This window comes from Methanosarcina sp. 1.H.A.2.2, from assembly GCF_000979975.1.
Classification (GTDB): Archaea; Halobacteriota; Methanosarcinia; order Methanosarcinales; family Methanosarcinaceae; genus Methanosarcina.
This window is the reverse complement of the sequence record NZ_JJQL01000078.1, coordinates 1-51,178: the sequence shown is the minus strand read 5'-3', so window position 1 is coordinate 51,178 and position 51,178 is coordinate 1. Positions and strand designations below refer to the sequence as shown.

General features: G+C 43.0%; 37 protein-coding genes and 1 pseudogene. 14 read left to right on the top strand and 24 right to left on the bottom strand.

Annotation, left to right across the window (positions count from 1 at the left end):
• Window positions 1-321 (bottom strand): annotated as a pseudogene (locus EO93_RS16955) (hypothetical protein); the annotation flags it as partial.
• Between the two features lie 247 nt (window positions 322-568).
• Here EO93_RS16955 and EO93_RS11865 point away from each other — a divergent pair.
• Window positions 569-1,615, top strand: coding sequence for a serine/threonine-protein kinase RIO2 (locus tag EO93_RS11865; RefSeq protein ID WP_048162698.1), 1,047 nt, complete (start codon window positions 569-571; stop codon window positions 1,613-1,615).
• A gap of 460 nt (window positions 1,616-2,075) precedes the next feature.
• On the opposite strand, the gene EO93_RS16580 is transcribed toward EO93_RS11865, so the two are convergent.
• The gene (locus tag EO93_RS16580; protein WP_052735453.1) at window positions 2,076-5,063 is read right to left on the bottom strand and encodes a PAS domain S-box protein; all 2,988 of its coding nucleotides are present in this window, start codon (window positions 5,061-5,063) and stop codon (window positions 2,076-2,078) included.
• Between the two features lie 339 nt (window positions 5,064-5,402).
• On the opposite strand from EO93_RS16580, the gene EO93_RS11855 reads away from it, so the two are divergent.
• Entirely contained in the window at window positions 5,403-7,394 is a 1,992-nt protein-coding gene (locus EO93_RS11855) for a DUF460 domain-containing protein (protein WP_048162697.1), read from the top strand.
• Between the two features lie 47 nt (window positions 7,395-7,441).
• Here EO93_RS11855 and EO93_RS11850 read toward each other — a convergent pair whose 3' ends face one another.
• Together EO93_RS11850 and EO93_RS11845 are read right to left on the bottom strand one after the other, a co-directional pair.
• Window positions 7,442-7,987 (bottom strand): ferredoxin domain-containing protein, encoded by a 546-nt coding sequence (locus EO93_RS11850; protein ID WP_048162706.1) that lies wholly within the window; start codon window positions 7,985-7,987, stop codon window positions 7,442-7,444.
• A 239-nt stretch (window positions 7,988-8,226) separates the two neighbouring features.
• On the bottom strand, window positions 8,227-9,495 hold the full coding sequence (locus EO93_RS11845) for an MBL fold metallo-hydrolase (protein ID WP_235284236.1): 1,269 nt from the start codon (window positions 9,493-9,495) through the stop codon (window positions 8,227-8,229).
• Between the two features lie 1,043 nt (window positions 9,496-10,538).
• Here EO93_RS11845 and EO93_RS11840 point away from each other — a divergent pair.
• Entirely contained in the window at window positions 10,539-10,991 is a 453-nt protein-coding gene (locus EO93_RS11840) for a universal stress protein (RefSeq protein ID WP_048162696.1), read from the top strand.
• Window positions 10,992-11,666: 675 nt separating this feature from the next.
• Here the strand turns inward: EO93_RS11840 and EO93_RS17565 are convergent.
• The 4 genes from EO93_RS17565 to EO93_RS11825 form a co-directional block, all read right to left on the bottom strand.
• Complete coding sequence (locus tag EO93_RS17565; RefSeq protein ID WP_156161045.1) at window positions 11,667-11,831, bottom strand: hypothetical protein; 165 nt, start codon at window positions 11,829-11,831, stop codon at window positions 11,667-11,669.
• A gap of 845 nt (window positions 11,832-12,676) precedes the next feature.
• Window positions 12,677-14,932 (bottom strand): DNA topoisomerase I, encoded by a 2,256-nt coding sequence (locus EO93_RS11835; protein WP_048136116.1) that lies wholly within the window; start codon window positions 14,930-14,932, stop codon window positions 12,677-12,679.
• A gap of 300 nt (window positions 14,933-15,232) precedes the next feature.
• On the bottom strand, window positions 15,233-15,715 hold the full coding sequence (locus EO93_RS11830) for a TIGR00725 family protein (protein ID WP_048162695.1): 483 nt from the start codon (window positions 15,713-15,715) through the stop codon (window positions 15,233-15,235).
• A 156-nt stretch (window positions 15,716-15,871) separates the two neighbouring features.
• Window positions 15,872-16,393, bottom strand: coding sequence for a DUF367 family protein (locus tag EO93_RS11825; RefSeq protein WP_048136120.1), 522 nt, complete (start codon window positions 16,391-16,393; stop codon window positions 15,872-15,874).
• A 778-nt stretch (window positions 16,394-17,171) separates the two neighbouring features.
• On the opposite strand from EO93_RS11825, the gene EO93_RS11815 reads away from it, so the two are divergent.
• The 4 genes from EO93_RS11815 (at window position 17,172) to EO93_RS11800 (ending at window position 20,987) form a co-directional block, all read left to right on the top strand.
• Window positions 17,172-17,741 (top strand): HdeD family acid-resistance protein, encoded by a 570-nt coding sequence (locus EO93_RS11815; protein ID WP_200898113.1) that lies wholly within the window; start codon window positions 17,172-17,174, stop codon window positions 17,739-17,741.
• A gap of 52 nt (window positions 17,742-17,793) precedes the next feature.
• Window positions 17,794-18,174, top strand: coding sequence for a hypothetical protein (locus tag EO93_RS11810; RefSeq protein WP_048162693.1), 381 nt, complete (start codon window positions 17,794-17,796; stop codon window positions 18,172-18,174).
• Between the two features lie 271 nt (window positions 18,175-18,445).
• Window positions 18,446-20,044 carry an MFS transporter gene (locus EO93_RS11805; RefSeq protein WP_052735452.1) on the top strand — a complete coding sequence of 533 codons (1,599 nt, stop codon included), beginning with the start codon at window positions 18,446-18,448 and terminating at the stop codon, window positions 20,042-20,044.
• A 70-nt stretch (window positions 20,045-20,114) separates the two neighbouring features.
• The gene (locus tag EO93_RS11800; RefSeq protein ID WP_048162702.1) at window positions 20,115-20,987 is read left to right on the top strand and encodes a winged helix-turn-helix domain-containing protein; all 873 of its coding nucleotides are present in this window, start codon (window positions 20,115-20,117) and stop codon (window positions 20,985-20,987) included.
• A gap of 498 nt (window positions 20,988-21,485) precedes the next feature.
• Here EO93_RS11800 and EO93_RS11795 read toward each other — a convergent pair whose 3' ends face one another.
• The 5 genes from EO93_RS11795 to EO93_RS11775 all read right to left on the bottom strand — a co-directional run bounded on the left by EO93_RS11795 (window position 21,486) and on the right by EO93_RS11775 (window position 27,082).
• Window positions 21,486-22,076: a FumA C-terminus/TtdB family hydratase beta subunit gene (locus EO93_RS11795; protein WP_048162692.1), complete on the bottom strand. Its 591-nt coding sequence runs from the start codon at window positions 22,074-22,076 to the stop codon at window positions 21,486-21,488.
• A complete protein-coding gene (locus EO93_RS11790) occupies window positions 22,076-22,918 on the bottom strand; it encodes a fumarate hydratase (RefSeq protein WP_048162691.1) in 843 nt (280 codons plus the stop codon). The genes EO93_RS11795 and EO93_RS11790 overlap by 1 nt, the downstream gene beginning before the upstream one ends.
• A 398-nt stretch (window positions 22,919-23,316) precedes the next feature.
• Complete coding sequence (locus EO93_RS11785) at window positions 23,317-25,371, bottom strand: BACON domain-containing protein (RefSeq protein ID WP_048162690.1); 2,055 nt, start codon at window positions 25,369-25,371, stop codon at window positions 23,317-23,319.
• A 34-nt stretch (window positions 25,372-25,405) separates the two neighbouring features.
• A complete protein-coding gene (locus EO93_RS11780; RefSeq protein ID WP_048162689.1) occupies window positions 25,406-26,005 on the bottom strand; it encodes a hypothetical protein in 600 nt (199 codons plus the stop codon).
• A 411-nt stretch (window positions 26,006-26,416) separates the two neighbouring features.
• Window positions 26,417-27,082: a flavodoxin family protein gene (locus tag EO93_RS11775; RefSeq protein WP_048162688.1), complete on the bottom strand. Its 666-nt coding sequence runs from the start codon at window positions 27,080-27,082 to the stop codon at window positions 26,417-26,419.
• A gap of 561 nt (window positions 27,083-27,643) precedes the next feature.
• Between EO93_RS11775 and EO93_RS11770 the strand changes: the two genes are divergently transcribed.
• The 4 genes from EO93_RS11770 (at window position 27,644) to hsdR (ending at window position 33,446) form a co-directional block, all read left to right on the top strand.
• Window positions 27,644-28,036, top strand: a complete 393-nt coding sequence (locus EO93_RS11770; RefSeq protein ID WP_156161310.1) for a zinc-ribbon domain-containing protein — start codon at window positions 27,644-27,646, stop codon at window positions 28,034-28,036.
• Between the two features lie 462 nt (window positions 28,037-28,498).
• On the top strand, window positions 28,499-29,953 hold the full coding sequence (locus EO93_RS11765; RefSeq protein WP_048162687.1) for an N-6 DNA methylase: 1,455 nt from the start codon (window positions 28,499-28,501) through the stop codon (window positions 29,951-29,953).
• The gene (locus EO93_RS11760) at window positions 29,950-31,149 is read left to right on the top strand and encodes a restriction endonuclease subunit S (RefSeq protein ID WP_052735451.1); all 1,200 of its coding nucleotides are present in this window, start codon (window positions 29,950-29,952) and stop codon (window positions 31,147-31,149) included. Before EO93_RS11765 ends, EO93_RS11760 begins: the two co-directional genes overlap by 4 nt.
• Before the next feature lie 2 nt (window positions 31,150-31,151).
• Window positions 31,152-33,446, top strand: a complete 2,295-nt coding sequence (gene hsdR / locus EO93_RS11755) for an EcoAI/FtnUII family type I restriction enzme subunit R (RefSeq protein WP_048162686.1) — start codon at window positions 31,152-31,154, stop codon at window positions 33,444-33,446.
• Between the two features lie 109 nt (window positions 33,447-33,555).
• Here hsdR and EO93_RS11750 read toward each other — a convergent pair whose 3' ends face one another.
• Together EO93_RS11750 and EO93_RS11745 are read right to left on the bottom strand one after the other, a co-directional pair.
• Window positions 33,556-35,046 (bottom strand): NAD(P)/FAD-dependent oxidoreductase, encoded by a 1,491-nt coding sequence (locus EO93_RS11750; RefSeq protein WP_048162685.1) that lies wholly within the window; start codon window positions 35,044-35,046, stop codon window positions 33,556-33,558.
• Window positions 35,043-35,621, bottom strand: a complete 579-nt coding sequence (locus EO93_RS11745; RefSeq protein WP_048162684.1) for a TetR/AcrR family transcriptional regulator — start codon at window positions 35,619-35,621, stop codon at window positions 35,043-35,045. The genes EO93_RS11750 and EO93_RS11745 overlap by 4 nt, the downstream gene beginning before the upstream one ends.
• Window positions 35,622-35,705: 84 nt before the next feature.
• Here EO93_RS11745 and EO93_RS11740 point away from each other — a divergent pair, with 84 nt between their 5' ends.
• On the top strand, window positions 35,706-35,891 hold the full coding sequence (locus tag EO93_RS11740) for a hypothetical protein (protein ID WP_048162683.1): 186 nt from the start codon (window positions 35,706-35,708) through the stop codon (window positions 35,889-35,891).
• Between the two features lie 52 nt (window positions 35,892-35,943).
• Here the strand turns inward: EO93_RS11740 and EO93_RS11735 are convergent, their stop codons facing one another.
• A complete protein-coding gene (locus EO93_RS11735) occupies window positions 35,944-36,180 on the bottom strand; it encodes a DUF3006 domain-containing protein (RefSeq protein WP_048162682.1) in 237 nt (78 codons plus the stop codon).
• A 2-nt stretch (window positions 36,181-36,182) separates the two neighbouring features.
• Window positions 36,183-37,655 carry a lamin tail domain-containing protein gene (locus EO93_RS11730; protein WP_235284235.1) on the bottom strand — a complete coding sequence of 491 codons (1,473 nt, stop codon included), beginning with the start codon at window positions 37,653-37,655 and terminating at the stop codon, window positions 36,183-36,185.
• A 286-nt stretch (window positions 37,656-37,941) separates the two neighbouring features.
• Here EO93_RS11730 and EO93_RS11725 point away from each other — a divergent pair, with 286 nt between their 5' ends.
• Together EO93_RS11725 and EO93_RS11720 are read left to right on the top strand one after the other, a co-directional pair.
• Window positions 37,942-38,973 (top strand): class I SAM-dependent methyltransferase family protein, encoded by a 1,032-nt coding sequence (locus EO93_RS11725; protein WP_048162680.1) that lies wholly within the window; start codon window positions 37,942-37,944, stop codon window positions 38,971-38,973.
• A 548-nt stretch (window positions 38,974-39,521) separates the two neighbouring features.
• Window positions 39,522-40,511 carry a hypothetical protein gene (locus EO93_RS11720; RefSeq protein ID WP_048162679.1) on the top strand — a complete coding sequence of 330 codons (990 nt, stop codon included), beginning with the start codon at window positions 39,522-39,524 and terminating at the stop codon, window positions 40,509-40,511.
• A 198-nt stretch (window positions 40,512-40,709) separates the two neighbouring features.
• Here EO93_RS11720 and EO93_RS11715 read toward each other — a convergent pair whose 3' ends face one another.
• From EO93_RS11715 to EO93_RS11685, 7 genes are all read right to left on the bottom strand, one after another.
• The gene (locus EO93_RS11715) at window positions 40,710-42,212 is read right to left on the bottom strand and encodes a class I SAM-dependent DNA methyltransferase (protein WP_048162678.1); all 1,503 of its coding nucleotides are present in this window, start codon (window positions 42,210-42,212) and stop codon (window positions 40,710-40,712) included.
• A complete protein-coding gene (locus tag EO93_RS11710; protein WP_048162677.1) occupies window positions 42,205-43,638 on the bottom strand; it encodes an RNA-binding domain-containing protein in 1,434 nt (477 codons plus the stop codon). The genes EO93_RS11715 and EO93_RS11710 overlap by 8 nt, the downstream gene beginning before the upstream one ends.
• Window positions 43,635-45,185: a restriction endonuclease subunit S gene (locus tag EO93_RS11705; RefSeq protein ID WP_052735450.1), complete on the bottom strand. Its 1,551-nt coding sequence runs from the start codon at window positions 45,183-45,185 to the stop codon at window positions 43,635-43,637. Before EO93_RS11705 ends, EO93_RS11710 begins: the two co-directional genes overlap by 4 nt.
• A 358-nt stretch (window positions 45,186-45,543) precedes the next feature.
• A complete protein-coding gene (locus EO93_RS17560) occupies window positions 45,544-45,729 on the bottom strand; it encodes a hypothetical protein (protein ID WP_156161309.1) in 186 nt (61 codons plus the stop codon).
• A gap of 1,506 nt (window positions 45,730-47,235) precedes the next feature.
• A complete protein-coding gene (locus tag EO93_RS11695) occupies window positions 47,236-47,607 on the bottom strand; it encodes a PRC-barrel domain-containing protein (RefSeq protein WP_048162675.1) in 372 nt (123 codons plus the stop codon).
• Window positions 47,608-47,713: 106 nt separating this feature from the next.
• Window positions 47,714-47,941, bottom strand: a complete 228-nt coding sequence (locus EO93_RS11690; protein WP_048162674.1) for a hypothetical protein — start codon at window positions 47,939-47,941, stop codon at window positions 47,714-47,716.
• A 10-nt stretch (window positions 47,942-47,951) separates the two neighbouring features.
• Complete coding sequence (locus EO93_RS11685) at window positions 47,952-50,705, bottom strand: DEAD/DEAH box helicase family protein (RefSeq protein WP_048162673.1); 2,754 nt, start codon at window positions 50,703-50,705, stop codon at window positions 47,952-47,954.
• Window positions 50,706-51,178 lie beyond the last annotated feature (473 nt).

Below are 51,178 nucleotides of genomic sequence, written 5' to 3'. Positions count from 1 at the left end.
AGTGTTTGCTCTTGTTCCCTTTGAACCAAAATTTACAGAAGGAGACGGAGAATCAGATGTTGAACCGTCACCAAATACCCATTGAATTTTAGGATTACCTGTAACTGTAATAATTGGTGAAAATGATGAACCAGTAGTAACAAACGTAATATTTGCTTCAGGTGTCGGAGGTATTACCTTTGCATTTGGACTGGAGCTTGAATTGTTCTTATCAGAGTCTGACGAGTCTGAACTCGTACATCCCAGAGTAGAAGTAACTAAAATAATAATGGCTAATAATTCTGCAAATTTAATCTCAGAAATTCTATTGGGAAATCGCATAACAGATCTCCTGATATTATTTACTTTGAGATTGTTTTTCTGTAAATTTACATTATTTTTGAATAAAGTAGGCTTATGAAATACTTAACTTTTACTAAATATTTATATTTTCTGCCCTAAAAAAGTTTTCTTTTTAACCTGGTTTTTGAACGCTCCCTTATGGCGAATAAGGTTGTAAAGGTCAGAGAATTCGTAATAATTCGGGCGATCATTTAAATATCGAGGGTGATATGTATAACAGGATAGGATGATCGACGAAGTGCTAAAGGTTTTCAAAAAGATCGATGCAAAGGATTTCAGGATACTTACAGGCATCGAGACAGGGATGAAACATTTTGAGTGGGTGCCGATAGAAGAATTGAATAAGTACACTAAAATGCCTCTCGATAAGCTGGAATACAGGTTAAGAAAACTTGTCCGGGATAAGCTTGTTGTCAGAACCACCCAGCCTTATGAAGGTTACCAGATTTATTTTGAGGGCTATGATGCCCTTGCTCTCAATTCCTTTGTGAAAAGGAGAAGTATCAGCGCCATAGGGGACGAAGTAGGGGTAGGCAAGGAGTCTGTCATTTTGGAAGCGATCCGGCAGCCTGAGCTTGCAATAGGGAAGCCTTCTCCGGTCATAATCAAATTCCACAGGGAAGGCAGGACCAGCTTCAAGCAAATAAAAAGAGTACGTGACCACATTGGGGAAAGAGAGCACTTTTCATGGATTTATGCTGCTCGTCTTGCTGCCCAGAGGGAGTATGAGATCATGACAAAGGTATACCCTCAGGTGTCTATCCCAAAACCCCTGGATCAGAACAGGCATGCAATTGTTATGGAGATTGCAAAAGGCAGCCTGCTCTCAAAAACAAAGCTTCTTAACGCTGAGTGGTATCTCGATGAGATTCTCAGGCAGGTAAAGATAACCTACTCGCTTGGAATCATCCACGCCGATTTAAGTGAATATAACATCTTTGTATCCGAAGACGGCGTCCAGCTCATCGACTGGCCTCAGTATATCACTCCTGCCCATCCCCATGCTGACGAAATTCTCGAAAGGGATGTTTCAAATGTACTGGTTCATTTTAATCGGAAGTATGGGATTAAAAGGGAGCTTGAAGAAGTAATTCGTGAAATTAAAAGTGGAGCAAGCTTAATCGAAGCAAGCAGAGACGAAGCCAGCAGAGACGAAGCAATTATAGAAGGAACAGGTAAAAGGGGTGAAGGTCTAAATGAGAGGATCAGCGAAGAAAATAAAGATAAAGAAAATGACAATAAAGAAGAAGCGTTCGGAGAAGAGAGGAATTAAAAGAAACAGATGAAAGATAAGTAAAAGATGAAAGATAAGTAAACTCAGATCGGATAAAGAAAATAAAAGTTCTTTATCGTAAAAATTTTTTATTGCGATAAATATTAGTATTTTATAACTTGACTTCCCCCTCTGAGCGAGCTAAAACAATGTCACATGTACCCAGGTCGCCCGAAGACCGTCTTCATCCTCTTTTTTTCACGGCATATCCCAATCTACCAGTCCCTAAATGATAAAGATGTCTGCCTACCTCCCCGGGTGAAATGATTTCTTCCATAACGGCGGTAAAAAGTAGGTGGGGGATGAGGCTAACACAGATACAGAGAGATTCGGGCCTTAATACAAAAACATGTGCCAGAGAGATAATTTTATGCTTAACCGATGACGCATGTTCACTTATATTGATTTCACTTATTATGTGAAGGAAATGGAGCGATTATCCTTTTTTCAGTAAATCACATTATTTTTCTTTTACAGGCAATATAATTGTGAAAGTGCTCCCTTTTGTTACCTCACTTTTAACTTTTATTTCTCCACTATGCATCTCAACTAAATTCTTGACTATTGTCAGGCCTAATCCTGACCCGCCGTACATTCTGGAAAGTGAAGAATCAACCTGTTTGAAGGGCTCAAAAATTATTTGTTGTTTATCTTCCGGAATTCCAATACCATCATCTCCAACGGAAATTCTGATTGTGTTTCCTGATTTGTTTGCCACAACCTCTATGTGTCCATTCTCGGGAGTAAATTTCAGGGCATTGTTTACAAGATTATAGAGAATTTGCTTGAACTTTATTTTATCTGCATATATATTCAGGTCCGCAGGTTCGGCTGAGAATTCCACGGATATGTTTTTGGAAGTCGCGAATGGAGTTGCGATATTTTTTACATCTTCAAAAATGTCTGCAACATGTACAATTTCAAATGATAATGAAATGTCTCGGGATTCGATTCTGGAAATATCGAGAATATCATTGATCAAATTAAGAAGGTGGTTTCCACTTCTAGAAATATTTTTCAGGTACCTCAATTGCCTTTCATTAAGGGGACCAAAGATCTGGGCAAGCAACATATCAGAATAGCCTATTACTGAATTGAGAGGCGTTCTCAACTCATGGCTCACTGTTGCGAGGAACTCATTTTTGGTCCGGTTAGCCTCTTCCGCATGGATTTTCGCATCAATAAGGGCTTTTTCTGCCTCTGCCTTTTCAGTAACGTCTCTGAAACTCCATACGCGCCCTTTAATAATTCCATTGTTCATGAGCGGAGTCGATAAGCTTTCAAATACCCTCCCATCTTTAAAATAAATATAATACGTATTTGTTTCTTTTGAGTGGTAAAGGGCCTGGATTTTTGATAAATATTCTTTAGAACATTTTACCTGGTCTGAATAGAAAGAAAGTAATTCGTCGTAATTTTTCATGTTAGCCAGGGCTTCGGGTATTCTCCACATTTTAACAAACTTTGAATTTGAAAAAAGAATTTTGTGGTTATTGTCGACAACAAAAATACCATCAACAGTTGATTCAAAAGTTGATTTTAAAATAGTGTCTATATGTTGAATCTCTATTGAAGCTCGCTTTTGCTGAATTGCCAGTGCATAAATTGCAGCAACCTTTCTGATAGCTTCAAATTCGGAATCGGAATACCCCTGGTTTGAATTTGCAAGGGATATCTGTCCCATGAGTTCATTTCCGACAACAGCAGGAAAACTTAAGAAATTGTTCAGTTTTATGTGCCCTTCAGGGGCTCCTCCTGAACCCGGGTGCATCTCCGGAGAATTTATATAAAAGCCTTTTTTTGTGTTTAAAGCGTGGCCGAATAATTTGGTATAAAGGCCATCCGGCCCTCTTGGAAAAGAGATTTTTTTATCGTTTTCATTAATGCTGCAACTTTCCATCATCCTGGTCAGAGTATGACATACGTTGTCGCCGGTTTCGGGGTCAATAGAAGAAACATATCCGTGGTCACTTCCGGTCAGCTCCTTAGAGGCTGAAAGGACAATGTTTGCAATTGTTTCAATGGAATTATTCGGGTCTATAAGGGCGTCTGCCAGTTCTGCAAGTGACCTGTTGACATCAAGCTCCCATTTCAGTTTTTTCACATTAGTTTTGTATTCCGTAATGTCCATGGAAAAAACAGCAATGTGGGATATCTGATTAGAATAATCATAAACAGGGTAAAAGTTGTGCTGAAAATAGTTTCCTTCATTCATGTCTTCAAACTTCAACGCTTTTCCTTCAGCTAAAACGGTATCAAACTTTTGTTTTCTGCTGCTCATAATTTTTTCAGGAAGAAGGTCATATATGTTACATCCTATGCATTTTTGTGATGTGGTGTTTAGCTTCTTAGCAGTGGATTCATTTATCTGAACAATTGTGCCGTCCGGTTCCATGAGAAACGCATATTCTGTAATAGCATCTATCATTGAGCGCAAAAGCTTTTCATTTTCGAGAGCTTTTCTTTCGGCTTTCTTCTGTGCTGTGATATCCTTGAAAGCACAATGTGTCTGCTTGAAACTGCCATCCTCGTTATATGCTATTTTTCCGTCAATAACGATATTTATTCTTTTACCGTCTTTCCTTACAGCTTCATATTCAACCCCATGTATCTCTCCATGGGAATTGAATTTGTCCAAATTATTTTTGAATTTTTCAGCATCCTCAGGTGTAAGGAAGTCTTTGAAACATTTTCCAATTACTTCTTCGTAGGAATAACCGAGGGTTTCAAGCCAGGTATTATTAACATCAATGAAATATCCATTTTCGTCCAGGGAGTGATAGCTCAGTGGAGCTTGCTGGAAAAGGATCTCGAATCTGTTTTCAGCTTCATGAAGTGCTCTTTCTGTCCAGATAGCCTGGATTTTTTTGGAAACATGGGCAGTAATCGTTTCTATGGCAGACACATAATGAACTTTTTGCCCTTCTGGCACCAGAATGGAAATTCCACCAAAAATATTCTTTTCGTTAGAAAAGCCAATAACCTGAATGGAGCCGATGTTGAGATTCTTTTCAATTTGTTTACAGGAATAGTATGGCACTTTTTTTGCCAGCAAAGCATAAAGGCCATCTTTGAAATGTTCAAGTTTGCCGCTTTTAAAGAGCTGGGGGTTTAATTCCATATCTTTCGGCCTGAAAGATACGTCCTCAAGGCCCCTGTCAGGAATACCGGCAACCTTTTCTGTTATGCCCTCAAGCCCTGGCGCTGCTCTTATCCTTACAGCGTTTATGCTGCTATCATAGAGTGATACAATAACATAGCAGTCCTTATTCAATTTGTGAACGGCTTCCCCAACTAACTTACATATCCTGTCGGTGTCTTCGACCTGATAGGTTTCGATTAAAATGTCGTTAATGAGCTGAAGTTCATTTAAACGTTCATTATAATCAAATGTATTTGAACCACTTTCAGGTGATTCGTTATTAAAGGTTTCATCGTGGCCGTTCATCCTATATTTATCTCTTCAGTTTTTATATATAAATATTCTTATTCAGTTAAAGGGCGCTTTAAAATACTTTTTATCACGATATGGCCATTTTTTTAGCTCAATTTCATAAATATGTTAAATATTTTGTTTTTATTCAAAATATATCCTCAATTAAAGGTTTAATTATCACAAAAATCTAATTAATGATATATTTTATACCTGAATAATTCAAGTGTTGATTAAAATTTTAAGAATTAAAGTTAGCTGAGGCTAGAGCGCGGGACCTTATAGACTATGTCAATTTTATAAAATAAAGGTAGAAATCAGTTAAATATATATTCATCCAGAGATAAAATATAGGTGTTCATGCAAAACAGGATCATCTATGGAATTGATATCGCCCGGGGTTCCCCAAGGGCAAAGGAACTTCCTCGCTATGCTCTGGCTATCCTGAAGGACGGAGAAGTTTCCCATCAGAGTATGCTCCGCCGCCAGAAAATCTTTAATCTGATCCAGAGGGACAGGCCGGAGATAATAGCCGTTGACAATATTTTCGAGCTTGCAGCTGACAGAAACGAGCTCCTTTCACTTATGGAACGCCTGCCTGATGGGGTAAAACTCGTTCAGGTCACAGGCGGGCTTCACCCGGAACCTCTGGTCAGGATTGCGCGGAAGCAAGGGCTTTTCTTTGACCCCAAAAACCCTAATGACGAAGCTGAAACCTGTGCCCGGCTTGCAGACCTGGGGGTTGGGCATGAGGTTTCTCTTTTTGAAGATATTACGAGAATTAAGGTCAGCAGAGCCCGTTCCCTCGGACGGGGAGGCTGGAGCCAGAACCGGTACGCAAGAAAAGTGCACGGAGCCGTGCTTCAGAGGAGTCGGGAAATTGAAAATACCCTCAAGGACCTTTCACGGGAAAAAGGTATCATGTTCGATGCCGTAAATATAAAGGGGTTCGGAGGCTATGTGAGGTCCGAATTTACAGTCTATGCAAAGCGTGGAGAGATTCCAATACATCCTATGGCAAGCAGCGATGCGCAGGTAAGTGTGAGAAGTGTCGAACGCGATAAAATCCGGTATGTTCCCCTGAAGCCGAAGAACCCCGGGCGTAAATTCACTATCGTGGGGCTCGATCCTGGTACAACCGTGGGCATAGCTATTCTTTCTCTTGATGGAGACCTCCTCTATTTGAAAAGCTTCCGGGGAATAGCTCCTGATGAAGTTGTCAAGCTTATTGCCGAATACGGAAAACCTGCAGTAATTGCAAGCGATGTCACTCCAATGCCCGGCTCGGTTGAAAAAATCAGGAGGAGCTTTAACGCAGTCCCTGCAAGCCCTGGAATTGAAGTCTCTGCCGAAGAAAAAATTGCGCTTGGAAAAACCTTCGGCTACTCCAATGACCACGAAAGGGATGCATTAACTGCAGCTCTTCTCACTTACAGGAGCTACAAGAACGTCTTTATGCGAATTGAAAAGAAAGCTCCGGAAAATGCAGACCTTGAGCTGATAAAACTTCATGTAATCCGCGGAGACTCAATAGAAGCTGCGATCGAAAAAGTCCGGGCTGCATCGATTGCTCCTGAAAAGCCAGGGGCAAGGGCTGCTCCTGAAAAACCCGAGGAAAGGGTAGTTGACGAATCTCTCCTGAAAGTGAGAGAGACTGTCCAGAGGCAGGGAGAACAGATTCAGAACCTGCAGGATTATGTAGAAGAATTAAAACAGTCACTTATTGCAAAAGACAGGAAAATCTCAAAGCTTGAGTCAAGGTTGAAAGGCTTCAAAAAGGAAGCTTACGGCGAAGTCCGGAAATCAAAAGAGGTCCAGATCCGGGACAGCACCATAGAGAACCTGAAAAAAGAGCTCAGCAATAAAAATAAAACCGTAAAAGAACTCAGGCGCAGGAGCAACAAACTGCGTAAAATCCAGAAAATGGAAATTCGCGGCGAAGGCACTCCTGTAAAGGTTATTGCAGCTTTTACAAAGGAATCAATTGCCGAAACAAAAGAAAAGTACGGGCTCAAGCCAGAAGATGTGGTTTTCCTGGAAAATCCAAGCGGAGGCGGTGCTGCAACAGCCCAGATCCTTGTGGAAGCAAAAGTTCGGGCAGTACTTATCCCGGAAGATATTTCGCATGCAGCAGAAGAGACTTTTTTCAAGGGGGACGTGCCGGTTTTAAGGGGCATCCCGCTTGAAAGGGCTGAAGACTTTGCAATGGCTGAGCCAGAAGGCCTTAAAGCTGCAATTGATGCCTGGGAAAAAGAAGCCGGGGCAAAGCGCCACAAAGCCAAGGAAGACGAATTGCAGAGCCTCTTTGAAGAGTACAGAAGTGAGAGGCGGAGGGGCCTTGTTTAAGGCTCTTCTGATCTTAGTTCCAATTTTTCAGTAAACAGCACCACGATTTATTTTCTGTCAAAGAAGACATTTTTCCCGGTCACACTCAGCGGAATCCCAAAAACAACATCTGCATCCAGCAAGCCTGAGACCCTTGCTGCTGCGCCAACTGAGTACATGACCCGGTTGTCAATGCAGAAGTCTTTGGCTTTTGCAGCAGCTGCGCCTACAGCAATCCCGAGGTCTGCATACTTGAGCATACAGTTTGGGCCGTTGAACTCGGTTTCCACCTTCTTTGCGTTGAGCATCTCTTTGCAGGTAGCAAAACCACAGGCTCCGCAGTTTAAGCCTGCTGCCCCACTGGCTTTGACTCCTATGAGGACAGTAACCCCTGCGTTTCTGAGGTTTCCGGCATCTCTTTTGAGGAAAGCAAAGCCTTCGCCTTTTTCTTCCGCCAGCTTTTCCATTGTCGAGGCAAGGATTTCAATCTCCTCTTTTTCAACAAGGGCAGTTATTATGTCGTCCACTCCTTTGGCTTTCGGGGCAGTCCGTGCAGCCAGGAGGATGCTCTTTGCAAGTGTCTCAAGGACTTCGGATTCAGGATTGAGGATCATATTCAGGTAATTGGAACTTGCAAAGCTTAAGCATTTCGCAGGCTTCGTAAGAAGCCTCATCCATGTCTTACCCTTCTCCATACCTTATTCTCATCCATGTCTTATCCTTCTCCATACCTTATTCTCATCTATGTCTTATCCTTCTCCATATCTTATTCTCATCCATGTCTTTATCCTTCTCCATACCTTATCCTCATTCATGTTTTATCCTTTCCTCTCTTTCTTTTCTTTTTTCTCACTCAAAAACTGAAGGATTCCCCGTTTGCGGGTGCATAAGCTTCTACGCCGATTTCATCCGAAATCCACTGTGCAAAAGCTTCCGTTTTTTCTCCGTGCATTACAAAGACCCTTTCAGTGCCCTTTTTGCAGAAGTTTTTTACGAGCTGTTTAAGTTCCTGATCTCCGCAGTGGGCAGAAAAGTCGTACTGCTCGATTTTGGGCTTGAGGGCAAGGACATCCCCTCCTGTCTCGATGACTCCGTGTTTCAAGGCCAGCCGACCGTTTGTACCTTCGACCTGGTAGCCTGTGAGCAGGATTTTTGATCTCGGGTCTTTGTAAAGCCGGCTCAGATAATACAGTGCAGGCCCCCCGTTCAGCATCCCGGCTGTAGTGACAATGACTGAAGGCTCTTTAAGGACGTACTCCCTATGCCTGTCTTTTACGGAACTCGCACGTCCGAAAGCCCTGTCAAGAAGGTCAGGATTTCTCAGATACTCAGGATATTTTTTGAGGATTTTGTACACCTCTCTGCCCATGCCGTCCACGTAAGCCCTGATTCCGTGGGCGTCAAGCAGCATCAGGATCTCCTGAGTCCTGCCTATTGCAAAGGCAGGGATAAGGGCAGTGCCTCCCCTCTCCAGGGTTTCACGGACAGATTCTATAAACCTTTCTTCGGTCTCTTTCCGCGGGATATGCTCTTCCCCAAAGTACGTACTTTCAAGCACAAGGGTATCAGCCTCAGGAAACTTTTCTGCCCCCGGGACAAGCCTTGTCTCCTGCAGGCTGAAATCTCCTGTATAAAAGAGACTTTCTCCGGATTCGGACTCAAGGTGGATTCCCGAAGCTCCGGGGATATGGCCTGCGTTGTAGAAGCAGGCACTGTACCCGTGAGTTTTGAATGTTTCTCCGTAATCTTTTCGCCAGGTAAGCTGGTTAAGCCTTTGAAGGTCATTTGGGTCAAAAGGAGCTACACCCGAAAGGGTGGTTTCTGCAAGCTTGAGGGTATCTCTCCCGAGAAGGCTGGTAAACTCTGCTGTTGGCGGAGTCATGAAAACTTCAGGGCTCAGGTACATCAGGTTAGGGACAGCCCCGCAGTGGTCCAGATGTCCGTGTGAAACAAGCACTGCTTTCGGTTCGATGTCATTCTGGGGATATTCGGGTACATCTCCAGCCTTTATACCGTAATCAAGCAGAATCTCCCCGTTAACAAGCAAACCCGAACGTCCTACTTCTCTGCATCCGCCTTTAAAGCTAAGCTCCAGAACAAACACTCCTTGAATTTTTTTCATGCCTTAATTTCTCTAATAAGCTTTTCAAAAAGCCATTTGAAATAACTCTGGCTTTACAGACCTTATAAGTTATGATACGACAGCTTAAAACTTAAAGGTACAGTAACTTAAAGGGACTTGAAATATATTCAAAATCAGCAATGAAACGTGGTGTGGTTCTGATCAATTGATTGATATTGTCCCGCATACCCGAAGATCGTATATTTCGGTTTTCTACATCCGTGCCGCGCAGGGTTTTAGCCGGCCCGCCATTAGCTAAGAAAAAACAATAGCTGAAAATGTAACACAACTAAAAGAAACTGAATACTATGGAGAAACGGCCAGCTGGCATGAGAAATGATTCTTTGACCCCACAGACCGTTTTTCAATTTACAGGTAAATATAAGCGCTCCCGCCAGCTTGTCTGGCAGCTCTTCCCAAAAAGAAGAAAGAATTAAAAGGAAAAAAAATTAAAAGGAAAAAAAAATTAAAAGGAAGAAATAAGAAGGAAAATACAGTAAAAAGCAGACTTGAGAAAGAGTATTTTTCAGGTCGAACTTAATTCTGTTTTGTTTTCATTTTGCCGATTTTTTCTGCCGCGTCCAATTTTGTCTATTTCCTGTAGTTTTTAGTTGTTGGTCTTTTTACGTCTTTGTTTGCAAGACCGCTCTCCTGCGTCGAGCTTTCTTCAAAATCTGACTTTAAGGCCGTCTAAGTCGCTTTTAAAATCTCTTTTATGGATTAATCTGGCTCTGCTCCGAAAATCAATCCTGAAAGTTGTGAGTAAATCATAAACCCTCAGCAGGAAACCCGTTAAATCTTTAGATTTAGCGGGTAGTTGACAGTTACTCACTTTTCTACGGTCTCACACACTTATATTTAAAATGAGGTGAGTATATTATTATAGGGCATTTAGAGCTTACACACTTGAATATATTATTTGTTTAGAAATCAGTGAAAGTTATTAGGCCATTATAGGTGTTTTGAGTTCTTTATGCTTGTATTTTACTGCAATTTTTCATGGAAGTTGAATGCGAGTTAAAATCTGTAATGGAGAACAATACATGACAAGCGATTTATACCGAAATATAGTGATTGCAACAGACGGGTCCGCGAATACCCGGAGGGCTATTTCTTACGGTATTGAGATTGCAAAACTTAGCGGAGCCACTGTCCATGCCCTTCACGTAGTAAATACATCCTCTACAATTTCTGAAAATTGGACTGCTGGCAAAGAAACAATTTACAAAATAATGAGGTGTGATGGGGAGAAAGTGGTATCTAAAATTAAGCAGATTGGAGAGGACTCAGGGGTGGAGGTAAGAGAGGTCCTTTTAGATGGATGCCCAAGTGATGAAATTATCAATTTTGCAGAAAATAATAACGTGGACCTGATAGTAATGGGTACACTCGGAAAAACAGGACTCGAAAAATTTCTGATGGGAAGTGTTGCAGAAAAAGTAGTAAGAGGTTCAAAGGTTCCTGTCATGGTCGTCCGGACTGGAAAACAAAGCTGAAACTTTCTGTCAATTACAATTGTCAATTACAATATACACTATTTTTTAGTTTTCCAACTACCAACCACTTTAAGAACAGCATTCGATATACCTGCAAAAACAGCAATAACAATTGACACCTTAAACCAAAATGTCGCTCCACCCTTAGACATAATGCAACATATGGATACACAACTATAAAAAATCAGGTATTATATTATTAGATAGATATTATAGAAGCAGGAGAAAAAAGAAAAGAGAACATGGAGGGGATAAATTTTCTCTTTTCTTATCAAAAGAGTATTTTTTCAATCATTTAAAAAACTTTTGGGAGTTTTTGTTACATTGTCCTGGTGCTCCAGAAACTCAAAACATAGATAAAAAACTTTAAAAGTGTCGTTTAGTTGGTCGGATACTCGGAAAAATACTTAGAGTTCCTTCAAATACTCCGAAAATAGGAACGATTTTAGCTACTTAGATACTTTTTTAGAGCATTTGCATGGAAATTCACAAAGAATACTTGAGAAAATTAAATCCCGTGGGGACAGGAAAGTGTAAAAGAATCAGTTTGTAGCAATAGAAAAACAAATTCAGAAATACCCAGAAAGCTATTTTTTAATTTTCGGATATTCGAGAATGCAAAAAATGGTTTATAGATAAGATGAAAAAGGAAGGCCTGAGTTAAATATCCTCTTTTTATTTTCCTTTTCCTTTCTTATCTTGTTTCTTATCTTGTTTCTTATCTGGTTCTTTTATTTTGTCTTTTGATTCCTTAACTTCCTCAACTGGTTTTTTAATTTTGTCGTTCGTTTCCTTATCCATCTTTTCGCGTTTTGCTGCCTTTTGTTTCTTGGTTGCCAAGTTATAAACCTCTGGTTATCTTTTTTACAAATTAATAATTATAAAACAGTTAGGTACTATAAATAGTTTCATCTTTTGTTCAATCCGTTCTCCGAGTTTTCTGTATTCTCTTCAAATTGTATGGGAAAAAGTAAGTTTCACATATTTGCTGAAAGTTTAGAGAATCGAAAAAGGGCAAATTTCATACAGAATCCGGCAAAATAAGGCAGTGTGACATACAGGAGCATACATTTCAGGATAAGGAAGTATCACAGGAACAAAAGGCAAGAATCGAAGACCTGAAAACTCAGATCCAGGCACTTTATGATCAGCTGCACACCAAGGATGAGCAGATAGAAAAGCTAAATGAGAATATTCATAAGCAGGCGGTTCATATTCAGAGCTTGATACAGGATAACAACAGGTTAAATATTAAACTGCTTCCGGAGAATGCGGAAAGTAATAAGACATGTGGGAGTATTGGTAAGAAAAATATTTAACGATATTCAACATTTAAAAAAATATGATGAGTTCTGTTATAAGCTCGTCTGCTGTAGGTTCCTCTAACCAAATCATACCGGGGTCACTTATTGTATTAACTCTCGTCTTCATTTTGACATTCTGCGTATTCTATTTGTTTTACAGTAAAAGAAGAAAATGAAATTGTATAGGTTAACAATAAAATTTTTATTTGAGCTCGTCCCAAAACCAATTTCATTCTTAAATCAGTAAAGTTTCAGAACTGTTTTTCATGATCAGAAACTCGATTGATTATTCCAAATTCAGGATTCTGAGAAATTATTTTGAGTTTTAGGGTGAGTTCTAAAAAATAAATAAAAATAAAAAAGCCTATTTGAGGACCGTTTTCACAAGTCCTCAACTGTGCTGCCGCATGAAATCTGCCAGTTCTTAATCTTCTTTACGGTGACCTTTATAAGCTTCGCAAGCTCAATTGCATCGGCTTCTATCAGGGCTTCTATGCTGTTTATTCCTGCTTCTTCGAGTTTTCCTGCGGTTGCTTTTCCCACGCCTTCGATATCCTTGATGGATTTCGGTCTTTCCTTTTTCGGCTGCTGGGCCTGCTCTTCCTTCTGGGTTTTCTGCCACTCGATGAAATTACACTGCGGGCAGCCAAGGTCCCAGGCTCGTTTTCCCTGATTGATTATGCGGATATGGTGCAGCCCGTGAGTCTCGCAGGACTTATCGGTGACAATGATCTGCCCGCTCTTTGGCAGGGGCAGGGAGAAAGTGCAATTAGGGTAATTGCTGCAGCCTATGAAACGGCTTCCCCTCTTCGAACGACGGATCATCAGGTCGTTTCCGCATGCTGAGCAGGTGCCTATTATTTTATCTTCCCTGAGGCCTGCCTGCAGGGACTCTATGATATTATCCCTGTTTTTGTCGAGTTCCGAAAAGACCTGCTTCAGAATCTCCCGGGACTCTTCAAGGACAGCCTCCTCCTTGATTTTGCCCTCTGCAATCAGGTCCATATTTTCTTCAAGCAGCTTTGTCATGTCCGGTTTTGTAATCGTAGGGGAATACTTCTCAAGGGTATCCATTACGGCAAAAGAAGTATTTGTGGGCTGTACCGGGTTTCCGTGGATATAAGCCCTGGAATAAAGCTTACTTATGATCTCGTGTCTGGTAGCCTTTGTGCCGAGCCCCAGCTCTTCCATTATATTGATTAGCCTGCCCTGCCCGTAACGTCCAGGAGGCTGGGTTTCCTTGTCCAGCATCTCTTTCTTTATTACTTTCAGGGAATCTCCTTCCCTGAGTTCCGGAAACAGCCTGTCTTCAGGGGCATTGTAGGGATAATACCAGCGCCAGCCGTGTTCCAGCAGCCTTGCTCCGTTTGCCCTGAACTCTTCCTCCTCGATATCGAGTCTCAGGCGCAGAGTCTCCCAGGTGCTCGGTCCGGCAAAGGTTGCAAAAAAGCGCCTGACCACAAGCTCGTAGACCTTCCATTCCTCTTCTTTCAGGTCAGTTTTCTTTGCAAGGGATGCCGGATAGATAGGAGGGTGGTCTGTTGTTTCTTTTTTCCCGCGCGTGGGGACAAGTTCGGCTTTCTCAAGCAGGGCGTTTGCATACTCCTTAAAAGGCCCTTCCTTAAAAATCTCAATTTGAGCCCTCAAATCCAGAGTATCGGGATAAACCGTATTGTCTGTCCTTGGGTATGAAATGTATCCGTTAGTATAAAGGGATTCAGCTATGCGCATAGCATTTGAGGGGCTGAGCCCTATAGAGTTTGCCGCGTTGATAAAGCCTGTAGTATTAAATGGGGTAGGGGGCTGGTCGACCTTTGTCCCTTTTTCTATTTCCTTTACTTCCGCTTTTTTCCCCAGTTTTTTGAACACCTTTGCAGCTTCCTCTTTGTCCAGGAAGCGGCGAGTTGAGTGCTGGGCGGAAAAGGTTTCTTTTGATGCGGTTTCAAGTTCAGCGTGGATCTCCCAGTAAGGAGTCGGGACAAATAGATTCCTTTCCTTTTCCCTGTCAACAATAAGTGAGAGGGTCGGCGACTGCACCCTTCCTACCGAGAGGAACATTTTCCCAAGCCTGCCAGCTGACAGGGAAATATAACGGGTAAGGGCTGCGCCCCAGACCAGGTCAATGACCTGCCTTGAATGCCCGGCATCTGCAAGATTAAAATCAACATTTGTGGGATTTGCAAAAGCGGCTTCGATTGCTTTCGGGGTTATTGCACTGTAGCGGACCCTGTCAAAAGGGATATCCGGATTTACCTTTTTTATGATATTGAGGGCTTCGACTCCTATCAGTTCTCCTTCCCGGTCGTAGTCAGTTCCAATCGTGACCCTTTCTGCTTCTTTTCCCAGGCTCTTTAAAGCAGTCACTATCTTCCGGTTAATTGGAGTTGTTGTAATCTCGGCGTCGACCAGGGCTCTGGCATCAACTTTCTGCCAGTTGTTATACTCTTTTGGAAAATCTATCCCGACAATATGGCCGGAAAGCCCTACCACTGCAGTCTCCTGCCTGGTTTCGCCGGATCCGATCTCGTACCGGTATACATCTACTCCGCTGACTCTTTCCTTCTTAGGACTTTTTGGAGCCAGAATCGCAGCTATCCTCCTTGCTGCTATATTTTTTTCCGTTACGATAAGGTGCATTTAAAACTCCGGTATAACTTTTCTTGTAAGTACAGCTTTCATTACATTTTGTGGAGGAATGCTGGCGTACCCCTAAATTTATGCCAGTCTGAGTCGAAGCCTGCCTCCTAATTCTTGAAGTTTCCTTTTGCAATATATATTTTTGGATCAAATCTCTAAATATTCTGATATCCGTAATTATAATCAGGTTCAGGTATTCCTGATTTACCTGTTTTTCCTTTTTACCTGACTATTTTTACTCCGAATTTTTACTTAAGGTTTTCACACTTCTTCTCTATATCTCTTCTCTATACCTCTTCTCTATTTTTCTTTATTCCCTTCTTCAATGAGTCTGAAAGCAAGTTCTACAGCCTCCAGCGGGCTTTTTGCGCTCTCTGTGCCTTCGATTTTCCATCCGGACTCAAGCAATACCACAGGCTTTCCCATCTTCAGGCCAAGAGCTATTTCCGAAAGAGTCCCATATTCCCCGGAAATCGCAATAAGAGCATCCGAGGACTGGGATATAAGGGCGTTTCTGGCATGCCCCATTCCGCTGAGAATGGCTATATCTATCCAGGGATTTGCTTCCTCCCGAAGTGCTCCGGGCAAAATTCCCAGGGTTATTCCTCCTTCCAGTTTTGCTCCACACGCTGCTGCTTCCATTACTCCTCCAAGGCCTCCGCAAAGAAGAACAGCTCCCCTTTTTGCAATCTCTTTTCCCACAGCTTCTGCAAGGGCTCTGGTCTCACTGCTGCAGGTCCCGGCTCCTATAACTCCGATCTGCTTTCTTACTGACGTTTTCACTATAGATAACTCCTTTTAGCCCTTTTAGTCCTTTTAGCCCTTTTAATTGAAATCCGGTCAGATTGCGCTCCTTTATTTGAGTGGCTTCGGGATAATTGCTTTTCTCTCCGGGATAATTACCTTTCTCTTTTGCCTTTCTCTTAAATGTAGCCGCCTTCAGATGTAATGGCTCTGCATTTCCACAATTTCAGTGCTGTTTTTTGCGGTTGAATACTCTTCAAGCGGTTCCCTGTTCAGTTCAAGGAAGCTGTGCCCCCAGTTAAACTTGGACATGACTTTTTCGGCCTGCTCTTTATATCCAAAAATGTACAGGGATGCTGCAAATGCCTCTGCAGAATTGAGTTTGAAGGGCCTTCCGAAGTTCACAGGATTGCCTGCAAGCAAATAGGGAAGAGCTCTGTGTTCAAGGTTCAGCTTTTCCAGTTCAGGAAAAACCCTTTCGACTTCTTCCCAGGAGCAGTCAAGTACAATAATCCCCTTTCCGGGGTTATCGGCAGGAGATAGGGCCTTTTCTGCCATAGGGTCGAGCAGAATCGCTGAACGAGGCAGCCTTGAAATCCTATCGTACATATGGGCAAGGTCAAAGCGAGCCATTTTTCTTCCTGTGCACTTTTTCGGGTCACACTGCCCGGCATGGTATATATAAAGGGGAATATCCCGGTTTTTTGTCGGATTCATCACTGATCCTCTGGAATATGGGATTCTATTTAAACAGTTTCCTTGTTACTTGTTTCTTTGTTTACCTGTTTTTCTCTTTTATATGTTTCTTTGTTTACCTATTTTTCTCTTTTATATGTTTTCTTGTTTACCTGTTTTTCTCATTTTCTTTGTGTGTGGGTACCGAGCCTTTATTCCCGGATAAAAGAGCCTTTATTTTGAGATTTAATAATAAGTTTGTTTATATCTGATGATTTGTATATAATTATACATATCACTGCTTCGTCTTCTGTCGAATGGGGAAAGGGGATTAATCTTAATCTTGATATTGAAATTAGCATTGAAATTAACATTGAAATTAGCATTGAAATTAACATTGAAATTAACATTGAAATTAACATTGAATTTGAGATCCCAAAAGAATCCTGTCTTCATATGCTGCAGTGATAAATGAATAGTTTATTTCAGCCTGCGTCATATCCGGGCTTTCAATGATGGAATTAGATGCACTCAATCAGTACCTTTTACAACGAGATTATTTGGGATTAATTTAAGGGTAAGCTGTACAGATGTGAATTTCATTAATGAACTGCCCCGGAAAGAAGAAATTGATCTTCTTTGTGGAGGGGGAAGGCTATCTTTTCTTTGACTCTGGCTATTCCTGAGTGTGCCGGAAATTATCCTGAAACAGGAATTTCCTGCTCAGGATGAGTGATGTCTCTTTAGCTGTGCTCACACCTGTATTCTGATAGCGGGAATTATCGGTTGAAGCACTGAATAAATTGGGGAGATAAATTATATGGAACAACCAATTGATGTTATAGAACAGCCAATTGATGCTGGTAAAGGGATGGGGTATGAAATACTGCAGGCACCCTGGTGGGTGGTTCTTCTGGAAGGGATTTTCGCTATTATTATTGGCTTATTTCTGTTATACAGACCTGCAGTAACCACTATCTTTCTCTTACAGGTCCTGGGCCTTTTCTGGCTGGCAGGCGGAATTCTTTCCGTTTTAGGGGCGTTTATATTTTCGGGAAATAGGTTGTGGAAACTGCTTTCAGGTATCCTGAGCATTATTGCAGGAATCGCTATACTGATTTACCCTATTCTCAGTCCATTCATAGTTCTCACATTCTTCGTTATTTTCATAGGGGCATGGGCTATTATCAATGGGGCTGTGAAACTTGTCTGGGGACTTAAGGGAGGAGGATGGGGAATGGGAATCCTTGGTATCCTGACCATAATTCTCGGCATACTCCTTCTAACCAACTCTCTGGCAGGAGCCCTGTTTCTCCCGTGGATATTCGGATTTTTCCTTATTGTCGGGGGAATGGGGGCAGTCATCGGAGGACTAAAAATGCGGACCTGAAGAAGGAGTTTTCGAGACAAAAACAAGGAGACAAAGATAAGGAGACAGGAATATGGAAAGACCTATCGGTGTTACTATTCTGACCTTTGTGGCTGTGATTCTGGCGTTTTTAAACGGTATTGTAATGCTCCGGTTTCTTGGATTTTTACCCTTTTTAGGGCCTCTGGATATCCGTATTTTTAACCTATGGTATGCACTATTGTACGGCCTGCTCGCTTATATATGGGTGTGGCTGGCTCAGATGCTCTGGCAGGTAGATCCGCAGGCCTGGATGTTTCTGGCTGTGATTACCGTCTTTAACCTGTGCGTGGATTTCGTGCTGCTGGTTACCGGAGGGTCATGGTATGACGTTAACGTTTCAGTTATTCTGAACTCCCTTATTCTCATCTATATTATGCTGCCGGGGGTGAGGGGAGCATTCGGGCACGATTAAACATATTCAACTGACAATAAACGATAATGATCCAAAAAATGGAAAGGAGCTTCGGATTTCTTTTTCTTCCTTTTTGCTATGCCCATCGCGTTATGAAGAATATCTTAGCCGGTGAGGAACGATAGTAGATCTATCAATTGATAGTAGATCTTAGTAGATCTATCAGTTGATAGTAGATCTACCAGTTTTTTGGGTAGAACTGCCATGAAGAAGTATCTTTTCCAGGGTATAATCAGGCTGCCCTTATTATTCCAGTTCCGAAGTGGTTACTGTGGAAAAGAAGATTGTACTTGTTGCACTCACGCTTGCAATGTTCGTGCTCGTTATTGATACGACTATTATGAACGTCTCGATTTCGACACTTATCAGTGACTTCAATACGGACGTAACCACAGTCCAGGCTGCCATTACCCTGTATGCACTTGTGATGGCATCCCTGATGATCACCGGAGGGAAGATAGGGGATATCGTCGGGAGAAAACGGGCATTCAGGCTTGGACTGGTGATATACGGGGTGGGTTCGTTCCTGACGTCAATCAGCCCGACAATAGCTGTACTGTTTGTGGGGTGGTCGATCCTTGAAGGGCTTGGGGCAACCCTTGTCATGCCCGCTATCCAGACGCTTGTGACCTCGAACTACAGTGGGAAGGACCGTGCCATGGCTTATGGGATACTGGGGGGAGTCGTTGCAAGCGGAATTGCCCTTGGACCTATCATAGGAGGCTGGCTGACAACTGCATACACCTGGAGACTTGCCTTTGCCGGAGAGGTTGTGATCGTGCTCATTGTCCTGGCTTTAAGCCGCTACATCCTGGATGCACCCCTTGAGGCCGACGAAAAGCCAAAGCTGGATATAGTTGGGTCTATCCTCTCCGCACTGGGGATGGGTTTTATCGTTTTTGGCATATTGCTGGCAGGGACTTATGGCTGGTGGAATGCACGCCAGACTTTCTCCATAGCGGGGATTGATATTTCCCCGTTCGGTCTTTCCCCCACTCCGTTGTTCATTGCAACAGGAGGCGTTATCCTGCTGGGCTTTGCCGCCTGGGAACGCCATATCATTACCAGCGGAGGAATGCCGCTCGTAAGGCTCGACGTGCTCAGGGACCGCAGGGTCACATCGGGAATCCTCATCCAGCTGGTCCAGACCCTCCTTTTTGGAGGTTTCCTGTTCAGCATGGCCCTCTTCCTTCAGATCGTCCTGGGCTTAAACGCGATTCAGACCGGCTTTGTCTACCTGCCTCTTTCCATACCGCTTTTGATTGCTTCTCTAACGGCATCCCGGCTCTCCATCTTCATTGCCCCGAAGCGCATCATCCAGGCCGGACTGATCATACTTCTCGCAGGGCTTTTCCTGGCTATTGCAACCATTGACGTGGAGGTCAGAGGGCCTGGCCTTATGACCGGCTTTGCCCTGATTGGGATAGGCGGGGGGCTTATAGCGTCCCAGGTAATGAACCTCGTGCTTTCCCAGGTGGTTCCCGAAAGGACGAGTGAGACGGCTGCCCTGATGGGCACTTCCCAGAACCTGGGCATGGCCATCGGGACTGCCCTGATGGGATCTCTCCTGGTTGCAGGCCTGGCAGTAGGAGCCATTACCTTAATCGATGACAGTACTACCATTCCGGAAGACCTCAAGCCCGACCTGGTATCTGCGGTAGAGGAGAATGTGCAATTTTTGAGCGATGAAGAACTGCAGGCTGCCCTGGAAGGTGTCCCCCCTGACCTTGCAGAGGAAATCCTGAGGATTAACGAAATCGCCCGTATTCAGGGGATAAGAACTACCCTCCTGGGGCTGGTGATTATAACAATATTCGGCATAATCATCTCGATCTTCCTGCCGCCAGAAATTCTGGTCCCTCCTAAATGAGCCCGTTTATACTGGAACTATAATATTGCTGAAGAAAAACTATATATCCATAGCTTTTGCAGTAAAACTGATGAGTTCATCTCTGGTCACAGTTCTTCTGTCTTCAAGGAAGACAGATCTGTTTTTATTTCTAAAAGAGAAGCCCAGGACCATCGAAGAAATCAACTCCAAACTTGGCACCAACCCGGCTGCGATTCTGCTCCAGCTCAAAAGGTTAAATGAAAACGGGCTTGTTGTTCAGGAAGACAGGGTATACAGCCTCTCCCTTCCGGGAAAAATCCTTGTTCGAAGAATGGAATCGCTTATTAAAGCTTTCAGGCTGCTTGAGGACGATTACGATTACTGGCCAGGCGTTAAGCCCGGTGGAATTTCCCCCGTATTTTTTAAGCTAATGGAAGAACTTATGGCATATTTCCCTTCCCGCTATTACGGCGATGATGCTTCTTCAATGTATAAGGAAGTGACTGAAGCTTTTTGCAGCTCGAAACAGATTTTCCTTATTATTTCATACCCTGATCTTAGCTATCCGGCCATCTGTGCAGAGCATGCAAAAAAAGGGCTGAAGGTATCGGTCATACTTACTCAACTGATATTTGAAAAATTCGCAGAAGAGTTTAAAGAAGAAATTGATACACTGCTTCTTTTTGAAAACTCTGACATATATGTCCTGGATAACGATATTACTCCTCCTACCGTTGCTGTAACTGATACAATGGTCCTTACATACTTTTCATCAGGGAAAAACGATGGAAATGAGGACAACAGTATGATTATTTTCGGGGAAAAAGCCGTGCGGTGGGGTCAGGAACTTTTTGAACACTTCAGGGTGCTGGCCGAACCTCTGGTGCCTGAGCCATCAGACCAGTTATATCTTGAAGCCAGCAGGGGAGAAGGTTCGGATGACAAAAGCCTTTCTAAAAGCACCTGTCCCACCCAAGTTTAGCTTAAGGGAGCATGAGTTTTGTCTCGCTTCGCTCAAGCAGACTATAATATCTATCTGAGCTTTACAACCATATTCACTGTATCGTGTCGATCTTATCCCGCTCGACGCAGGAGAGCGGTCTTGCCCAAAAATAAAATGAAAAAAAGAGGGTGAAAAGAGAAGCCAGAAACAAAAAGCGACAAAAAAGGAAAAAGTAGAATTTACAAAGCCTGTGATGGTGAAAAATAGACATCTGAATTAAGTAATACTGAAATTCACTTTTTGCAGATCTTTTTTATTTCTCTCTTTTTTGGGAAGGGCCGCCAGACAAGCTGGCGGAGGCGCTTATATTTTCTGAGAATTAAAAAGCGGTTTCAGGGTGCAGAGAAAGTATTTCTCAGGTCTTGGCCGGGAGAGCCGGTACAACCTGAGACAACTTGAGAAAACCTGTGCAGACCGGGAAGAATGTACTGCCTAAGATACATCACTTTAGGACTGCACCACTTTAGAGAGCTGGTTTTACTTCTGCATCCCTTCAAGCACTTTCTCAGCTTTTTCTCTTACCTCTGCAAAAATATCTTTCCCTTTTGTATCGATTCCTACAATGAGCGGCCCGAACTCCTGCACTCTGAGCACCCAGACAGCTTCAGGCATTCCAAGGTCAAGCCAGTGGACGGTTTTCACCTCTTTTATCAGTTCGGCGGCAAGGGCTGCACAGCCTCCTGTATATGCAAGGTAGACACATCTGTCTTTTAGTGCAGAGGCAACGCCTTTCATTCCGCCTTTTCCGATAACTGCCCGAACATTGTGGGCTTTCAGGAGAGGAGGGGTCATTTTTGACATCCTGCCGCTGGTTGTGGGGCCTGCGGAGACAACTCTCCATTCCTCCTTCTCTCCTTTCACGGTCTGCTGCATAAGGGGGCCGCAGTGATAGACTACTGCACCTTCGAGGGAGAAAGGAAGTTCTTCTCCTTTTTCATTCATCTCAAGAATTCTTGCGTGGGCTTCGTCCCGGGCTGTCAGGATCTCTCCTGAGATATATACTATGTCTCCGGCGTTGAGGTTCTCAATATCCTCTATCTTCAGTGGGGTCTGCAGGTGATGCTCCATTATTCCTCCCCCCCGAACACGACTGAAGCATGCCGGTTCGCCCAGCACTGGATATTTATGGCAACAGGAAGGGAAGCCGTATGGCAGTGTGCGGTTTTCACGTGTACGGCAAGGGCGGTTGTGCTGCCTCCCAGGCCCATACAGCCAATCCCGAGAGCGTTTACCGCTTCAAGGATTTCTTTTTCGAAGCTGCTCATCCGGGTGTCGAGAGGCTCAAGAAGGGCTTCTTTTGCAAGCCTGGCGGCTTTGTCAAAGGAACCTCCTATCCCCACTCCAAGAGTCAGGGGGGGACAGGGCATCCCGCCTGCGTTAATCACTGTTTCGAGCACGAAGTTTTTGATACTACCAACCTCGGTGGGATTCAGCATCCTGAGTGCGCTCATGTTTTCCGAGCCTGCACCTTTCGGAGCAACCGTGATTCTTAATTGCTTTCCGGGAACAAGTTTCCAGTGGATGTCCGGAATTCCGACTCCTGTATTGTCCCCGCTGTTCTTGCGGGTAAGGGGGTCCACGGCATTAGGACGGAGAGGAATCTCGGCTGTTGCAAGGACAACTGCTTCCCTGATCGCAGCTTCCAGGTCAAAGCCAGGATGAAACTCGGACCCGAGCTCGGCAAAAAAGATCTGGATGCCTGTGTCCTGGCACATGGGAACCCCATGCTTTTTTGCAATCTCAATGTTTTTCAGGATTGCCTGGAGCTGGGACTTTGCAACCGGGCTTTCTTCCCGGGCTTCGGCGTTCCTGAGGGCGTCAACCACATCGGCAGGAAGCTCGATTTCCGCTTTTCTGAGAAGGTCTGCAATAGACCGGATGAAGGTTTCACGGTTAATTTTTGAAGACAAAAGACCACCATGGAAAGGAAATAATTTCTTTAATTTGATGGATAAACATGAATGCAGGTAATGAATGTATGTATGTAATGGAGCTAGTGAGGCATTAAATAAGCTAGTAAGGTCCTTAAGGGCTATAATATCTGGAAGGTCTTTTGCATTTAATGTTTAAATATCGAGCGCCCGGGTATTCAGAACTGTTTCCACTTATTTGCATGAGCTGGGTTGGTATTTTGACTTAATATAGGGGCGAATAAAGAAGCATTTATGTAAGAAGTATTATGGGAAAAATAAAGTAGTGACACCTCCTGTATCGAAAGTATCAAGTTCTTCCCTCGTAACAAAACGTTCATTCTTCTCTGAAAATGTGTGTTACTTTCTCGCCTGATGATTTATTGCTCTCTTTGGAATTAGAAATGTATCTCTACTGCCGGTGATTGGTTGTTTTCTTCATTACTTTCTTCAACGCGACAATAAGCAGGCTTAAATTCATCCTCGCTGCAGCTGTCTGCCACAGCTGTTAAAGAGACTGTTTCACCATCCAATGACACCCTGAAAAGAACATCCCCGTTGAAAGTTATTTGTTCCCCTGGAGCAAGTGGAGCATCTGTATAAGGATACCAGATACTGCTTTCTCCAGGAACCCTGAAAGCTACCGAGTAAGTGCCCGACAAGTTGGTGTATTCTGTTGATATTTTAAAGATGTCAGCAGCCTCATCGCCCTGATTCCTTACTGTTACACTTATGGGTACTGCGAGATAATAATCATTTTCTTCTACTTCAGTGGTCGCATCCCCTGTGACCTCCAGAAAAGCCACAAGGTCGGGCCCTTCCGTCTCTTCCGAATATACCGTAAGGTTTACTGTCCCTTCTTCAGCCCCTACATTCGAGTTAATTTCGAAAGTTGCCGTGTACTGCCCGGGATCCAGATCACTCGAATCCACGCTGAAGGTAACAGTCCCCAAATTTATCCCAGCATCTGGATTTATCGATATCCATGAAGACCAGTCGGGGTCAAGGACAATATTCCACTTAAGGTCGCCCCCTCCTTCATTCGATATGTAGAATTCCTCTGAGTCCGATTCCCCCTCAAGCAAATTGAAATTAAAGGATAGCGGGTCCGGATCTACAGCTAAAATAGGGTCTTCTTTGTCCTCTCCTTCTCGCAGCACGTTTAGATATATTATGCATTCTTCATTCTCTGCGTTTGATTCTATTGTAATAGTTCCTTCGTATTCTTCCCCCGGGCTCAGGTCATCTGTGTCTACTGTGACAGTCACAGTGCCTGAATTTATCCCCCTTTCGGGGCTCAGGGTTATCCATGATTCATCGGCACTTGCTTCCCACTCGAGCATTCCCCCTCCGTCATTTGATATCCTAAGTTCTTCTTCGCCAGATTCTCCCTCTTCCAATTCAAAACCAATGGAAAGAGGATCTACAGCCAGGACAGGAGGCTGACTTCCCACTACCAGTCTCATCGGACACTGTTCGGTTCCTGCATTCGATTCTATTGTAATGGTCCCTTCATATGTCCCCGGTTCAAGTCCTTCTGTATTGGCTGTAACGGTTAATGTGTCGGAATTTGTCCCGCTTTCCCGGCTCAAGGATATCCATGGACATTCAGGGCCTGGACTTATATGCCATTCAAGGGTTCCACTCCCTTCTTTTGAGATCTGTAATTCCCTGGAAGCTACTTCTCCCTCTGCCAGATAGAATTCGATGGAATGAGGATTTACGATCATTCCCGGATACTCGCTTCCCACCACAAGATTGACCTGGCACTGTTCGGTTCCTGCAGACGATTCTATGGTAATAGTCCCTTCATAAGTTCCTTCTTCCATATCCTCTGCATCAACCAGAACGATAACACTACCCTCATTTGCTCCTCTTTCTGGGTTCAGGGATATCCACGGCTGGTCCGAGCTTGCTGTCCATAAAAGAACCCCGCCTCCGGTGTTTGATACATGGAACTGGTCTGAGTCGGATTCTCCTTCATTAAGATCAAAGTTAAGATCGCCCGGAGCCATTGATAGTGAGGGCATGATAAAAAGAGCTATGGCAGCCGTAAGGGGGAATATAATAAGTATTGCGATTTTTACCGGAAGGGGTATGTTTTTTAAAGAAAGTGCCGCTCTAGCTAAAAAAGATACTTTAGTTTCAAGGGAGCTTTCCAGGACTGTACTTATTTCTTCTATTGCTTTCTCGGCAGTTATGTTGCCCTCAAGAATTTCTCTGGATATCTCTTCAGAGGCTTCTTTGAACCGGGTGGCTTTCTCTGAGTCGGTCAACTTCTTAAGCTGGCTTTCTAACCTTTTGATTTCGGTTTCACTCAGATCCTTTCTTTTACTTTTTATGGCTTTTTTAATTGCTTCTCTGGTTAGCTCCTGGGTATACTTTTGCGTTATTTCTTTTGCCAGGTCTTTAACTGGTTCTTTGATTTCTTCATGATCCTGAGTATCCCCCATAATCTCCCCTCACCAAATCAGATGGATATCTTGTTTAGACAGATCTGTTTTGCCTGGCAGTTTCCTGGATTTTTTCGCTGCAACTTTCAACGTTTTCAGTCATACATTCGGATATTGCTTCCAGCATTCCATCGAATAAAACAAGTGAAACAAAGTTTTGTGGCAGGTTTTTTCTGACATCCTGCTTTATTTCGTTTGCTTTGTCATTGCAAATTTTCTTGATATTCAGGGCCCGTATTAAATCCAGTTCTGCTTCGGGAATCCCTTCGCTTTCTTCTTTTATTTCATTCAATATTCTTTCACAGATCATGTCTCCCCTGTGTTCCAAAATCGGGCACATCTCCTTTTTTACCTGGTCCTTTACCTGATTTTTTGTAGTCTCACAAGCCACTTCTTCCACTATTTCTCCTATCTTTTTTTCACGTATGTTCATAACGTTCAGAAATCTAATCTCAAAACATTCATCCAGTCCCCTCAGTATCCCGTTTTTAACTCCTTCTTTGACCCCTTCTTCGACCCCTTTCATTATGGCAGAGACGATTTCATCTTTTATTAACTCATAATTATTTAGGCACAGTTCATCGATGTTCTCCTTTACTCCGGTTTCCACGTTTGAATTTTCTTTCTCCCCCATACCCCTTACCTCTTTTAAATATAAGATATAAATTTTTTAAATTCCAAGTAAATGCTTAAAAGTCTTTTAACCGCTTGATTAAATCCAGTTATTTTTATATTAATGATTATAATAATATACTCTCTTGAGGGTAGCAGAAAAATTGTTCAGAAAAAAAGTAGCTGAAAAAAGTGGCTGAAAAAAGTGGCTGAAAAATTTGGCTGAAAAATTGGCTGAAAAAAAGTAGCTGATCAGTAAAAGGAAAATGAAATAAATATCAATAGGTTCTGTTATTGCCATACGGGAGAGTCAAAATAAGTTTATGCAGGAGAGGGATTTGAATCCCTGAATTTCTGCATTAACAGATCTTTTTTACAAACAGATCTTTTTTACAAGTAGATCCCGTTTTTTTCGGAAATTCAATGCCGGGATTCAGATCCAGCCCTTTTCAATCCAGTAATCGCAGTTGTGCGTCCAGTTGGCTTTGTTGGCAAGGATGACATATTTGAAGTGTTCTCTGAATGCTTCATGTGCAGCCTCCTGTTCAGGGTATTGCCTCTTCTCTTTTATCGCTTCAGCAAGGTCTTTACCCATTTCACGCGATTTTTCAATTGCTGCTTCCATTGCTTCGGGACCCCGTGCTACTGAACAGCCCACTCCTCCGATAGAGTTCCCTCCACAGTGTACCATAAAATTATCTATAATGCCAAGGACAAAATCGAGCTCGTCACTGCCTGCAGTTGTTAAGGAAAGGCTGTATTTCCCGTCAAAGAGCTGCTCATGAATAACAAGCGGACTTCTATCAAAGACTGTCTTGAGCTGGGCTGTCACATTTGTTATGTAGTTCGGGCTGCTCCAGATTATGCCGTCTGCATCCAGAAGCTTTTCCAGCACACCGTTATAGTCGTCTTTTATTGAGCATACGCCAGTTTCATAACAGGAATCGCATGCTGTGCAGTATTTGATTTTCATCTTTGCAACGTCGATAGACTCGACTTCAGCGCCTGCTTTTGCGGCTCCATCAAGAGCTGCATCCAGCAGTTTTAAGGTATTACTGTTCTTGCCTCTTGGGCTTGATGATATCCCGACTATCTTCATAGTTTCCCTCTCTGAATTATTACAATTTTTTTCAAAAATAACAGTACTGTATTCAATTAAAACTTTATTGTACTCTTTGGTTAGGGAAATTACGAAGATACAGAAAGAGGATAATAGGGAAGCTTTTGAATGTACTCAAAAATCTTTATTTAATAATATTTTGTTACATGCCTATTGCTCTCCTTTTTATTAGGTCTTCCTGTACTCGGTCAAGATGAAGATTCCATATTTTAAGCGGATAGATTCCTTCGGCTGGAGGATACTTTTCAATATCATGCCCGCTGGTCTGTTATATTGGAGATGCAGAAACAGTGTAAGTCCATTCCAAAAAATTAAAAGTTGTAAACTGAATAAACGGATGAAATGTATTGATGGATTTTCAACCCCTACTCAACAGTGAAGAGTCAACAGTATTTACACAAAAGATATAAAAAGTTCTGTCCTAAGGAGCAGAAGATTACATTTCAAGGAAGAGGTCACTGTATTTTTTAAAAATCATTATTATAAAATAATGAAAAAAATTAAAAAGTTTTATATTCTACACTCTCATTATTTGGATTCATGGAAGAAAATGAGGGTGTTTTTCAGGATAATCAGGTTGTGAAATTGACTGGAATAAACGAAAGCGTTTTTTGCCGATCCTGCGGGAAGCAAATCAGGTCCGATGCCGAAATTTGCCCGCATTGTGGAGTGAGACAAAAAAATAATTCTCCGACTCTCTCTCCAAAAAATCCTGGTTTTGCGGCGGTGGCCTCGTTCCTGTTTGCGGGGTTGGGACAAATCTACAATGGGGAATTTGTAAAAGGATTTTTATTTATAGGTGTCCAGGTAATTAATTTATTTCTAATGATTCTTGTCGTGGGATTTTTCACGTACCCGATTGTTTGGGCAATTGGAATCTACGATGCCTACAAGACTGCTGAAAAGATCAATGCAGGAATCGCAGAAGCCTGAATCGGCTGATTTTTTTATATTATACATTTATTACTCAGGGAGCGTGGAGGGTCAAGAATACCTGGCCCTTCACAAGCTGTCCGACAATTACTATAAGTAATAACTTAATTCCTTTTCTTTTGATTTAAAGGCTTTATATGTCTTATTTTTTACATCTTTTTTCCCTGAAATTGAATTGTCGGACAGCTTCTTCAGAATACACACGGATTGATTGCTAAATTTAGTTTAGGAGTTAGTTCACTTGGTCTAACAGCACCTCAAATATGAAACTATTATAATGTACAATATTATATTCATAGACCGTTCATTCATCAACTGTTAGCAGAATCCCAAAATAATTGGAAACGTAAGGAAAGCGAACTGTTTATTAACCCTGATCCCTAACACACTACAGATATTCTTCCTGAGCAAAGTCGAGGGTTTTGGCTAAGCAGAAAAATAGATCAACGGAACGATAATAACATGTTTGAACAAACTTTTAAAAACGTCGATGACACTCTTCGTAAAGATGCCGGTTGCAGTAGCGAACTTGATTACGTAGAGCAGACTTCGTGGATTCTTTTTTTGAAATATCTGGACGATCTTGAAAAAGATAACAAAGATAAGGCAGAGCTGAAGGGTGAGGTTTATACAGACATTATCAGTCCGGAGTATAAATGGGAAGCATGGGCAGTTCCCAAAGACAAAGACGGTAAAATTGACCATCAAAAAGAGCTTACCGGCGGCGATCTTGAAGATTTTGTAAACCTCAAGCTGTTCCCCTACCTGAAAAAGTTCAAAGTCGATGCCGAGAGTGCGGATACTATTGAGTACAAAATCGGGGAGATCTTCAGCGAGTTGAGAAATAAGATTCAGAGCGGTTACAACCTTCGTGAAGTCCTGAATAAGGTTGATGAACTCCACTTCCGTTCCCAGACCGAGAAGCATGAGATGTCGCACCTATACGAGGACAAAATCAAGAACATGGGCAATGCAGGCCGAAATGGCGGCGAATACTACACTCCCCGCCCTCTTATCAAAACTATTGTGAAGGTGGTTTCTCCCTCTATCGGCAACAAGGTGTATGATGGGGCTGTGGGTTCAGCCGGTTTTCTGGTGGAATCTTTTGAATACATGAAAGAGAGCAAGGACCTGACCACCAGAGATATGGAGATTCTCCAGAAAGAAACATTCTATGGTAAAGAGAAGAAGTCGCTTGCCTACATTATCGGCATAATGAACATGATTCTACACGGCATCGAAGCTCCCAATATTGTGCACACCAATACCCTTACCGAGAACATTTCCGATATTCAGGAAAAAGACCGTTACGATATCGTAGTTGCCAATCCCCCGTTTGGCGGCAAGGAACGCATCGAGGTGCAGCAGAACTTCTCTATCAAAACCGGCGAAACCGCGTTTCTGTTCCTCCAGCATTTCATAAAAATTCTCAAAGCAGGCGGCAAAGCTGGCGTAGTAATCAAGAACACCTTTCTTTCAAATCCCGACAACGCGTCCGTAAGCCTGCGCAAACTACTGCTGGAAAGCTGCAATCTGCATACTGTGCTGGACCTGCCAGGCAAAACTTTCATAGGTGCAGGGGTTAAAACAGTGGTGCTCTTTTTTGAAAAAGGCGCGCCTACAAGAAAAGTCTGGTTTTATCAGCTCAATCTGGACAGAAATCTTGGCAAGACCAACCCTCTGAACGAAAACGATCTGGCAGAGTTTGTAGAGCTGCAGAAAACCAGAGCCGATTCCGAAAACTCTTGGTCGGTAAATATTGCTAATGTGGACAAAACCACCTATGACCTGTCTGTGAAGAATCCGCATAAAAAGGATGAAACGGTGCTGCGTGATCCACAAGATATATTGGACGAAATTCAGGTGCTCGATGAGGAAAGTGCGGAAATCTTGAATGCGATTCGAGGGTTGGTATGAACAAGAATTGGGAAATGAAGAGACTGGGGGAAATTTCTAAAATTAATTATGGTTACACTGAAAAAGCATCATTTAAAGAAATAGGGCCAAGATTCCTTAGAATTACAGATATTCAAGAGAATAACGTTGATTGGGAAACGGTGCCATTTTGTAAAATCGAAAAAAACCAATTGTCTAAATATCTCCTAAATGAAGGTGACATTGTATTTGCAAGAACAGGCGCAACTACTGGCAAAAGTTTTCTTGTTAAAAAGCCACCTTTAGCAGTATTTGCTTCATATTTAATAAGGTTACAAATCTTAGATTTAAATAAATTAGCACCGGAATTTTTATTTTTATTTTTTCAAACAAAAACTTATTGGGACAAAATTGAAACTGGTTTATCTGGCAGTGCACAGGGTGGCTTCAATGCTACAAAATTAGCAGAAATTTCAATCCCCCTTCCTCCAATCTCCGAACAACAGCACATCGTTTCCATTCTGGATGAAACTTTTGCCGCCATCGAAAAGGCAAAAGAAAACGCCGAAAAGAACCTGCAAAACTCCCGCGAGCTTTTTGAGTCGTATCTGCAAAGTGTCTTTGCAAATCATGGGGATGGGTGGGAAGAGAAGAAGCTGGGATATACTTCTAAAATTAATTATGGTTACACTGAAAAAGCATCATTTGAAGAAATTGGCCCAAGATTCCTTAGAATTACAGATATTCAAGAGAATAATGTTGATTGGGAAACGGTGCCATTTTGCAAAATAGAAAAAAACAAATTATCTAAATATATCTTAAATGAAGGTGACATTGTATTTGCAAGAACAGGCGCAACTACTGGCAAAAGTTTTCTTGTTAAAAAGCCACCTTTAGCAGTATTTGCTTCATATTTAATAAGGTTACAAATCTTAGATTTAAATAAATTAGCACCGGAATTTTTATTTTTATTTTTTCAAACAAAAACTTATTGGGACAAAATAGAAACTGGTTTATCTGGCAGTGCACAGGGTGGCTTCAATGCTACAAAATTAGCAGAAATTTCAATCCCCCTTCCTCCAATCTCCAAACAAACCTCCATCGTTGCAAAACTCGATGCGCTTTCTGCTGAAACCAAAAAGCTCGAAGAAATATACCAGCAAAAACTGGCTGCTCTGGATGAACTGAAAAAATCCGTGTTACAGAAAGCCTTTAACGGCGAACTTGCAGGGGCATAACCATGAATGAGGCGGAAACAAGGGCAGAACTCATCGATCCGAAGCTGGTTGAAAGCGGCTGGGGTGTAGTCGAAGGTTCAAAAATCCTTCGGGAATATCATCTAACTTTAGGTAGAATTCAGACCGGTGGGAAACGCGCTAAGCCACTAATAGCTGATTATGTACTTGTTTATAAAGACCGCAAACTTGCGGTTATCGAAGCCAAAAGCGACAAACTTGAAGTGGGCGAAGGTGTGGCTCAGGCCAAAAACTATGCCGAAAAAATGCACGTCGAAACGACCTTTGCTGCCAATGGTAGGGAAATTTACCAGATGTGCATGAAAACCGGCGCAGAAGGATTAATTCCCAATTTCCCAACGCCGGAAGAATTGTGGAACAAGACATTTGCCACTCAAAACCATTGGCGTGAAACCTTTTCTCAGGTACCGTTTGAAAATATGGGCAGCACCAAGGCTGTGCGCTATTATCAGGAAATTGCGGTCAACAATACCATGGCTGCCATTGCCGAAGAAAAACAGCGTATCCTGCTCACCCTGGCAACCGGTACGGGCAAAACCTTCATCGCTTTTCAGATAGCATGGAAACTTTTTCAGACGCGGTGGAACCTGAAGCGTGATGGTAAACGCAGGCCGAGGATTTTGTTCCTGGCAGACAGGAATATACTCGCTGACCAGGCTTTTAATGCCTTTTCAGCCTTTCCGGAAGATGCGCTGGTGCGTATCAGTCCTAAAGAGATCAGCAAAAAAGGGAGTGTGCCGACCAACGGCAGCATATTCTTTACCATTTTCCAGACCTTCATGAGCGGACCGGAAAACACACCCTATTTTGGTGCATATCCTGCGGATTATTTTGATTTTATTGTCATTGATGAGTGCCACCGAGGCGGCGCAAATGATGAAGGCAACTGGCGCAGCATCATGGAATATTTTTATCCGGCAGTCCAGCTTGGGTTAACCGCAACTCCCAAACGCGATGACAATGTGGACACCTACAAATATTTCGGTAAGCCGGTATACATTTACTCACTCAAAGAAGGCATTAACGATGGTTTTCTCACGCCTTTTAAAGTAAAGCAGATCGAAAGCACATTCGATGAATATGTTTACGCCCCGGAAGATCAGGTCATTGAAGGTGAAGTTGAAGCAGGGAAAAACTATACGGAGCCAGATTTCAATCGAATCATCGAAATTAAAGAACATGAGTCAGATAGAGTAAAGTTATTTCTTTCTGAAATCGATCAGAAAGAAAAGACTATTGTTTTCTGTGCCACTCAAAGCCATGCAGCGGTAGTTCGGGATCTGGTTAATCAATATAAAAAAAGCAGTGAGCCGAACTACTGTGTTCGTGTTACAGCTAACGATGGCAAGCTTGGCGAACAGTATTTGCGTGAATTTCAGGACAACGAAAATACAGTCCCAACGATTCTCACCACCTCACAAAAGCTTTCCACTGGGGTTGATGCCCGAAACATCCGAAATATAATTCTCATGCGTCCGATAAACTCCATGATTGAGTTTAAGCAGATAGTTGGGCGTGGCACACGGCTGTTCGATGGAAAAGAATATTTCACCATATACGATTTTGTAAAAGCTCACCTTCATTTTGCCGATCCGAAATGGGACGGGGAGCCAATGGAAACTGAGCCATCGAAAGTAAAAGAGCCGAGAGCAACCTATGGTTCATCGGAGCAGGGAAAAAAAGAGGCAAAGAAAATACTTAAAATTAAGCTGCGTGATGGCAAAGAGCGCGAGATTCAACACACGATTTCCACCTCTTTTTGGAGTGCAGCCGGCAAACCGATTTCAGCACAGGAATTTTTACAAAACCTGTTCGGCATTTTGCCAGAATTCTTTAAGGATGAAAATGAGCTTCGTACAATCTGGTCAAATCCGATGACACGTAATGTATTCCTTGAAAAACTTGCCGAAGCAGGTTACGGTATGGATGAACTTACAACATTACAAAAACTTATAGATGCTGAAAAAAGCGATCTGTTTGATGTACTGGAATATGTTTCTTTTGCCCTGCAACCAATCACAAGGGAAATGAGGGTAAACAGGGCTCAATCAAGAATTTTTGAAGGATTAAATGATCAGCAAAAAGAATTTCTGGATTTTGTCCTCTCAAAATATATAGAAACAGGTGTTGGAGAACTCAGCCAGGATAAATTGCCAGGACTTCTTGAACTCAAATACCATACAATAAGCGATGCTAAGGCAGTATTGGGTGAAATTGCCGAAACAAGAGAACTATTTGTTGGTTTTCAAGAATACCTTTACGCACCGGTTGTTGCATAATCTGATGGCAGAGCAAATGTCAAATTAACGGCAAGGAAAATCAATCTCTTAGTAAAACATATTTGGTGCAATTCAGGGCAAAGGTAACAAAGTCAATTTTACCAGGCTGTTAAACGCTTACAAACGGCTTTTTTTCCTGTTTACAAAGCCTCATGATTGTGTCTTTTCCGGTAACGACGGCCACGGGCAGTCCCCCCGGCGGCTGTAACCATTGGCCGGTTAAAAAGAGATTGTCCAGGCCTTTGATTCGCCCTGTATGAGCCATCATTTTTCCCCGGACGGTCAGTAAAAACGGCATGAATGCGCCTCGATAGGCGTTGCAATACCGTTCGTACGTTTTTGGCGTGGCGACGTCAAGCACTTTGAGTTTTCCTTTCATCCGGGGAAAACGTGTTTCAATTGCCCGAAGAACCGCTTTTCCTATTTTCTCTTTTTCCCGGGTATAGGCCTCGGGATCCCGGGCAAGTGCATCCCAGGCTTCGTAATCCTCATGGAATTGGTTGATGCTGCAGGTGATCAGGGTGTGGCCTTCTGGAGCAAATGCCGGCTCATGCCGGTAGTGCGTCATTGTTAAACGGTTGATAGTTGATTGATGGATCTCAAATGGGACCGCCGGAAAGGACAGGCTCCGCGGAAGGGCGCCGATTGTGCCTTCATAGCCTAATGCTACCAGAATTTGTGAGGCCAGCGGATAATCTGTCGGGTTACTATATCGTTTTTGGAAGGCTCGATCGGGGTACTCGCCTTTCAGTAACCTCTCATAAAGTACGTGCGCATCGCATGCTGCAATGACATAATCGGCTTCAAAGATTTTGCCGTTGTGACAGATGACGCTGTTGACTTTGTTGTGGGCTATGGTCAGCTCAACGGCTTCACACGGAGCTTCGATGGCTCCACCCAGGGTGAGGTAACGTTCAACCATGCGCGTTGCCAGCGCCTTAGAGCCACCATAGGGAATGGAGGCCTGGCCTCTGGTAAAGGCCGCGAGCGCAAAAAAAATGAATGAGGCACTATAACCTTCCGGTAAAAATGAAGCAAGAGCAGCCTGCAGCGCCGGGTGCTTAAAGGTATTGGAGTAGTCCTTTAAGCTGACCTTGCCGTATTTTTGCATAACAGTTCCCGCATCTTTTAACGAGATCATCAACCGGATTCTTTCCATAAGCGTCATCAAGTCCTCAGGTTTTTCAACGGGGGTTTCATACGATTGAAGCTTCCTGATCACCTGACAAAAATCTTCAATAGCGGCTTTATCTTCCGGGGATAGTTCAAGCCAGCTGGACCTGAGCCGGTCAAGGTCGCGATAAAAATGTACGATAATGCCGTCGTGCTCAAAAGCTAAAAAACTCTCGGGATGGTAAATTCCAACCCCATTGAGAGCACCAACGGTAACCCAGAGGTCATGAATCGGTGTTCCTGGTTTTGTCCCAACAAGCCAGTGAATGCATCCGTCTATGTGGTAGCCCTGCCTATCCCATCCAGTGCATTCCCCTCCTAAATTGTGATTTATCTCAAGGATTACGCTTTCAAAGCCGTTTTTTTGGGCAAAGATGCCAGCGCTCAATCCGGCAATACCCCCACCTATGATAATTATTTTTTTCATTTCCCCCTCTCCTTTTGTTTTATTTGCTGTATACGCAGGAGATCCTCCCCCGTTTCCAGAAGCAGCTCTTCAGCGGCATGTTCATCAATCCAGAACGACAGATGGCCGTTTGCGACCATGACCGAGAGCCCCGTTTGAAAGATCCGCATCTTTAAAAGCAGGCGCTTGCGTTCCTCATACGTCAAGCCACGCATGGTTTCATCTTCAGCCAGTGCTTCAACCATGGCGTCCTGAAAGGTTTCATACGAAGCCATGTACGGATTTTGCTGCATTACCAGTTCACGAAAAAGGACAGGATACTCCCGCGCAAACACTAAACTGGCTTTTCCGATGTTTTCAAAAAGGTCCGGCCCTTTTTGTTTTTTCAATATTTCATCCAGAAGGGCAAAAACACGCTCGACCACTGCCTTAATCAAATCATCAATCGTTCCGAAATTGAGATAGATCGGCGCAACCGAACTACGAAGACGTTTCGCCACGCTGCGCGCGGTGATGCCGGCAAAGCCTTCTTCTTTTGTGATTGCAAAAGCGGCTTCTACAATGGCTTCTGTGTCAAATTTTGTTTTGGGCGGCATACAGATCCCTTTGAATAACATATGTTATATAACATATGTTATTTTATCTTGTATAAAGAGATTTGCCAGGTGAAAAAATAAATAATGTTAACAAATGATGCGAATTCCGGAAGGGGAAGAGAAAAACAGACCGGATATGTAAGTAACCAGGCCGAAATCCACAACGGAGATGTTCCCGGGACGAGGGAAAGGCCGCCCGGCCCCCCACAGCCAGGGACACATTTTACAGGCACAGGAGCTGATATGTTTTTTCTCCAGTCTGGAAAATAAATGTGCGAGCTCTCTCAAATCTGGAAGAAGGAGACCGATAAAATAGTTTCATTCAGTCTGTCTCTTTATTTTTATTTTTAAGTTTATCAAGCAAAGTTGACACTCTTTCTTTAGCGGCTTCTGTCTCTTGAGAGTCTCTGACAATGCTGAAATTCAGTATATCACCCTCCCTGCTCTCCAGAGGCAGTAAAAAAAGAGGGATGTCAATTTTTATCGACTCCTCATCCCTTAAAAGCAGTACTGCAGTACTGCCCTCTATCCTGTCAAGAGTAACTTTAAAGTTTCCCATCTTCACCCCTCCAGCGAAGCGACCAGATTTCCGCTGTCATCAAAGAGGTATGCCGTATCACCATCGTTGTTCCAGATAGGGCTGCCTGACCCCCAGTATAGTTCGGTAGCTGTATCTGCGCCCTCTCCTGTATATAGAGTTGCAGTAGTCTGGGAATCCAGTGTACAGGAAGGAAACGTATAGGCATGCTTACTGCCGTCATCCTCGATTTTCCAGCCTGTCAATGAAACAGGAGAGGACCCTCTGTTTGTAATCTTTACCCATTCATCTTTTAGGCTCAGATCGCTAACATAGACAGTTGATTCTGCAGAGCCGGAGGTTACACTCGCTTCGACTTCAACTTCTTTGGCTTCGGTTTCGGCTTCTCCGGCTTCGGTTTCTTCGGCTTCAGAGTCTTTCGGTTCATTTTCTTTAGTCGTCATCGAAGCCGAAGAACTTTCAGCTCCACTTTCAGCAGGTCCGGTTTTTGCCACAGATTCTCCAGAGCCACTTTTTTGAGTGTTTATCGTATAAGCAGAGCCATCTGTTGTCACTGTAATTGAGCCGTCGAGATCGGTCCTGTAGACCCTGGAAACCTTCTGTAACCTTTCAAGAATTTCAGGATGGGGATGCCCATAGTCATTGCCTGCTCCAACTTCGATCACGCTTATTTCGGGGCTTACAGCTGAAATAAAGGCTCCTCCGCTGCCTGACCGGCTGGCATGGTGCCCGACTTTGAGAATATCAGAATCCAGGTCATACCCGGTGTTCATGAGGTTTTCTTCAGTTTCAAGCCCTGCATCGCCCATAAGCAGGAATGAAACTTCCCCGTAGCTTACTTTAAGGACCACGGAGTTTTCGTTCAGCTCATCGGAGTATTCAGGTCCGGGGTTCAGAACTTCCACATCAACAGCAGGGTCAAATTCTATTTCTTTTCCTTTTTCAGCGACCTCAAAAGGAATATTTTTCTTATCAATAGTGGTTAGCATATTCTCATAGGTTTTTGAGGTATGCGGAAAGCCGCTGTCAATGAAATGTTCAACCTGGAAGCTGCTCAGTACCTCATCCATGCCGCCTATATGGTCCGCGTGAGGATGGGTTGCAACAACATAATCAATGCCGGAGATATCATGCTCGTGAAGGTATGCCGAAACCCCCGACCCCTGGTTTCGTTCCCCTGCGTCTACCAGCATAGCTTTTCCATTATATTCCAGGAGAATTGAATCTCCCTGGCCGACGTCAAGAAAATGAACTGTTAAGTTTTCATCTGTCGGGTTTCCACCGTTAGCAGGATTATTGTCTGCAAGATTATTGTCTGCAAGATTATTTTCTGCAAGATTATTGTCTGAAAGACCAGTGTCCTCAAGGTTATTTTCTGCAAGCCCGCTGTCCTGACCTGACGCTGTTCCTTCAGCTCGAACCTGGGCCTCAAGGTCTGTTTCTCCTGCCTGCTGTGCGGCCTGTTGGGGCTCTTCAGCAAGCGGAACGTCTTTCATTCCCGCGTTTATTCCAGCAATAACTATTAAAACAAATAATATACCAAAAATCCAGCGCAATAAGCTGCTTCCGGACGCTTTACCTGATTTCTTCAAATTAATCACACCACATTTTTAACCCAATAATATAAATGGCATTTATATTAAGATGCTGAAAAAAATATTCTGGAATTCATCCCAATATCTATGGCATCATAATTATATAAATCATCAGAAAAATATTATCTACAGAATTAGATTCACGAACAAAAAACATTAATCCCATGCCGGATATCCTTCAATTCCAATGTACAGAACTATCCGTGTTCCGCTCGAAAAAGGTGAAGAAGCCCGGCTGGAAGTTATAACTGCGGATCTCTTTGATGATACCCGAAAAATCCGAAAACTCCAGACCGAAGAAGGCACTTTCCTTGAAATCCCTGTCACCGAGGCTGCAGGAGAAAAAATAGGAGATTTTCCGGTAATTGAACAGGAAAATCCCGAATTTCTGGAAAAAACCGGGTCCCTGAAAGAATACCTTAAAGACTCCCTTTCCGAAGCCGAACTTGCAAGTGTTCCATCAGGCTGGCACATTTTAGGAGACATCATTATCGTCAGCATCCCCGAAACCCTCGAAAGCAAGAAAATAAGGATAGCTGAAGCCCTGCTTTCCATGTATCCAAAGTGCAGGAGCGTTGTCAGAGATTTCGGAATTGAAGGGCAGTTCCGCCAGCCGAAAAGGGAACTTCTCCTCGGAACCTCCACGGAAACCATCCACAAGGAGCACGGCTGTTTTTTCAAGCAGGATGTAACGAAAGTGATGTACTCCAAAGGCAACCTTGATGAGAGAAAAAGGATGAGCAAACTCGGAAGCGGGGAAGTAGTTGTGGATATGTTTGCAGGGATAGGGTACTTTTCAATTCCCATGGCTGTCCATGCGCGGCCGGAAAAAGTCATCTCGATAGAAATAAACCCGGAGTCTTTTGCCTATCTGAAGGAAAATGTCAGGCTGAACCATGTGGAGGACATTATTACCCCTGTTCCGGGAGATTGTTCACAGGCTGCCCCTGAAGGGGAGGCAGACAGGGTTATTATGGGGTATGTGGGAACAACACACCACTATCTGGAACCGGCTATGAAAGCTTTGAAAAAAAGCGGAGGGATCCTGCATTACCATGAAACGGTACCTGAAAACCTCGCCAGAACCAGGCCTGAAGAAAGGATAAAAAAAGTTGCCGGATGCCTGGGGAAAAAAGTTGAGATCCTGGCAACCCGAAAGATAAAGAAATATTCTCCGGGTGTCCTGCATGTGGTCGTGGACGTGCGGATCTTTGAATGAAGGTTTTAACTCAAATTTTTTATTGAGGGCAGATTCTCATCTTCTCCATTTTATTAGCTTGCGGTTAGCTTTTCTCCGGAAAAAACGGTTTCTGACCTTTTTACCCCATATGGGGAATCAGATAATGAGCCTACAAAAAAGGAAGGTTCGATGAACCTCTGTTTTGTCCGGTTTTGATTTAGGGTATGTTACGAAATAACCCGGGCAACACAGAGTCATTTTGAACTTAAATCAACGGGCTTTTGTGAAAATAGCTCCGGTCTTAAAGCAATTTATGATGTTGAATTGAAGTCTGTAATTTTAGTTCCTAATAAAAATCTATATGTGATAAAGGTTAGAAAATATTTTATTCGTAAAATTATATAATTACCTAGTCTCTACTAATTTATCACATAATTAGTTGGGCAAATAGTCCAGTTTTGGATTAATGTGACTTCAGTAATAGATGATTCGGATATTATTACAGAATCTATTACAGAATCTGAAAAATATCCGAACTATAAACTTTACATTAACTTTGAAAAATAAAGCTACCTGGGGGAAAATAAATGATAAATAAGGGAAAGCTATGTTCAATAGCTTTAGCTTCAGCATTCCTGATTTTTGTTATTTTGATTTTAATCTCAGCCGCAGCTTCAGAGGCTCAGGTTACGAAAATTGGCACCGGATACGATCCTGCTGTTTATGGTAACAGGGTAGTATGGACAAATGGGGTTGTTATTCATCTATACGACCTGACCAACAGAACAGACACTACGTTTAGCTCTTCTGGGGCCTCCAGTCCGGATATTTACGACAACAAGTTAGTGTGGCATGATGAAAGCAGTGGAACACCAAGGCTTGCTGTGTACGATATACCAACAGCCACAAAAAGTTACATCACGAAGAACGTAGACCAATATAGCAAACCTGCTATTTACGGCAACAGAATCGTCTGGAGTGAAAATGATAGTGTATATCTGAGGGACATATCTACATCCACACAGACAAAAATAGGAAACGGTAGTAATCCCGACATATATGACACAAAAGTGGTGTATTACTCATATTCAGAAGATCCGGAAGTGGATATAACTATCAGAATGTATGACATCAATACGACGGAAAGAATAACTGTCAATTCATATGGAGATCCGAACATACCGCATATATGGGGTACTAACGTCATCTGGTCTGATGTATATAATCATCAGGGATATATTGCGATGTATAATACCTCAACAAAGAAAACCCTGGACGTCACACATCAACTTGACACCGATCCAGATGGAAATGAATACGGCGCCAGTACAGGGACACACATTGCCATACAAAATGATAAAATTGTATACAATAAATGTGTTGATGATTATGAAGGCAAGCCTGGAGTATATGTATATAACATATCTACGGGACAAAGCACACTGGTATATGAGTATCCTGAAGAAGTTTATACGACACCGGAAGTATACAATAACACTCTTGTGTGGGGAATGGACAAGAACTATGTTGATAGTACGGCTGGCAATGATATCTACTTATGCGACCTTGCAGCCTGACCTGAAAATCTTACAGTAAAGTAAGTGGTGGATATATAAGTGGTGGATATCCACCACAACATTTTATTGAAAAACCTGAATTTTTGGATTTGGCGATTATAAAAAGAATATCAAGAACTGATGAAAAGAATATCAAGAAATGATAAAAAGAATATCAAGAATATTCTTTAATCTTCAGACATATGTGGAATTTCTTTTTTAATTCTCTTCACTTTCACCGTTTCCATTAATTGTGAGCATAATTTCCTTGAAACTTGCCAGCGAAGCCTCCATATTCTCTATAATCTCATTTGCAAGAATATCGGGGTCCGGAAGGTTGTCCAGGTCCGCGAGGCTTTTGTCTTTGAGCCAGAAGATGTCCAGGTTTGTTTTATCCCTTGCTACAATTTCATCATAGCTGAATTTGCGGAACCTGCCTTCGGGAGCTTCTTCACTCCAGGTCTCTTTGCGGCTGAAGCGGTTTTCCGGGTTGTAGCATTTGATGAAATCTTCCAGATCTGAAAACTTCAGTGGATTTTTCTTTAATGTATGGTGTACATTTGTGCGGTAATCGTAGATCCACACTTCTTTTGTCCAGGGCTCTTTCGCTGCGGATTTAGCTTCAAAGAAAAGCACGTTTGCCTTTACGCCATTTGCATAGAAGATGCCTGTCGGCAGGCGCAGGATTGTGTGCAGGTCGGTGGTTTCAAGAAGTTTTTTACGGATGGTCTCTCCGGCTCCGCCTTCAAACAGGACATTGTCGGGCAATACCACTGCTGCCTGCCCGCCGGTTTTGAGGATGGTGTGGATGTGCTGCACAAAGTTGAGCTGCTTGTTGCTTGTGGTGGTCCAGAAGTCCTGCCGGTTGTAAGTGAGGTCTTCTTTTTCCTGCTCCCCTTCTTCGTTGGTGAAGGTCATGCTGCTCTTCTTTCCAAAAGGCGGGTTTGTGAGGATGTAATCGTAACGGTATCCAGGATCGGCTATGAGAGCATCGGAATTGGAGATCATGGGCTCCCCGTCGATTTCCCCTATGTTGTGCAGGAACATGTTCATCAGGGCAAGCCGGCGGGTCCCTGCAACGATTTCGTTCCCGCCAAAGGTTTTATTTTTCAGGAAGCGGCTCTGTTCCCGGTCCAGCCGGTGGTTTGATGTAAGGAAGTCATAAGCTGCTAAAAAGAACCCGCCTGTGCCGCAGCAGGGATCGCCGATTGTCTTCGTGGGTCCGGGCTGGAGGCACTGGACCATCGCCCTGATGAGCGGCCTGGGGGTGAAGTACTGGCCGGCTCCGCTTTTTGTATCTTCTGCATTCTTCTGCAGGAGCCCTTCATAGATCTCTCCCTTTGTATCCACGCCCATCATGACCCAGCTTTCCTTGTCGATCATATCAATGACCTTGTAGAGCATGGCAGGGTCGCTGACCTTGTTCTGGGCTTTGAGGAAGATCTGCCCGAGCATCCCCGGCTTTTTCCCAAGCTCTTCTAACAGCTTCTTGTAGTGAATATCGAGTTCTGCTCCACGCTGCTGTTTCAAATTATCCCAGGTGTATTCCTCCGGGATGCCAATATCCCTGTTGTACGGCGGCTTCCTGTACTCTTCAGCCATTTTCAGGAATATAAGGTAGGTCAACTGTTCCAGATAATCTCCGTAGCTCACGCCCCCGTCCCTCAGGACGTTGCAGAAGCTCCAGACTTTGGAAACGATGGATGAGGTGTTTTCAGACATGGTTTGGATCCTTGATATGAGAGTAATATTTTTGGTTAGGGCTATTCGGTTTATTAGGAATGGTGAGGAAGAGTTTTCCTTCTTGAATAAGTGGATTTAAGATTTCTAATCTGAAATGCTTCCTATCTTTTAATCCCATAAACTCTTGAATTTCTTCTCGACTTCTTGGTTCAATACAATACTCTAATAATGCGCTGATCTTATCGTTTTCAGCTTGGGGGGTAGCTTGGGGGGTAGCTTGGGGGGTAGCTTGCGGGGTAACAGGAACAATGATCTTAAAAATGTCTCCTTCAAGAAGCTGTGGATCAGCTCCACCGGAATAAATCCTTGTGTAGTTGTAGAGATTCCTGACACCTGAACCTAACTCATCCGCCCTTCCGATTTCTTTGAAAAAGCGAGCAATTACCGGATTTTTAGGGTATGGTGTGAAATTGGAAGGATTTATTCTACCATGTCCATGTGGGCGGTTTGCATTCTCCGCAACAACCTGATCAGTTCCAATTATGAATTTTGCAGGAAAACCGTTTATGTATTCCCTGTGGATGAGCATATTTGTAACAACTTCTCTGAAAATATGGTCTCTCAGGCTGATTCTCTGATCCTTTTCCAGATAAAAAGGGTCAGGTAGATGTTTTGCAACAAAAGCCATGAGTCTGTCATAACTTTCGATCAGGTTGGTACGGATGTCGTCCCTGTCGTCATAACGGTCAAGATTAACTCTGCGAAGAATGGCATCAGTCTTGAAATGGGGCAGTACGCTCTGGATAACTTCGTCTTTCCCCAGCAAAAGAATTGCAGCAAGAGTATAACCTTCTTTGCCGGTCTGGTAATCATGTTGATACAAACGAGCACTGCTTAAAAGTTCCTCATCATTCATTGTTGCCCATGGATGATTGGGATTCTCGGCACGAACCATTTTCCGCACTCTCTGGATAAGATCGGTTCTGAGGTCTTCCAGTCTGACATAAGGATAAATGCGGTTCTCTGAAAATGAGCTCTGCTTGCGAATATAGAGATGAGCCACAGCATCAGGATGATTGGTAACATCCAGATCCCCATCTTCATTCCTGTCAAATATCTTTCCTTTACAGCGGTGAACCTGTGAACTTTCAGGAATATTGAGATAGAGAAGGATTTTTCCTTCAATGTTTACAGTCTCCGGCAATATGTACAAAGGAGGATTGATAATTTGCGGGTTATTCAGCGCAGTAACAAGATCCTTTTTGATCTGCGGCAGAGCATCCGTATCAATTCCTATGATATTCCCATTGTCATCAACTCCAAGAACAATATGTCCTCCATTGCGATTTAGAAAAGCACAGACTGTCTCGTACACATCACGGTTTATCTGAGTTTTGCACTCCTTAAATTCCACGGTAAGCCCTTCGCCGTCCCGGATGATGCTTTTCAATTGCTCAGAGATCATGATCTACCCTTCTTGCCGCTGTCTGCCTTTTCCACCCTCACCCTCTCCAGCAAAACCTCAGCCGGTTCCCAATCCTCTGCCCCGCGAACCTCTGCCAGCTCCCTTTCATTAAGCAACTTCCCCTCAAACGCTTTTTTCAGAATACTCTGCCGCAGTGCTTCGGCTTTTTCCAGATTAGTTTCAATATCCTGCTCTATCTTATCGCAGACTGAAAGGCGTGTTTCGATTTCCTGAACAATGGCTTGTTGTTCGGGGAGGGAACAGAAGGGGAATTTTATTTGTTTTATCCGATCTTGACCAATATTTCTCATTGATTCCTGATTACCCGTTGCTAATGACTCGATTTCTTTTCTACCAAAAACAGATCGCAGATAATACAAAGAATATAAATTATTATGGTTTTGTGAAAAGTCTATCTTGAGTATTTTATCACTTAACATCAAGCATTTGCTTATAGACTTCACAATAACACAGGCTCCCACTAATTCAATTGTGTTAGCTCGACTGAATAGAAAATCATTTTCGTGAATAATGTAATCAGCATTAAAAGCCTCTTCACTGAAGCAAGTTTTACTTTCGTTTTCTTTAAACTCTCCCCACGAAACTGAGCTCACTTTTACAATTCCAAGTTCATTTGGTTTAGGAGGCCTTTCGTCGCACTTTATGCTTTTTCCAGCTTGAATATTGTTAATTATTTCTCCCAACCCTGCCCATCTCCACCCTTCTGGTAGTCTTGGCAATTCTGCCAATTCCACTTCAGTGAGATGCTTAACTTCATTCATTTTTTTGCCGGTAGCCTTTGCAGCATCTTCCCTTTCCGTCCTGATTTTTTCCAGCAACTCCCCCGCATCCGACAAATCCGTCTGCTGCTCCCGCCATTTTCTTGTAAGCTCTCCCTCAAATGCCTTCTTCAGCACCGCCTGCCGATAAACCTTGAGCTGTTCCTGTGCCAGTTTGAGGTTGGCAATGCCATTGTCCAGTTCGCTGAAGAGAAGCTCGATTTTAGAGACGATGGCGCGTTGTTCCTCTAATGCTACAAAAGGAATTGCGACTTCACGAATGTTGCTCATTGAAATCGACCCTTGAGCTGTAGCTTTAGACATTCCTGAAATATTTCCAAAACCTAAAATTGAAGAAAGGAACAATAAGACATATTTATTGTTTAGATTTTTTCCCAAGTCGATCTTAGCAACATTTGGTCCTAGGAAATATTCTTTATTATAAGGTACTATACCTACATTTCCTAGTCCTGCACCGACGAATACCATCAGTATTTCGCCCCCACGAATTCTTGACCGTGGGAGTTTTTCCATCGTTTCTTTGTCTACATAAACAAAATTTCTTGGAATAAAACCTTCTTTTGAAACATTTTGAGCTCGAATTACTGGTATATCGCCTTTTTCTTGATATTTTACATGTTTTGTATATTCAAATCCTGCAAGTTTCGTGACAAAAGAATGATCTCCTATCTTTACCCATCCCCACTCCACAGGTAACTTTGGTAATTCGGCTAATTCGGCTTCAGTTAAAGATTTAATCGTTTTCATCTTAATCAGTCAAAGCCTCTTTTAATTTGTTAATAATATCTTTCATGAGCCGGAGTATTCTCCAAACTTTTCTCCGAACCTTTCATTATCAATTTTGGAATACTTTTAAGATATCAGTTGATTAAATAATTGCCTACTTGTGTCTTTCAGGGATTTTATCAAAAATTTAAACCGTATAAAGGCATATATGCCTGTATTAGAGTCTCAAACAAAGAAAAAGAGTCTCGAAAACATTGTGGCATTGAAATTAACCGGGGATGATTGGGATTGCGAATGTTAATATTTATTCTGACAATCTTTATTATTTTTAGTGGATGCGTTGATGAAAATAATGGCACCCGATAAAATAATCAGTATATCAGTGACCAGTATTCTGTTGGTCGTCCACCGTTACATGGTTGATATTTTTGAAAAACCCGAATTGCGCCTCGGGATCACAGGAAATCAGAGATTTTCTGGGAGTTGCGATGTAATCGCAACAGTATGCGGTCCTTTTCGGCAGAGTTGCGGCTCTGCAGTACGCTGTCCTTTTCGCTGCGCTCAAGAGGACTTATTTATGGGTTTTAGCAGTGAACTGCGCTCAAGAGGACTGAATTACGATTTCTCGGACCCATAAAACCTTATTCGCCTTACCGTGTCGTTTTTGTCACGCTCGACGCAGGAGAGCGGCTTTCAGACAAAAAAGAAGAAAAAAGACCCGCAAGAAAAGCCATAAAGTAAAATTGAAGTAAAAAATAGGGGGATACGGTCAGAACCGGATAAAAATACACCTGAAAAACGCTCTTTCCACGTCTGTTTTTATTGATTTTTACTGTATATTTCAACCTCCTGTTTTTTCTTTCTCTTTTTATCTTTCTTCTTTTTTCTACTTTTTTTGCAGGGCCGCCAGACAAGCTGGCGGAGGCGTCCGATATTTACCTGTGAATTAAAAAGCGATTTTCGGGGTAAAGGGAAAGTATTCTTCGGACCAGGAAGGAATTTCACTATAATCTATTTTTCTCTTAATACCAGCAGGAATTCGCCTGTTATTTGTTTTTGCGGGCAGACGAGATGACTTCAGCCTTGCAAGACGCAGAAGAGAGAAACAAAAGATCCAGTCTGAGTCTGGATATTCTGAATAATACCAATCGATTAAGCAGGAACCACCATTCTGTTCACTTTTTCTCAAAACAGTATCATGATGTTGCTTGTTAAACATCAGGAACGAAAAGCTAAGAAAAATAGTAAAGGAAGAGAAATGAGGTAAATACGTTTTAACTTTGATTAAAAGAGTTAGTAAGGGGTTCACAAGGTTTGACACGCAACAATGAAGTTTATTACGGGATCAGGTTTTAATCTGTCCTGAATTTGCTCCATCTCGCAGTTTAAGCTTACGCGTCAATGAAGTTTATTACGGGATCAGGTTTTAATCTGTCCTGAATTTGCTCCATCTCGCAGTTTAAGCTTACGCGTCAATGAAGTTTATTACGGGATCAGCTTTCAGACTGTCCTGAATTTGCTTCATTTCGCAGTTTACGCCATAAATGAAGTATATTACGGGATCGGTTTTCAAACCGTCCTGAATTTGCTCCACCTTATAGCTACGCGCCAATGAAGTATATTACGGGATCAGTTTTCAGACTGTCCTGAATTTGCCTCATTTTAAGTTTACGCGTCAATGAAGTAGATTTCGAGATCGGTTTTCAAGCCGTCCTGAATTTGCTTCATTTTACAGCTTAGTTCCTTGTGAACAATATATAATATGTAAGTTATCGTATAAAATACTGGCGGTCGTATTACTCTGGGTAATATCAGCAGTTAGTTTTTTTGCCATACCCGTCTGTAAATAATCAGTAATGGACTCTGTCGATCAGGGTGTACATTAAATACTTCACTATTTTTTACATTCTTTAAACGACGTCTTATTCGACTGAAATAAATTATTCAATGGAAAAGGGCATATTCTCAAAAATAGTAAGGTTTCCGGGAACCTCAAATCTTTCCTGTATTCTTCGGTAAGAAAATCGGATCGGAAACAACAATTTTCATATCATCACCCGAAAATGAGCATTTAAATTTCCCAGTAAGGCTGAAGATTATACTGTTCATACACTTTAGCCAGATCGTTATGATTTAAAGTCCACACATCTTTATCCAGGCCTTCTGCCGTTTTGAATGCTTCCTTCTCAACTTTAAGGATATAATCTCCTCGACTTGCTTGAAGAGCTCCCCAGGGAATGGCAAAGAATTTACACTTCATACCAAGAAAACAATCACAAGCAAATACTACGTATGCGATTCTTCCCCGTTCAGAGTCAATCATGACTTCTTTAATCTTTCCGAGTTCTTCATCTTTAATGGTGAGGATCTTAGATCCTTTTATTTCGTTTGCCGGCACAAAAGTCATGTGCCTTGGAACTTGTGTTTCTTCAGCTACTCCCATACACCTCAACTCCCAATATATTATTCACTTATTGTCTTTATTTATCCCTTTCAAAAGTACAGAGAAGCGTTCCATGCTCTCCGCCTGCCCATCATAAACCGCCCCATTAATAATAACAATTCATTAATAATATACATTCCTTACGTACTTGAGGTCGTGTCCACCAGTAACTGAAAACGGTGAGCAAAAGAACGTCTATGAACTTCCTCAGGATGCTAGTTTTCATCCAACTTTTCCCCACAGTTTTCACCCAACTTATCTCCCAACCTTTCACCCCACTTTTCCCCACAGTTTCCCCACAGTTTTCTCCGAACTTTTCCTCCATCCCACTCATTCTCTTATCTTCACGCCGCAAGAGCCTCATTCAACTCACTGATAACCAGATTCATCTCGTCCCCGAAAAGCTGGTACATTCTGCCGCGCCCCCCAAGAGCATCAAAGGGAGTGTAATCAAGGTCGTCTATTTCCAGATGGAAGCTCGTGGCAACGTAATCCTTTATCATGCGGAGCCAGTTCATCTGGTCATCATTGAATTTCAGGGTTCCCGCCTGTTTTTTGAATACCCAGTCCTGGAAGTTCCGGTTTACGGTCTGGTCATAGGAGGTCAGCACAGGGTCGGTTTCGGTTATCCTGCGGATCAGGGAAACCAGGGCTGTGAGTTCATTCTTCGGGGAATTTCCGTTCACCTTTTCCAGCTGCTCGTAAGCCTGCCATATCCTGAAAGGAGCAAAATAGGGCTTTTCCAGTTTCAGTTTGTCCAGCACTTCTTTTATCATCGTAAAGGTGACTTCCCTGCGCTGGTAGGGCTGGTTGTAGAAAATTCTCAGGGCTGTGATCTCGTCTTTGTTAGCTTCCATATATGCCTTAAAATCATTGACCAGCTCATCAGCCCGTATAACAGCGTCTTTGTCCCACTCGGCTCTTAGAAGGGTGTCGGGGTTCAAGGTATCGATTATCTGCTCATGGACTCTGCGGACATTTTCGATGTATTCGTTCAGCTCGCCGGAAAAAGTGGACCTGGCGACATCAATCAGTTTCTCCTGTGCCTTTTTCTTTGCATCGGTTTCCTGAATTTCCGGCTGGCGTTGTTTAATCTCGGAAGCTCCGGAATCAATGATATCAGGGTTATATGCACTGAGCAGGTCCTTCACAGTCTGATTGATAGTTTTTCCATTCGCTTTCTCGGCAAAAGTAGCTCTTTCGTCCTCATTTATCTGCCTGTTCAACCTTGCAAGCCGATTAGCCAGGGAAACATACAGGTCTTCGTCCTGAGCGCCAAAGGTTACTGCTGCCAGCAGGTCTTTCAGTGACGTATTCCTCTTGCGTTCCAGAGGCCGGCTGTCAGTTTTCAGGGTCTTTGTGACCCCCACGGCATCCACAATTACAAAATGTGTCTTGGCTGAAACAGCCGATTTTGTCACCTTTTGCAGGTCATCGAAGCCCAGGGTGCGTGTACCCCGGCCCTTCATCTGCTCAAAATAATTCAGGCTTTTAACATCCCGCATGAACAGCAGGCATTCCAGCGGCTTAACATCCGTACCCGTGGCAATCATGTCCACTGTAACTGCTATTCTGGGATTGTATGCATTGCGGAAATCTGACAATACCGACTTTGGGTCTTCTTCCGCTTTGTAGGTCACTTTCTTGCAAAAGGCATTCCCTTCGTTGAATTCTTCCCGCAGTATATTGATAATATCATCGGCATGGCTGTCGTTCTTGGCAAAGATCAGGGTTTTTGGAACTTCCTCTCTGCCAGGGAAGATCTCAGGCAGCTTTTCCTTAAATGTCCGTATCACATTTCGGATCTGGCTGGGATTGACCACGTCCCTGTCCAGCTTTTTGGAAGTATAGGTGAAATCTTCGTCCAGCTGTTCCCAGCGTTTTTTACGGGTAAGTTTCTCCCGCTTGTCCACAAACTCCCGCGCAGCTATCTTTGCCCCGTTTTTGCTGATTTCGGTCTCGATGGTGTACACATCATAACCGACATTCACGCCATCTGCAACAGCTTCTTCATGGCTGTACTCGCTCACCACATTCTCATTGAAAAACCCGAAAGTGCGTTTATCCGGTGTTGCTGTCAGGCCTATCAAAAAAGCATCGAAATAGTCCAGCACCTGCTGCCACAGGTTGTATATGGAGCGGTGGCACTCATCTATGACTACAAAATCAAACTCTTCAATGGGAATCTTCTCATTATAAACTACAGGAAGCGGTTCCTTTGGCTGCCAGCCCCTCTCGGCAGGGTTCTCTTCCTCTATTTTTTCGTCCAGCTCCTCGCCCTTCAGAATAGAGTAAAGCCGCTGAATTGTAGAAATGCACACCTGGCTGTCCGAGGAAATATAACTGGAACGTAAGCGCTGAACATTGTACAGTTCGGTAAATTTACGGTTATCATCATTGGGCACATAAGCCATGAATTCCTGCTCTGCCTGTTCGCCAAGGTTCCTGGTATCAACAAGGAACAGCACTTTTCTGGCATCCGCAAATTTTAGTAACCTGTAGATGAAGGTTATAGCAGTATAGGTCTTTCCGGAACCTGTTGCCATCTGGACCAGAGCCCTCGGGCGGTTGTCCTTAAAGGATTTTTCAAGATTTGAAATCGCTGTTATCTGGCAGTCCCGTAACCTTTCGGTTGGCAATTCCGGTATCTCAAGTAACCTTTCCCTCAAAGGCTTCTTTTTGAGCCATTCCTCAAAAGTCTCAGGCCGCAGAAAAGAAAAAACAGGTTTTGACCTTGGCTTCGGGTCACGGAAGTCTGTGAAGCGTGTAAGTGCCCCTGTGCTCTCGTACACAAAAGGAAGCGGGTCATTGTTCAGGTACTTTAGCTTGCTTGCAGCATAGTCGGCTGATTGTTCCTCAACAACGGTTAACCGGTGGCCTTCTTCGTCCCTTTTCGCCTCAATGATTCCAACGGGCCTTTTGTCAACAAAGAGTACATAATCAGCCGGCCCCACATCGGTCAGATATTCCTTAACTGCAATGCCTCTGGAGGCACTCCAGTCGATCCTGCTCTTTTCCTGCACTACCCAGCCAGAATCATATAATTTTCTATCGATGGCATCTCTGGCTTGCTGCTCCGGGGTCTGGTTATTATTCATATGTCTTTACCCGTTGAATGTTTTTTACCCATTGAAATTCATTTTTATCCTTCTTTTCCTGGATTGGAATGCTGAGGCTGGCTCCTTCTTTGAATGTGATTTATACCGATAAATGTTTCTAAATTTATGTATGTTCCTTCTATATTTTGGAAATTGTGTAAATTATCCACTAGAAACAGTGAAGAACCAAAAAAGCGGATGTAAGAGGTATGATTCGAATGCAAGGAATCCTGTGAAAATAGGCCCAAACCCATTACCTTTGGCCTGGCTTCTTGCCGCAACTCAGACGAAATGTAAATAGGATTCATGCGTCTTCGGTTAAGTGAAGAATCGTGATAAATTGCCTCCACTTCCTCAACAGTTATCCAAAATTGTTAGGGTCCTCTTAAACTCACTCTTTAACTGGAACTTATTTTCCATTTTTTCTGCCAATTAAGCCAGAGAATAGTTTCCCCAAAAAAAGTACATCTTAT

Bases quoted from the DNA above. Each gene is read 5' to 3' on its own strand.
- EO93_RS11865 (WP_048162698.1), top strand. From the start codon at position 569: ATGATCGACGAAGTGCTAAAGGTTTTCAAAAAGATCGATGCAAAGGAT.
- EO93_RS16580 (WP_052735453.1), bottom strand. From the start codon at position 5,063: ATGAACGGCCACGATGAAACCTTTAATAACGAATCACCTGAAAGTGGT.
- EO93_RS11850 (WP_048162706.1), bottom strand. From the start codon at position 7,987: ATGATCCTCAATCCTGAATCCGAAGTCCTTGAGACACTTGCAAAGAGC.
- EO93_RS11845 (WP_235284236.1), bottom strand. From the start codon at position 9,495: ATGAAAAAAATTCAAGGAGTGTTTGTTCTGGAGCTTAGCTTTAAAGGC.
- EO93_RS11840 (WP_048162696.1), top strand. From the start codon at position 10,539: ATGACAAGCGATTTATACCGAAATATAGTGATTGCAACAGACGGGTCC.
- EO93_RS11835 (WP_048136116.1), bottom strand. From the start codon at position 14,932: ATGCACCTTATCGTAACGGAAAAAAATATAGCAGCAAGGAGGATAGCT.
- EO93_RS11825 (WP_048136120.1), bottom strand. From the start codon at position 16,393: ATGAATCCGACAAAAAACCGGGATATTCCCCTTTATATATACCATGCC.
- EO93_RS11815 (WP_200898113.1), top strand. From the start codon at position 17,172: ATGGAACAACCAATTGATGTTATAGAACAGCCAATTGATGCTGGTAAA.
- EO93_RS11810 (WP_048162693.1), top strand. From the start codon at position 17,794: ATGGAAAGACCTATCGGTGTTACTATTCTGACCTTTGTGGCTGTGATT.
- EO93_RS11800 (WP_048162702.1), top strand. From the start codon at position 20,115: ATGAGTTCATCTCTGGTCACAGTTCTTCTGTCTTCAAGGAAGACAGAT.
- EO93_RS11795 (WP_048162692.1), bottom strand. From the start codon at position 22,076: ATGGAGCATCACCTGCAGACCCCACTGAAGATAGAGGATATTGAGAAC.
- EO93_RS11785 (WP_048162690.1), bottom strand. From the start codon at position 25,371: ATGGGGGATACTCAGGATCATGAAGAAATCAAAGAACCAGTTAAAGAC.
- EO93_RS11780 (WP_048162689.1), bottom strand. From the start codon at position 26,005: ATGGGGGAGAAAGAAAATTCAAACGTGGAAACCGGAGTAAAGGAGAAC.
- EO93_RS11775 (WP_048162688.1), bottom strand. From the start codon at position 27,082: ATGAAGATAGTCGGGATATCATCAAGCCCAAGAGGCAAGAACAGTAAT.
- EO93_RS11770 (WP_156161310.1), top strand. From the start codon at position 27,644: ATGGAAGAAAATGAGGGTGTTTTTCAGGATAATCAGGTTGTGAAATTG.
- EO93_RS11765 (WP_048162687.1), top strand. From the start codon at position 28,499: ATGTTTGAACAAACTTTTAAAAACGTCGATGACACTCTTCGTAAAGAT.
- EO93_RS11760 (WP_052735451.1), top strand. From the start codon at position 29,950: ATGAACAAGAATTGGGAAATGAAGAGACTGGGGGAAATTTCTAAAATT.
- hsdR (WP_048162686.1), top strand. From the start codon at position 31,152: ATGAATGAGGCGGAAACAAGGGCAGAACTCATCGATCCGAAGCTGGTT.
- EO93_RS11750 (WP_048162685.1), bottom strand. From the start codon at position 35,046: ATGAAAAAAATAATTATCATAGGTGGGGGTATTGCCGGATTGAGCGCT.
- EO93_RS11745 (WP_048162684.1), bottom strand. From the start codon at position 35,621: ATGCCGCCCAAAACAAAATTTGACACAGAAGCCATTGTAGAAGCCGCT.
- EO93_RS11740 (WP_048162683.1), top strand. From the start codon at position 35,706: ATGTTAACAAATGATGCGAATTCCGGAAGGGGAAGAGAAAAACAGACC.
- EO93_RS11735 (WP_048162682.1), bottom strand. From the start codon at position 36,180: ATGGGAAACTTTAAAGTTACTCTTGACAGGATAGAGGGCAGTACTGCA.
- EO93_RS11730 (WP_235284235.1), bottom strand. From the start codon at position 37,655: ATGAAAGACGTTCCGCTTGCTGAAGAGCCCCAACAGGCCGCACAGCAG.
- EO93_RS11725 (WP_048162680.1), top strand. From the start codon at position 37,942: ATGTACAGAACTATCCGTGTTCCGCTCGAAAAAGGTGAAGAAGCCCGG.
- EO93_RS11720 (WP_048162679.1), top strand. From the start codon at position 39,522: ATGATAAATAAGGGAAAGCTATGTTCAATAGCTTTAGCTTCAGCATTC.
- EO93_RS11715 (WP_048162678.1), bottom strand. From the start codon at position 42,212: ATGTCTGAAAACACCTCATCCATCGTTTCCAAAGTCTGGAGCTTCTGC.
- EO93_RS11710 (WP_048162677.1), bottom strand. From the start codon at position 43,638: ATGATCTCTGAGCAATTGAAAAGCATCATCCGGGACGGCGAAGGGCTT.
- EO93_RS11705 (WP_052735450.1), bottom strand. From the start codon at position 45,185: ATGAAAACGATTAAATCTTTAACTGAAGCCGAATTAGCCGAATTACCA.
- EO93_RS11695 (WP_048162675.1), bottom strand. From the start codon at position 47,607: ATGGGAGTAGCTGAAGAAACACAAGTTCCAAGGCACATGACTTTTGTG.
- EO93_RS11690 (WP_048162674.1), bottom strand. From the start codon at position 47,941: ATGAGTGGGATGGAGGAAAAGTTCGGAGAAAACTGTGGGGAAACTGTG.
- EO93_RS11685 (WP_048162673.1), bottom strand. From the start codon at position 50,705: ATGAATAATAACCAGACCCCGGAGCAGCAAGCCAGAGATGCCATCGAT.